Source organism: Pseudidiomarina halophila (assembly GCF_003987215.1).
In the GTDB taxonomy this organism is placed as follows: domain Bacteria; phylum Pseudomonadota; class Gammaproteobacteria; order Enterobacterales; family Alteromonadaceae; genus Pseudidiomarina; species Pseudidiomarina halophila.
On the sequence record NZ_PIPW01000001.1, the window covers coordinates 115,343 to 173,013 of the forward strand.

Below are 57,671 nucleotides of genomic sequence, written 5' to 3' on the forward strand. Positions count from 1 at the left end.
TTTGTACCTTTGTTAATGTTGCCAGGAACTGATCAGGTCGTTGGTTTAAGCGATAGTATGTCGGACACTCGTGCGTTAAGTGTGTTGGATCTCAGTACGAAAAAAGAAACGGTTCTGGCAGAACATCCGGACACCGATTTAATGCCAATTATGAGTGTTAAAAATGGTCGTGCGAATGAAGTCATAGGTGCGGCTTTTGAGCATCAGGGTATTGATACCTTCTTCTTTAGCGATGTGGAAGATAAGGATTATTCGAACCTGGTGCAGAGCTTAACCGCCACTTTCCCTGGCAAGTCGGTGTCGATTAATTCGTCGACTCGCGATAATCGTATTCTTACTGTGCGCGTGGCATCGGTGAATGCACCGACCAAGTTTTATATGTTTAATCGTGACAAAGGAAATTTAACGCCTATTGCGGCGGCGAAACCCTGGTTGGAAGATCTCGAAATTCCGGAAACCAAGACCATTGTTTATAAAAGCCGCGACGGTCTGGATATATACGCCTTACTGACCTTGCCAAAAGGTGGTGACATTTCTGAGCTGCCGTTGATTCTGTTACCTCACGGCGGGCCGCATGGTATTCGTGACACGATGACACGGATGGACACAGACGCCAAAGTTTTTGCGGAACACGGTTATGCAGTATTGCAGCCAAACTTCCGTGGGTCTGGTGGTTATGGTCGGGAGTTCTTAGAGCTTGGTCATAAAAACTGGGGCACTACCATGATTAACGACATGACCGATGGCGTGCAGCACCTTATTAAAGAAGGCATTGCTGACGAGGAACGTGTCTGCGTGTATGGCGCATCTTACGGTGGTTATGCTGCAGTACAGAGCGGTATACGTGAGCCTGATCTTTATCAATGCATTGTCGGTTTCGTCGGCGTTTACGACTTGAACCTGATGTACGAACAGGGCGATATTCAGGAAGCGCGTGCTGGTCGCAACTACCTTGACCAGGTCCTGCCTTCTGTCGAAGAAGAGCGTGAAGCGCAGTCTCCTGTATATAACGTTGATAAACTTAAAGCGCCTGTATTTATCATTCAGGGTGGTGCGGATGTCCGTGTTCCCGAAGCACATGCCTTTGCGTTACGTGATGCTCTGAAAGAACGCAATCATCCATACGAGTGGATGTACAAAGAAGCGGAAGGGCATGGTTTTTACAAGCCGGAAAATAACGTGGAGCGGTGGCAAAAAATGCTCGCGTTCTTCAATAAGTATATCGGCGAGTAAGTGTTGCTTTATCTCGTAGAAAACACCGCTTCGGCGGTGTTTTTTTATGTCATTCGACCAATGTCGTATTTCTCCTTTGGCGCAGGCCGACTAGATTGCTAGGTGAACTAAGTAAAATAACAACAGAACAACCTGGAGGGCGTTATGGCTTTTAAAAGCGAAGAACTCGCTAAAGCCTACTGGCGTGAGAATATTGGACTGGTACTTAAGCTGTTAGCGGTCTGGTTTATCGTGTCGTTTGGTTTTGGAATTATTCTGGTGGACTGGCTGAACCAGATCACCTTTTTTGGCTTTAAGCTGGGCTTCTGGTTCGCTCAGCAGGGGTCAATTATCACTTTCGTCATTTTGATTTTTATTTATATCAAACGAATGGCGGCGCTCGATAACAAATACGAAGTTCACGAAGACTAAAGGGGCCGGAACATGGATATTCAAACGCTTACGTTTATTATCGTCGGCCTCACCTTCGCACTTTATATCGCAATTGCGATTTGGTCGCGGGCCGGCTCGACGAACGATTTTTATGTTGCCAGTGGTGGCGTCCACCCAGTAATGAACGGGATGGCCACTGCGGCAGACTGGATGTCAGCAGCATCCTTTATCTCAATGGCCGGTATTATCGCTTTCGCGGGTTACGACGGAAGTGTGTACCTGATGGGGTGGACCGGCGGTTACGTGTTGCTGGCACTTTGTCTGGCACCTTACCTGCGTAAGTTCGGCAAGTTTACTGTGCCGGATTTCATTGGTGATCGTTACTACTCGCAAACCGCGCGTACTATTGCTGTGATTTGCGCAATTTTGATCAGCTTTACCTACATTGCTGGTCAGATGCGCGGTGTCGGCGTGGTGTTTTCGCGCTTCTTAGAGGTGGAAATTGCAACGGGTGTCTTCATCGGTGCCGTAATTGTATTTTTCTACACTGTGCTCGGTGGCATGAAAGGCATCACCTACACTCAGGTCGCGCAATATTGTGTACTGGCCTTTGCTTACCTGGTACCGGCAATTTTTATTTCGATTTACATGACCGGTCATGTGCTGCCACAAACCGGCTTCGGTGCGACTATTGCTGAAGGCGTTGCTGGTGAGGGCAAATACTTGTTGGAACGTCTCGATGGCTTATCTCAGGAGTTAGGCCTTGCCGCTTATACCTCCGGGGTAAAATCGAAGATTGACGTATTTGCAATTACCGCAGCATTAATGGTGGGTACCGCAGGCTTACCGCACGTTATTGTGCGCTTCTTTACCGTACCAAAAGTCCGCGATGCGCGCCGTTCAGCAGGTTGGGCGCTGGTCTTTATTTCAGTTGTTTACCTGACTGCGCCATCCATTGCTGCGTTCTCGAAAGTGAACCTGATCAATACCGTCAACGGGCCTGATTTAACAGGTGTTGAGTATGAGCAAGCGCCTTCCTGGATCAAGAACTGGGAACAAACCGGTTTGATCTCGTGGGAAGACAAGAACGACGACGGTAAGATGTTCTACTCAGGTGATGAGCGCAACGAAATGACCGTTGACCGCGACATTATGGTATTGGCTAACCCTGAAATCGCTGATTTGCCGGCATGGGTCGTCGCCCTGGTTGCGGCTGGTGGTGTAGCTGCTGCGTTATCAACCTCAGCAGGTCTGCTGCTGGTCATTTCAACCTCGGTGTCGCATGACTTGTTGAAACGTACTCTGGCACCGAACATCACTGACCGGCAAGAGCTGATGTGGGCGCGTATTGCGGCTGCTCTGGCGATTGCCTTGTCGACCTGGTTCGGTATTAATCCGCCCGGCTTCGTGGCGCAGGTGGTGGCCTTTGCCTTCGGCTTAGCCGCGGCAAGCTTCTTCCCTGCAATTATTCTGGGTATCTTCTACAAGCGTATGAATAGCACGGGTGCTATTGCTGGTATGGTGGTTGGTGTTCTCTTTACCTTGGCGTATATCATTTACTTCAAGTTCGTGAACCCGGCAGCAAATAATGCAGATAACTGGTTATTTGGTATTTCACCGGAAGGTATAGGTACTTTGGGTATGCTGATTAACTTTGTTGTATCTTATGTGGTACATAAGTTCACCGGCGATGCGCCGCAAGCGACGCAAGACCTGGTTGAGTCCATCCGGTATCCGAAAGGGGCCGGTCACGCGACCAGTCATTAAGCTTACAGCCCGGCTCCGGCCGGGCTTTTTCGTTTAACTTCAAAAACGTTATTGGAAAATTAACTTCAAAACCGTTATTGGTTATTAGATATTAGTCAGTGAGTGGCGCCAATAACTAATAACTAATATCTAATAACGCCGTGGGGTTTTAATCATGCAGCCGGATTTTGCTGAATTGAATCGTTTTTTACTCGACTGCCCGCCATTTGATCAGCTTGCGGCTGAACAAAGGCAGTGGATAGCCGGGCAAATAAAAGCCGCTTACGTCAACGAGCACAATGTGGAAGAGTTTTTTCGGAGCTATAGCCCGGCATTGTACATTGTGCGTTCAGGCGGTTTTGATTTGCTTGCGCCGGATGGTCATCTGATTGAACGCCTTGAGTCGCATGATCTGTTTGGCTTCCCCTCATTACTCAGTGGGCGCGAAGTAGTGAACCAGCTTGAAGTGGTTGAAGACGGCATTATCTTCATTGTCTCTGCCGCCGACTTTGACCGGCTGCGGCAGAACTCACGCGCCTTCGAACTTTACTTTATTCGCGCACACGAACGACGTCTATTAACCGAAACCAGTTTCAGTCAGCCCCCGCGCACCTCCGCAACTTATCCAGAAGGGGCAGCCCCTGCTTATCCACAGGGGGCTGCCCCTGCTGGATATGTGGATGCGTTGCAGCGGCCGGTGGGTGAGGTGGTGCAGCGCGAAGCGGTGTGTCTGACCAGTACGGCGACGATTCAGGAGGCGGCGCAGGCGATGCGCAAGGAGAAAGTTTCCTCGATTATGGTGGTTGATGACGGCCGGCTGGTTGGCATTCTGACCGACCGCGATTTACGCAATCGTGTGGTGGCACAGGGGTTGAGTTATGACATTCATATCAATGCGGTGATGACGCAGGCGCCCGCAACCATCGGAATGACGCAGACGCTACTCGACGCGCTGGCGTTAATGACGCAGGAAAACATTCACCACATTCCGGTGGTCGACGAAGATGGCAAGCCCATAGGTATGTTGACCAATACGGATTTAATGCGGCAGCAGAAAAGTGAACCGGTGATGCTGATCAGCGCACTGAATAAAGTGCAGGACCGCGACGCCTTAATCGCAGAGGCGGCCCATATTCCGGACTACATGCACAGCTTTGCTGCGCGGGTGAATGATGCGGCGGCCGTGGGACGTTTGTTGGCGAGTCTTACCGACACCATGACGCGTAAGCTTATTGATTTTTATGAGCAGGAGCACGGTGTTGCGCCCGCTGCATACGTGTGGCTGGCGTTTGGTTCGCAAGGACGAGAGGACCAGACGCTCAGTTCTGATCAGGATAATGGTCTGCTGTTAGCCAATGACCTCAACGAAAAGCAGTTAGACTGGTTCGCCGGGCTCGGTGAATTTGTCTGTCAGGGCCTGGCCGATTGTGGTGTGCCTAAGTGTCCGGGCGATATTATGGCTTCTAATCCGGACTGCCGCCGCACCCGCGCTGGCTGGCTGGAGCGTTTTGAAAGCTGGACCCGAAGTCCGACACCAAAAGCGCTGATGTATTGCCAGATCTTTTTCGACAGCCGCAATGTGCGCGGCAATAAGCGCCTTTATCAAGCTTATCGGGAAGATGTCGCGAAGTTGGGCCGCTCAGAGTTTTTCCTCGGCAATCTGGCGCGATTGCAGAGCAGGGTGCAGGTGCCCTTAGGTTTGTTTAACCGGTTTCGCGGTACCGAGTCAGGCAAGGACAGTGACTGGGTCGATATTAAGCGTTTTGGCATTGCGCTTATCAACGACATTGTGCGCCTGTACAGTTTACATGAAGGTCTAACCGAGCCGCGTACGCTTATCCGGCTGCAATTGCTTGAGTCGTCAAAACTGTTAAATCGCAAAGACAATCAGGCACTCGCGGAAGCCTGGCAGTTTATGACGCAACTGCGTTTACAACACCAGCTGGCGGTATGGGGCACCGACCAACCAAAAAATGCGCTCGACCCCGATGAGTTGAGCACCCTGACGCGGCGTCAGCTTAAGTCCGCGTTCCGAATTGTGAAAGAGAGCCAGCAAGGGGTCGGCCTCAAGTTTGGCCGGATTGGTTAAGCCAAATGAGCGCCTTTATCGACCGCTGGAAAACAGCATTGCAGCATTACTGGCAGCGCCGTCGCAGTTTACAAAAGGCCTGGCGGCAGCACCGCTATATTGCGCTTGATCTGGAGACCAGTGGACTTGACCCTAGATCAGATCAAATCCTCGCCATGGGCTGGGTGGTCATTGAACCGCCGATTATCGATTATCAGCAGGCGCATTACTTTGTCACTCAGGCGCAGCCTGATTTAAAGCAGTCGCCTGTGGTTCATGGTTTGGTGCAACGTGATTTCGTTGATGCCACGCCACCGGAACAGGCATTAGAACGGCTGGCAACAATGTTAGAGGGCGCTGTACTGGTATGTCATCATGTGCAGTTTGACTGGAAGTTTTTGCAGCAGCTGGCGAAGCAGCATCAGATCAAACTCCAGCCGCTGGCGAAATTCGATACGCTAACGTATGAAGCAGCGCGCTTGCGTCAGCAGCAGCATCATATTGCCCGTGGCAGTTTAACTCTGGCGGCCTGTCGCGAGCGCTTCGGCTTGCCGAACTATGAGGCCCATCACGCCTACAGTGATGCAGTGGCATGTGGCGAGTTATTTCTGGCGCAGGCGTATCAGTACGCAGGCAGCAGCTCGGCGTCGTTACAGGAATTATTGGCGAAGGCAAAATAAAAAAACTGCTCCCCGCGGAGTCCATAAGATCCCCAACAGAGAGCAGTCAAAACGGAAGGCAGGCTAACTTACAAAGTTATCGTGATCCAGGGAGAAACGAGATAACCAATCTTATAGCCTGTGATAATCCTACTGCTTTTATGCGCTGTGTGACTTCATTTGTGACCAATGGAGCAATGCCAGGCATTAACTTGCCTGCTCTAACCCCAAACTCTGGAACAAGTCGCGCCGATAAGCATTACCGATGCGAATTTCTTGCCCGTTCTTCAATTCGACCAGCGAGTAGCGTCCAAGTTCACTGGAAATTTCATGTAAGTGATCAATATTTACGATGGCTGACCGATGGACCCTTACAAACTGCTCGTCACCGAGTTTTTCCGCGAGTGAAGTCAGGGTCTCGCGATGCAGCACCATGCTGTCTTGCAGATGAATTTCAACATAGTTCGCTGCGCCCTTTATCCAGACGATTTCTTCAATCGCAATAAAACGAATTCGGCCAATAGATCTCACCGGAATGTAGTTGATTGTGCTCGCCATACATCACCTCGTTGTCGTTGTGTTATGTGAGTGGTTGAAACGAAAATGACTATGACAGGCCTAGGCAGAGAAGGGTATTTAAGCTTTCTGAAGACTTCTTAAATTCAGTTAAAAAGCTTTAAAAACAGCGGGATAAAGCTTTATTGACGGCTGAGATCTTTCCCTTTTTCAGAAATACGTTCTATGGTTAATCAACTTACGACCATTTAATTAGGAGATTACTCATGGCGAGCTTTCGCATGCTCAGTGTTGTCCTGCTCGGTTTGAGCTTAAGTTACTCAGCTACGGTGACGGCGCAGACGAGCGAGAATACAGATAAACGCACAGAAGAAACCGCAACCCGTACGCTGAATAATGGCAATCTGGTACTGGAAAATATTCCTCCAATTCCTGCGCGTATTGGCGAGCAACTGAACCGCTACCAGAATATTCGTTCCGCAGCCTTTCGGAGTTTTAGCGCCGATGGTGACGCTATTTATATCAGCACCCGGTTTGGCGATGTCGCGCAAATCCACAAAGTGAGCGAAGCAGGGGGTTATCGGCAGCAATTAACCTTTTTTGATGAGCCTGTTGGCGGTATAGCGCGTCAACCACACAGCAATACCATGATTTTTACTATGGACGCCGGTGGCAATGAATTTAGTCAGCTATTTAAGTTAGATCCAGCTAGCGGTGATTACCACATGTTAAGTGACGGTGAATCACGCAATGGCGCTGTGGTGTGGAGTCACGATGGCAGCAAGTTTGCCTATCAGAGTACGCGGCGTGATGGTCGCTCGAACGATATCTGGGTGATGGATCCTGACCGTCCGGATGAGGCAGAGCTGGTGGTGGCCGCGCCTGACGGCAGCTGGTGGGGCCCGGTTGACTGGAATCACGATAGCAGTAAGTTGCTGGTGGTGCAGTACGTGAGTATTACCGATGTGCGCATTCATGAACTCGATGTGCAGGAAGGCGAGCTGCGATTAGTTGAAGGTGGTGAGCTTGGCACTAATGCGAATTATCCACTGGCTTACCGTAAGGATGGCGAAGGTTTTTTCTTTACCACTGATCAATTTTCCGACTTTACGCAACTAGCATTCCGTAACACTACCACGGGCGAAGTGGAGGTGATTACCAAAGACATTGCATGGAATGTCGATAACTTTGCTCTTAGTGATGATGGTCGTCAGGCTGCTTTTACCATTAATGAAGAGGGCATGAGCCAGCTTTACCGTCTGGATCCTGAGAGCTTTGCCATGCAGCGGGTGAGCGGCATACCCGTAGGCGTGGTGGGTGGGCTGACCTTTAGTCCTGATGGCACGCGTCTGGCACTGAGTATTAACACGCCGAAATCACCAACAGATGTGTATGTACTCGACAGCGATGATCAGTTGGCTCGTTGGACCTTCAGTGAGGTTGGCGGTTTGAACACGGAGAACTTTGTTGAACCGGAGCTGGTTAAATTTGAGAGCTTTGACGGGCTGACGGTGCCTGCCTTTGTGTACAAACCGCAGCAGGATGGACCGCATCCGGTCATCATCTCCATCCATGGTGGCCCGGAATCACAATACCGGCCTTATTTCAGTAGCACCATTCAAATGTGGGTGCAGCAACTTGGCGCGGCAGTGATTGCACCCAATGTGCGCGGCTCGGCTGGCTACGGCAGTGAGTACGTCAGTCTCGATAACGCCTTTAACCGCGAAGATTCGGTGAAGGACATCGGCGCCTTGCTTGACTGGATCGATTCTCAGCCCGAACTTGATGCAAGCAGGGTGGCAGTCATAGGTGGCAGCTACGGTGGCTATATGGTGCTTGCCAGCGCGGTACATTACAGTGATCGGTTGCAGGCTGCGGTGGATATCGTCGGTATTTCTAACTTTGTGACCTTTTTGACCAATACTGAGGACTACCGGCGGGATCTGCGCCGTGCCGAGTATGGTGACGAACGCGATCCGAAAATGCGCGCACATCTTGAAGCTATCAGTCCAAGTAATCAGGTCGAAAAAATAGCGGTACCCATGTTTGTGGTGCAAGGCGAAAACGATCCGCGGGTTCCGGTGACGGAGGCTGAGCAGATTGTCGAGGCACTACGAGCGAACAATAAGACCGTGTGGTACATGAATGCATTAAATGAAGGACACGGTTATCGGAAAAAAGAGAACCGTGACATATATGAACAGGCGACGGTGCTGTTTTTCGAGAACTATTTGTTACCTGAGGACTAGCCGCGTAAAACCGACAATGACAAGAAAGCCCCACCTTTGCCAGTGGGGCTTTTTTATTAATGCTGAAGCGTTAGAACCTGTATTCGAAACCGGCAAAGAAATAACGACCTAAGGCATCATAGAATGATGGGAAGGTGTTACCGTTATCGCCCAATTGGTTCGGAACAAGAGGAGCATCATTGTCGAGCAGGTTATTTACCCCGACATTGATCTGACCGCCAGCGAGTACACTGAACTGCGCGGTGAGGTCGACATAGTTCTCAGCACCAAGGTCAAAGTCGCTGCTGATATGATCAACGCCACCTAAATAACGCCAGTTCATCGAGAGCGTCATATCCCACGGCGTGACCCAGGTCGAACGCAGGTTATGCTGCCACTCAGGGTTCGGACTACCACAACTACCGCCCCAGATGCCTGCACATTCGATCAGGTCGCTGCCCGGCTGTGGCAACTCATCGAAGTTCATAAAGTAAGTGCCAACCAGGTTGAACTTCAGGCGGCCCATATCATTTAAGCGCACAATGTAGTTCGAGTTAATGTCGACACCCGTGCGACGCAGATAGCCGATGTTGACGTTGGTGGCGGTGATATAGCCTTCAGCACCCTGCCAGATAGAGCCGTTGTCGTTACGGTTAATGAGGTCACAGTAGGTCGCATCGCCCGTTGCCAGACATTGATCCAGCGAGAAGATGGGATCCACAATACCTACTGCATTTTCAACATCGATATCAAAGTAATCAACAGAGATATCAAAGTCGTTGTCCAGGTGTGGACGCCAGACAAAACCGATCGCTTTGGTTTCAGAGGTTTCGGCATCCAGATTAGGGTTGCCGCCTTGCATGTAGTTGTATTGACCAGCCGGATTATCAAAGATCGAACCGTATTGCTCAGCGGTTACGCCGGTGTTTGCACAGGCTTCAAAACTCGCAGTTGGGTTGCTACCTGCGCATGGATCTTCGGCCATATCGAACAAGTTCAGGCCCTGCGGCTGGAACAGTTCACGAATGTTGGCATGACGGACCGCGCTTTGGAAGCTGGTACGCAGCTTAAAGGTGTCGGTCACATCCCAACCCAGAGCTACTTTATATGTATCGGTATCGATGCCCGTTGAGTAGTCGGAATAACGGTAACCGAGATCAAGTATCATGGTGTCAGCAAAGCTGGCATCAGTCACCAGTGGGATTTGAATTTCGGTGTAGATTTCATCCACGCTCAAATCGCCGTTGACCGGCACTGAAGGTCCGCCCTGTCCCGCGCCGTCACCACTTTGGAATGCTGAGTCCGGCTCATAGCGCAGTGCTTCACTGCGATGGGTATAACCAAACAAGACCGACGGCCCCATATACGCCCATGGTGACTTGATGTCGCTCATGCTGAGATCACCCACGGTGTAGGCATTAAACTCACGGAGCTGGGTTTCACCTTTGGCGTATAGCGGCAGCGTCAGATACGCGAGTTGCTCGTCGTTGATGCCGTTAGGCTGGAACACGTTCCAGGGCACACAGCTTGGATCCAGACCTTCAAGTGCGGAACGACAGACTGCCTCACCAGTTTCTGGATCCGCAACAATATCTAACGCCCGTTTGATGGCGGTGTTGCTCAAATCGTTTTGATAAACTTCGCTGTAAGCTACGTCACCGGCATTGAAGGATACATCGTACGTCCAGTCGCGGCTGATCTCACCGCGCACCCCGGCAACCAGCCGATGGGAAATATGCTGCAAGTCGGCATAACGAGGACCGCCTTCGACATTGCGCTTGGCAAAGGTGGCTGAGAAGCTGTCATCAGCGCCATAACCACGATCGGCACACATGGTCTGGTACTGGTCTTCGGACAACAGCGGGTTGCTACAATTGAAATTCACGTCAAGGAAGAAGGAACCGGACTGGGCAATTTGCGCCAGACTATGATCTTTCATGTAACCCACTTCAGCGAAGAACTCAGCATGTTCGTTCACGTAGTACTTAGCGAAGCCGCCGAGGGTGGTACGGGTATCCGGGCGTTGGAAGTAGTTTAATGGCGCATAGTTGTAGACGCGGCCATCGTAATTGATGAACTCGGCACCATCATGAACCCAGGCATTATTGCCCGCCAGCCAGAGGCCGTCAGGAATCGTGGCTGAGCCAGAGCAACGCCAATTGTCTGGTGAACCGGCTAAAGCACATGCACTGTTCTCGCGGTTGTCCTGGGTAATACCCTGGATATCGCGGTAGGTTGCATAAATGGTTACGTTACCGTTGCCGTCGGCTGAGTTCGCACCCATGATCAACGAGTAGTCGTTCATGTGGCCGTCAGTGACGTTACTATCGGGTAATGGGAAGCCAGAGTTTTTATTCGCTTGCGCAGCTGCACTGTTATTATTGTTGTTATGCTGATAGAAGCTGTTTTGATAGCCGAACTTAACCCCCTCGAATTCATCGTCCATGATGAAATTGACGACGCCAGCGACCGCATCGGAACCATAGGTCGCCGAGGCACCACCGGTCAGCAGTTCGACGTTTTTGATCAGTGCTGCCGGAATCTGGTTTAAATCTGCAGCAATCCCGGATTGAGCTGGCGAACCCATGACCATACGACGGCCGTTGATCAACGCTAAGGTGCGGTAAGAGCCCAAACCACGTAACGAGACGGTGGCGGTGCCAGTGGCACCGTTGGTATCGGTGGATGCCTGGCCTGGAAAAACCTGCGGCAAGTCATTTACCAAGTCTTCGGTGCGTACGGCACCGGAAAACTCGAATTCTTCTGCGGTAACTTGTGAGACTGGACTGGAGCTGACTACGTTAGTTGACTGTGGGATCCGTGAACCGGTGACCTGAATACGTTCCTGTGCTTGTTCAACTTGCTCGTCGCTGGCACTTTCCTGCGCGCTCGCGATGGTTGGCGTTGCTGCCAGCACAGCGACGGTTAGTGCCGCCTGCACGGAACGTGCAACAAAAGATTTTTGCATCATGATGATACTCCCTAGAGATGGATTGTTGTTTTACTTTGTTGTGCCAAAGCACGCGGCAAGCTAGCGAGTCAGGCTGGGGATGCGGTAGAAAAGGTACTAATCAGGAGTAAGGTGTGAAGAAAACTGCAAATGTAGGGAAAACTTAAGTTAAAGGTTAATCTGAATAAATTCACCGGATTGACTGAAATTCGTCCACTTTAGATGCTTGCTCTATTATGAGTTTTTGATTAGTATCAAGAGGACTTATTCGTGATTGGGCGCGAAATCCATGCCCTTTAACGACTTAAGTACTTGCCAGATGGGCTTTTCTCAGCCGATTTGGTTTGTTTGAAAATCACTAATCCTAAGTGATCCAGGGAGAAGATAATGTATAAGAATAGCAAAATGGCTAAGTCTATCCGCTTAGCGTTAATGTTCGGTGGCGCTTCTCTTGCCATGTCAGGAACTGCAGCAGCTCAAGCGCAGGCTGACGAAGAGCAAGCAGAAGAAGCTCAAGAGCGAATCACGGTAACGGGTTCGCGTATCAAACGTACTGACTATGAATCATCAAGCCCAGTACAAATCACTTCATCAGAAGAAATTAAAGCTTCTGGTTTTACCCGTATTGAAGATTTGATGAACAGCCTGCCTCAGGTAGAAGCTGCGCAAACTTCATTCATCGCTAACGGCGCATCTGGTGTTGCTACCCTTGACCTTCGTGGTATCGGTGTGAACCGTACGTTGGTACTGATGAACGGTCGTCGTCTACAGCCAGGTGGTGTTTATTCACAAGCGCCTGACGTTAACCAAATCCCAGCGGCTTTGGTTGAGCGTGTAGAAGTTCTGACAGGTGGTGGTTCTGCAACTTACGGTGCCGATGCGGTAGCCGGTGTTGTTAACTTCGTGATGAAAGATGACTTTGAAGGCGTTGAAATCAACGTTGGCGCTTCAGGTTATCAGCACAATAACAACAACGAATACATCCAGGGTTTGATGGATCAGCGTAACTTTGATTACCCGAACGGTGGTTCTGGTATCGAAGGTAAAAGTTATAACATCGACCTGACCATGGGTGGCACCTTCGCTGGCGGTAAAGGTCACGCGACTGCATACGCTACTTGGCGTCAAATCAACGAAATGCGTCAGGAAACACGTGATTACTCATCATGTGCTCTGAACTCAGCTGGTACGGCTTGTGGTGGTTCTTCTACTGCACCATTGCCAAATACCTTCTTTGCGCCAATCGTAAATGGCGAGTATGACCTTGACCAGGAAGTCTGGTGGTCATTGAACCAAGACGGTAGCTTCTCTCCATATGACGGCAGCAACGTTTATAACTACGCGCCAGTCAACCACTTCATGCGTCCTGACACCCGTTACACTATGGGTGCGTTCGTAAACTACGAAGTGAGCGACGTTTTCCGTCCGTACATGGAAATCAGCTACATGCATGACCGTACTGCAGCGCAAATCGCTGAATCTGGTACGTTCTACGCATTCCAGGCTCGTTTAGACGTGGATAGCCCGTTGTTCAGCGACGCGCAGCGTCAACAGTTCTACGATCAATTCGGTCCAGACGTTGAGCAAGTCGGTGCCTACATCGGTAAGCGTAACGTTGAAGGTGGTCCACGGATGAACAACCTGGAGCACAGCGCGTACCGTATCGTAGCTGGTTCTGAAGGTTACCTGAGTGCAAACTGGTCATATGACTTGTCATTCCAGTACGGCTCAACTTCTTCAAGCACTGCGTACGTCAATGACTTCTACATTCCTTATGTAGGTCAGGCGTTGGGTGCTGAAGGTTATGATTCGTGTGGCGAAGGTTGTACTCCATACCAGGTCTTTACTCCAGGTGGCGTAACAGGTGAAGCTGCTGACCAACTCGGTGGTGTTGCTATCATGACCGGCGTAACTTCACAGCGTATCGTGAACGGTTACCTGACCGGTGAATTGGACGCAACATTCCCGACTTCAGATCTTCCAACTGCTGCAGTAATTGGTTTTGAGTCGCGTGAAATCGACTTCGAACGTATTGCTGACACCATCTATCAGGAAGGTGCGTTGGCTGGTCAAGGTGGTCCTACTAACAGCTTAGCTGGTGGTTATACCGTTAAAGAAATCTTCAGTGAGTTAAGTGTTCCACTTGCTGAAGGCCGTCCAGGTATTGAGAGCATGACGTTAGACTTAGGTCTGCGTTTCTCTGACTACAGCACGTCTGGTAAAGAAACGACTTATAAAGTTGCATTGGATTACAACATCACTTCAGATTGGAAACTTCGTGCAAGCTATAACCGCGCGGTACGTGCTCCAAACGTTGCTGAATTGTTCTCTGCAACTTCAGTTGGTCTATGGCAAGGTACTGACCCATGTGCCGGTGCAAACCCTGAGTACACGCAGGCACAGTGTGCGAACACTGGCGTGAGCGCGTCTCAATACGGTAACGTTGATGCAAACCCTGCATCTCAGTACAACGGCTTGTTCGGCGGTAACGTCAACCTCGACCCGGAAGTTGCTGATACCTACACCGTTGGTATCGTTGCTAACCCAACTGATAACCTGAACTTCACCCTTGACTACTGGGCGATCGATATCGCTGACGTTATCGGTACTGTTGGTGCACAAAACACGCTTGATCAGTGTGCTTTAACTGGTCAGGCTCAGTACTGTGACAACGTTGTTCGCGCGCCTTCAGGCAGCTTGTGGCGTGGTAGCAATGGCTACGTTATTGCAACTAACGTAAACGTTGGTGAAGAAACGTACCGTGGTGTTGACTTGAACGCTAACTACATCATGGAAGACGTGATGGGCGGTACAGTTACAGCACGTATGAACGGTTCATACTACCTTGAAAAATATGCTGATAGCACCGGCCAGGATTGTGCTGGTTTAGTTAACTCAGTATGTTTCCCGCAGCCAGACTGGCGTCACTCGTTAACAGTGACCTACTCGTCTGATTCGTTCTGGACTGCTCAGGCGAAATGGCGTTACTTCGGTGAAGTTGGCTATGACGAAGATGTCGACCAACTGTTGATCGCTGATGGCGGTATCAAAGCGCAAAGCTACCTTGATATCGTAACCACGTTCGATCTGAACGAAAACACGTCATTGTTATTCGGTGTGAACAACATCCTTGACAAAGAGCCACCATTGGTTGGCGGTGCAATCGCAACTAACGCAAACACAATTGCTGGTTTCTACGACACATTGGGTCGTTACATCCACGCAAACGTGACTTTCCGCTTCTAATAGCGAGTAAATTAGCGTTAAATAAAACGGCGACATTTTTGTCGCCGTTTTTATTTGTCAGTCCGAAAAAATGACACCTGTCAGTTATAGGAAAAGTAAGTATGAAAGAGCAGTCAGAAGTTCCTTCGGTTCAGCAACTCGGCCAGTACATTAATGCGCTGCTAAAAGGCGGCCAACAGCAAGCCGCACGCGACTATATTGATCAACAAGTAGAGCTTGCTCCGGAGTCGGCAGCAATTGTTCACTTAGCGGCTCAGGTTCATCATCAGACCGGCGAACTGCGTAGCTCGTTGGCGCATCTTAATAAAGCGATTGAGTTAGTGCCCAATCAGGCAGCGTTCTATATCGACCGATTGCATTTACTCAATCGTTTGCGTGAGCGAAAAGAGCTCGCCAAAGCGTTAGAAAAGGCGCAAAAAATAGCGCCAGAGAATAAAGGTTACCAACAGCAGTTGGCGCGTTTTTACACCCAGCTGGATCGACCTGAGCAGGCGTTAAAGTTACTTGCGCCGTTGCGCGAGGCGCACGGAGATGATCCGGTATTAGCCTTCGATGAAGCGTTAAATCAGTGGTTTTGTAATAAGCCTAAAGCTGCTGAGAAGACCTTAATGCCGGTTTGCGAACATGAAAAAGCGCCCAGCATGGCATTTTATGTGCGGGCGTTATTGCGCAAGCAAACCAAAGCAAAAAACCATGTAACCGAACTTGCTGAGCGAGCTCGCGCCGATCAGGTTGCAGATACGCCATTGTGGTTCGCGCTGGGCAAAGAATACGATGATTTAAACGAGCACGAGCAGGCATTTGACGCGGTAACCAAGGGCAATTCTCTACAAAAAAAGATTACGCCTTATAATGAAGAGGCGGAGCTGCAGGCACTTAAACAAATGGTTGAGGTAGCGCAGCAGTGGAAAACCTCGGGACGCGCAACGACCAAGGCTGCGGTTACGCCGATTTTTATCGTCAGTATGCCCGGCAGTGGCGCAACTTTAGTTGAGCGGTACCTGCATGCACATCCAGAGGTGAAATCTGCTGGTGAGTTCCCGGATTTTCCGCAGCTGCTTGGCGACGCGATCAGTACCTATTTGAACGAACACCCGGACGCCTCGCGCGCGCAAGCTATCACTAAACTCAACTACAGTGAACTGGGTAAAGCCTATTTGCGCCGTCTCAAGGAAGTCGCTGATGGCCACAGTTATGTGGTAGACAAACTGCCGTTTAACTTTTTGTACTGTGGGATGCTAAAAAAAGCACTGCCGAACGCCAGGATTATTCATGTGCAACGCGATGCGCTGGATACCTGCTGGTCGATATACCGTACCTTGTTCGCTGATCGCTACGCCTTTGCCTACGAGCAAAGCGAATTAGGACATTATTACGCTCACTATCAGGCAGTTATGCAAGCCTGGCAACAGACGCTAGGCGACGAGTTACTGACGGTCTCTTATGAAGCCATGATAAAAGACAACGACGCGACGCAGCAGGCTGTGCTGGAATTTTGTGGCTTGCAGGCAGCAGCGGAACAAGCGGACTTCGTAAAACAGGTGCCAACTGCGACCACAGCGCGTGGCGAGCCTTTGATTACGCGTTTGTATCGTCAGGGAATCGGCCACAGCAAACCGTACCAGCAGCAGCTGCAGGCGCTTGAGCAAGCCCTGACGGAAAAGGTATAAGTGCTTTGGCAACGCCAGAATCGCAACAAATAGAGGCAGGTTATCAGCGCCTTGTTGCAGCACCAGAACAACTGAACCTGCTCGATCAGGTTGCGGCGCTGGCGCTGCAAGCCGGCGCTACTCAGCGTGCAGCCGATATCTACCTTGAGTTTATTGGTCACCACTCTCAACACGCCGGTGCGCAGTTTAACTGTGGCTATTATTGCCGTGCCGCGGGCTATTATCAGCAGGCCATCGAGCATTATCAGCAGGCATTAGCGCTGGGTATCAGTCAGCCTGAAGAGGTGCACACCAATATTGGCGTGATCTATAACGAAGGCCTATTACAAAATGATGCGGCGATAGCAGCGTTCACCGCGGCGCTTAAGGTAAAGCCCGGCTATGTTCCAGCGCTTTATAATCTGGCGAATTGTTATGAACAGAACGGTGATAAAGTCGCCGCTGCACGGTATTTCACCGAAGTGATTAAACAGGCTCCTGACTTTGCTATGGCTTATGTGCGACTCGCTGACGTGCACCGCGCAGAAGCCGCAGATGACCCTCTGATTGTAAAGCTGAAGCAATTGGTCGAAGAACCGCGATTGCCCCTTACGCAGCGTATCGATGCCGCTTATGCCTTAGGTAAGTTGTTCAACGACTGCCAGGCTTATGCCGAGGCCTGGCAGTTTTATCAGCAAGCGAATGAGTGGAATGCCACCACCATGCCGGCGTGGGACGCGGACAAACAACGTGCGTTGCTTAACACTTTGCGCGCAGAATTTAGTGCGCCTTTCGCAGTTTCTAAAGCTGCTGCCGATGCTGTTGCGGAGGGCTGTGAGAGCATGAGGCCGGTCTTTGTCTGTGGCATGTTCCGTTCCGGCTCGACGCTGGTGGAGCAAATGCTCGGCGCCCATACGGAAATTGTTTCGGGCGGTGAGTTGGAGTTTTTCCCGCGATTATGGCGCAGGATCGAAACACAGGGGCTGTCTGGATTTTTGCAACAGCAGAGTAATGCAGAGCTGGCTCAACTTGGTTCTGACTATTTAAACTTTGTGCGTGAGCGACTTGGCGAAGTAAGTTATTTTACCGATAAGCGGCCTGATACGATCTGGTTGCTGGGTCTCATCAAGCAGGTGTTGCCGCAAGCGAAGTTTATCGTCACCCGACGCCAGCCACTGGATAATGCCCTCTCGGTCTACTTTACCCGACTTGGCCCCGCTATGTCCTATGCCAACCGCTTCGAAGATATTCTGGCGTTCATGGAAATGGAGCGTGAGCTGCTTGCCCACTGGCAAACTGTGTTCGGCGATCACTTACAGGTGGTTGATTACGATGATCTGGTGGTGGACCCCGAGCGCGAGCTTGGCGCAGTATTACGTGGACTTGGTTTGGACTGGCAGGAGCAGTGTCTGGATTTCCACCAACGTGCTAACAGTGTCCGTACCGCCAGCGTATGGCAGGTGCGTCAGCCGCTTTATCAAAGCTCGTCGGGGCGCTGGCGCAATTATCAGGCTTTTCTGCCGAAATAGGTCTTTACCAGGCAGGCGAAATATCGCACGGCGCTGTCATGCGCACTCCGTCGCCATGGAACGGGACTGTACCGTGAAAGAAGTAGCTGGGGAAGAATACACAGTAGCCTACCTGCGGACAGACCGCGTATTCCTGTGCTTCGATACCCGGTAATGGTAGTCCGGAGTTACCAAACTTGATCCAACCCGCACGCTGGGGATCATCAGCTTGCACCTGTGGCGGCAGTTGAATGTAGGTACAACAGGAAATCCAGCCTTCCGGATGCACATGATTGGAGTGAAAGCCGTTTTCGCTAAGACGCACTGACCAGGCACCGGTAAAGCGCGTGCCGTGGCTTTTGCGCTGTAAAAACGGATGTCTGGCATCGTCGGGCAGGGTGGCGACGTATTTTGCCGCAGCGGCTTCGAGCATGGCTCTGAATTCACCAATGATCGGCGCCTGTTGAGCAAACAAATTACCGACGGTTTGAGTACCGTTGCGAACACTTTGATCCAGCGGTTGTTGTTTGGTTTTGTGCAAGCCTTGCAAGGTCTGCCCTAACTCCGCCATAAAGGTGTCGCGATCGGCGTAGCCTTCCGGCGGTTCCAACGCAATAATTTTGACGAAATCCTGATAGTTGTTGAGTTTTTCCGCTTCAGCATCACCGAGTGCGTGCAAACACAATGCTTTATATGCCAGCATCTCCTGACTGCGCGGATGAAATTTTTCGACCGCCTGGAACTGCGGTAACGCTTTAGCAAAGTCGCCCTGACGCATTAACGAGGTAGCGTAATCAATACGATGCCTCAATACGTCCGGCTGTGCCTCAACCGCCTGCTGATAGGCCTGCAAGGCTTCAGTATAGCGTTCTAAGCGTGACAAGGCTGATCCTTGTAAATGAGAAAACTCTGCAGCGTCCGGGAATTTCTCCAGTGCCTGGCTGCAGGTTCGCAGACAATCTTCTGCGCGATTCGCCATAAGCAAATGTGCACATTTGCTGTAATGCAGTGCGCGGGAATCAGGTACACGAGCCAGGGCGTCATCAAGTGATAGCAAAAACTTAGCTTGCGGCCCATGCTCCCAATACAATTTATTAAGAGCGATATGCGCATCGATGTACTCGGGCAATTGGGTGACCAGATTTTGCAGCAGCCGTTCGGTTTCGTCGTGCTTTTCGAGATCGTAGTAGACGCAGGCCAGTAAGTAATCAATGAGTGGCGATGGCTGTGCCAGGTTTTGTCTTGCCGTGAGTAAGGCTTTTAAGGCTTGTTCCAGACGTCCCATGCTGCGGTAAAGTTTGCCCAGCAAAAAGTACGGCTCTGGTTGCTGAGATTGTTGGCCGAGCAGCAGTTGGCAATGTTTTTGCGCCAACTCAAATTGGCCGTTATCAATATACAGGCCAATCAGTGTTTTACGTGAGGCGTGATGCTGTGGCTGGTATTTTAGCGCGCTGTTCAGGTGGCTTGCGGCCGCTTTAGCCTGGCCTTGTTGCTGCAGGCTTAAACCCATGAGATGCAAAACATCTGCATGTTTGGCGTTATAACGCAGAAGTTTTCTACAGTGGTGCTCCGCTGCGCTAAACTGCGCCGCCTGGAACGCCTGAACTGCTTGCTGAAACAGCTGTTGCAAATCACTCATAGACTACATCGTTTAATTGTTATGCAGTTTTTTTAACAGAGTGTTTGAAACTTAGCAAGTTTTGGTAATGGCGTCTCCGGCAGGAGTCGAACCTGCGACCTGCCCCTTAGGAGGGGGCTGCTCTATCCAGCTGAGCTACGGAGACGTTGTTGGAAGACATAAAAAAACCGGCAGCGGGGCCGGTTTTTTTATAAAAGGATGTCAGACCCCAAAAGGAATCTTACAGCGCGTTGATTTTCGCGCTTAAGCGGCTCTTGTGACGAGCTGCTTTATTCTTGCCGATAAGGCCTTTAGTTGCGTAGCGGTCAAGAATCGGTTGAAGGCCAGTAAATGCCTGCTGGGCAGCCGCTTTATCGCCTGCTTCAATCGCAGTAATTACTTTTTTCAACTGGGTACGCATCATTGAGCGACGGCTCGCGTTATGGCGACGGTTCTTTTCCGCTTGTACCGCACGCTTTTTAGCAGACTTAATGTTAGCCAAGGTGAACTCCTAAAATTCGTTATCTGTGTGCATTGGTTTAATAGGGCGGGGAATATGCCTGTTTTTGGAATGAAAGTCAAGAGTGAAAAGCGTTATTCGTTATTCGTACGCTTCGCTGTTCGTACGCTATGCTGTTCGATTAAACATCAAACCCATGGATGGTGGAACATGACCAGAAAACTGTTAGTTAAAGAGGTGAGTGTTGAGTTGTGTTGTGAAATTTATCAGCTAACTCATTCATTTCCGGCCCATGAAAAATTTGGCCTGGCAGGTCAAATGCAAAGGAGCGCGGTCAGTGTACCTAGTAATATTGCCGAGGGTTCTCAACGTGGTTCGCGTAAGGACTTCTTGAGATTCTTATATATTGCCCGGGGGTCACTTGCTGAACTTGAGACACAATTGCAAATCGCTTACCGACTTGGCTATATTCGGGCGTACGAAAATCATTTATTATCACGAACATATCAACTGTTAAATGCGCTTATTGCAGCAATAAAGCAACGAGCAGCGTAGCGTACGAACAGCGAAGCGTACGAATAACGAAGAACGGGGTTTCCTTGTCTAAATCTTTAACTAAATCAGGGATTATCGTTAGCGCTATGACGTTTATCTCGCGCGTCATGGGCTTGGTGCGTGATGTAGTGATCGCTAACCTGATGGGGGCGGGAGCTGCGGCTGATGTGTTCTTTTTCGCCAACAAAATTCCGAATTTTCTGCGTCGCTTGTTCGCTGAAGGGGCGTTTGCGCAGGCGTTTGTGCCGGTGCTTACTGAGTACCGACGGGGCAAGGATATTGATGAGCAACGCCTTTTAATTGCCCGGGTTTCAGGCACTTTGGGTACTCTGGTAACCATTGTCACGCTGGTGGGTGTGGTTGGATCGCCGATTATTGCGGCATTATTTGGTACTGGTTGGTTTCTTGATTGGTACCATGGTGGGCCGCAAGGCCATAAGTTTGTACTTGCGTCCGATTTGTTGCGGATTACCTTCCCGTATTTGTGGTTCATTACCTTTACGGCGCTGGCTGGCGCGATTTTAAATACTCTCGGCAAATTTGCGGTGGCGGCGTTTACGCCGGTGTTCCTGAATATCGCTATTATTGTCTTTGCGCTGTGGCTGGGTCCGCAGATGGAAAATCCTGAGTTCGCATTGGCCTGGGGTGTTTTCGTTGGTGGCGCGGTACAGTTTTTGTTTCAAATTCCTTTTTTAAAACGCGCGGGGCTGTTGGTTCGGCCGCGCTGGGGGTGGGGCGATCCGGGCGTCACTAAGATTCGGAAACTGATGATTCCGGCGATGTTTGGCGTATCGGTGAGCCAGATTAATTTGCTGTTCGATACGTTGATCGCGTCGTTTCTGATGAGTGGTTCCATTAGCTGGCTCTATTACTCCGACCGTTTGCTGGAATTTCCGCTGGGGTTATTTGGTATTGCGATTGCGACGGTGATTTTGCCAGCGCTAAGTTCCCGCCACGTGGATAAATCGTCAGAAGAATTCAGTCGCACGCTGGATTGGGGGATCCGTACCGTGGTGGTGTTGGGGCTGCCAGCTATGGCGGGTCTGATTATGCTGGCTGAGCCGATGTTGATGGTGCTGTTTATGCGTGGCGAGTTCACCCCTGAAGATGCACGGCTGGCGTCTTACAGTTTGTTTGCTTATGGGTCGGGCTTATTGAGCTTTATGCTGGTAAAAGTTCTGGCAACCGGATTTTACTCGCGCCAGGACACCAGACGGCCGGTCAAGTACGGCATTATTGCCATGGTTACCAATATGGTATTCAACGTAATCTTTGCCATTCCCTTTGGTTATGTAGGACTGGCCATCGCCACTTCGCTGTCAGCTTTTGTTAATGCTGGTCTGCTGGGCTACAACCTATGGCGCGATGGGGTACTTAAGCGCTACCCGGGAACCTTAACCTATTTTGCAAAAGTTACCCTGGCGGTGGTCGCGATGATCGCCTTGCTGCTGTACTTTACTCCTGCCCGCGACTGGTGGCTGGCTGCTGAACTTACTGCCCGGATCTGGAAATTAACGCAATTAATCGGCGCGGCGGCGGCTCTTTATTTAGTCAGCCTGCTGGTTTTGCGGGTGAAGCTGCGCTAACACAAAGCAGGATCCTGGTGTTCGACGTCTTGATCTTGTTTTAATGCATCCTTAGTGTCTGGTTACCACTTGCTGAGCCTGCTATAATCGCGGCTTTCTTGTACAAATTCGGTCACAGATACCGGCACAATCCTCGAGAGCTATGCAATTAATTCGTGGAATCCATAATATTGCCCGCGAGCAACGCGGCTGCGTCCTCACCATCGGTAACTTCGACGGTGTGCATTTAGGTCATCAGGCGGTGCTTGCGCAAGTTAAATCTCAGGCGTTGGCACGGGGTGTATCAGCTGCGGTGATGACGTTTGAGCCGCAACCGCAGGAGCTGTTCCAGCCGGAGCAAGCGCCGGCGCGGCTGACGAACTTCCGTGAAAAGCATCTGGCGTTGCGGGATCAGGAACTGGATCAACATATCGTCATCGAGTTTAACCGGAAATTTGCGAGCTTACCGGCACGTGAATTTATTGAGCGTGTACTGGTCGAACAGCTGGGCGTCAAATTCCTGGTAGTAGGCGATGATTTTCGCTTTGGCCGCGGCCGGGAAGGTGATTTTACGCTGTTACAAAAAGCGGGCGCAGAACTTGGTTTTGAGGTGGTCGATACCCACAGTTACCGGCAACAGCAACGCCGGGTCAGTAGTACCGCAATTCGGCAGGCGCTCAGTAAGGGTGATTTTGCTGATGCTGCGGCCATGCTGGGGCGGCCCTATGCGTTTCAGGGACGCGTGGTCCACGGTGAAAAAAAAGGCCGCACGATTGGCTTCCCGACAGCGAATATCAAGCTCAAACGATTGCATTCTCCATTACGGGGAGTTTTTGCCGTGCAGGTTGCAACTAAGGATGGCGCAGAGTACCCCGGAGTTGCTAATATTGGTCGCAGACCGACGCTAAATGGCGAACAGGTGCAACTTGAGGTGCATGTGTTCGATTTCGCCGGCGATTTGTATGGTCAACAGTTAAAAGTGACGCCGACGCGGTTTATTCGCGCAGAGCAGAAATTCAGCGATTTTGCCGCTTTAAAAGCGCAAATCGCCCAGGACGCCGAAAACGCCAGGTAAAATCCAGAGCGTTACTAGATATCAGATATTAGTTATTGGTTGCGCTCTCATCTAATAACTAATATCTGATAACTAATAACGCCTTTGATCTCAGATACAATAGGAATCGACAACAATGACCGACTACAAACACACGCTGAATTTACCGGAAACCGAGTTTCCGATGCGTGGTAATCTCGCGCAACGCGAGCCGCAAATGTTGCAACAGTGGTATGCCGACGATCTGTACGGCAAAATTCGAATTGCTAAAGCGGGTCAGCCGGTCTTTATTTTGCATGACGGCCCTCCGTATGCGAACGGTCAGATTCACATTGGCCACGCGGTCAATAAAATCCTTAAAGACGTTATCGTTAAAGCCAAAACCCTAAGTGGTTTTGATGCTCCCTATGTGCCTGGTTGGGACTGTCATGGTCTGCCAATTGAGCTGCAGGTTGAGAAAAAACACGGTAAACCCGGTAAGAAGTTGTCGATTGCCGAATTCCGTGAAAAGTGCCGCAGCTATGCGATGGGACAGGTTGAACAACAACGCGAAGATTTCAAACGTCTGGGTGTGTTTGGTGACTGGGATAACCCCTATTTAACCATGAATCCTAAGCAGGAAGCCGACAGCATTCGTGCGTTAGGTAAGATCATCGCTAATGGTCACATGCAGCAAGGCTTCAAGCCGGTGCACTGGTGTACCGATTGTGGTTCTGCTTTGGCCGAAGCTGAAGTTGAATATCAGGACAAGCACTCGCCGGCGATCGATGTGAGTTTTGCTGCGGTGGATCAGGCACAACTGGTTGAGGCATTTAATCATCCGCCGGAGCACGCCGGGGAAGGTGAAGTGAGTGTAGTGATCTGGACTACCACGCCCTGGACCATTCCGGCGAACCGCGCGATTTCACTGCATCCGTCGCTGAATTATGCGTTGGTGCAGGTCGAAGCATCTGACGAGCGACCGGCGCAACGTTTTGTGTTAGCCGACGATCTGGTTACTTCTGCGATGGAACGCTGGGGCATTGATGACTACCATAAACTGGGTTTTGCCAAAGGTGAAACTCTGGAAAATATGAAGGTGAAGCACCCGCTCTATAGTGACATTGAGGTGCCGCTGATCCTGGGTGAACACGTGACCACAGAGTCGGGCACCGGCTGTGTGCATACCGCGCCTGGCCATGGTGTGGACGACTTTCTGGTCGGTCAGCGTTACGGCATCGAAGTGTATAACCCGGTAGCGGATAACGGTGTCTATAAAGACGATACTCCGTTGTTTGCCGGACAGCACGTGATGAAAGCTAATCCCAATATTGTTGATGCGTTGCAGGACGCTGGTCGTTTAGTACACCATGAAGCGTACAACCACTCGTATCCGCATTGCTGGCGCCATAAAACGCCGATCATCTTCCGTGCCACGCCACAATGGTTTATCAGCATGGATAAGCAAGGTTTGCGCGCCAAGGCGCTGGAGCAGATAAAACTGGTGCGTTGGGTGCCTGAATGGGGTCAGAGCCGTATCGAAAGTATGGTTAATGGCCGTCCTGACTGGTGTATTTCGCGGCAGCGCACCTGGGGTAACCCAATTGCCGTATTTGTCCGTCGTGACAACGATGAATTGCATCCACGCACATTAGAATTATTGGAAGAAGTCGCCAAACGTGTCGAAAAAGACGGTGTCCAGGCGTGGTTTGATTTAGAACCGGAAGAATTGCTCGGTGATGAAGCTAAAGATTATCGCAAAGTTACCGATACCCTTGACGTTTGGTTTGATTCAGGTGTCACGCACGAAGCGGTGTTAAACAAAACCCAGGGGTTGCAGTGGCCGGCGGATTTGTATCTGGAAGGCTCGGATCAACACCGGGGCTGGTTCCAGTCTTCGCTGTTGACTGGCGTGGCGATGTACAAAGAAGCTCCGTATAAGCAAGTACTTACCCACGGTTTTACCGTGGATGGGCAGGGTCGAAAAATGTCGAAATCAATCGGCAACGTAGTGGCACCGCAAGAAGTCATGAATAAGCTCGGTGGCGATATTTTACGTCTGTGGGTCGCAGCAACGGATTATTCCGGTGAGATGACCGTGTCCGATGAGATCCTTAAGCGCTCAGCGGACAGCTACCGGCGTATCCGTAACACCGCACGCTTTTTGTTGTCGAATATTAATGCGTTTGACCCAACCCAACATGCGGTTCCGGTGGACCAGATGGTCGAAATGGACCGTTGGATTGTAGCCCGTGCGGTCGCCTTACAAGAGGAGCTGTTGCAGTCTTATGACGATTACCAGTTCCATGTGGTGGTGCAAAAGTTAATGCACTTCTGCTCAATTGAGCTGGGTAGCTTCTATTTAGATGTGATTAAAGACCGTCAATATACAGCTAAACGGGATAGCGTTGCACAACGTTCATGCCAGACTGCGCTGTATCATATTTCGGAGTTACTGGTTCGTTGGTTAGCACCGATTTGTAGCTTTACTGCGCAGGAAATCTGGACTGCACTACCAGCGCACAACAGCGCAGGTGAGCAACGTAGCGACTATGTATTTACCGAGGCGTGGTACCGTGATGCAGCAGAGATTACCGTAAGTGAAGCGGATAACGCCTTCTGGCAACAGCTGCTGGAAGTTCGTGATGCAGTAAACCGGGCACTGGAACAGGCCCGTCGTGACGATGTTATTGGTGGTTCATTGCAGGCTGAAGTCACGTTATACGCAAAACCTGATTTAGTAGCGCAGTTAAACCGTTTGGGTGAAGAGCTGCGATTTGTACTGCTGACTTCCGCGGTGTCAGTGGCGAACGCTGACTCGGCGCCAGATGAAGCAACTAAAACTGATGTTGCCGGGCTCTTGGTAAAAGTAGCGAAAACCAGCTATGAAAAGTGTGAGCGTTGCTGGCATCATCGCCCGGAAGTAGGCACCATTGCTGAGCATCCGGGGCTGTGTCAGCGCTGTGTAACCAATGTTGACGGAGCTGGTGAGGAGCGTCATTTTGCCTAAGCAAAAATCCGATATAAAGAAACGCTTTAGCGGGCTGCAGTTTCTGTGGCTCTCGCTGGCGCTGATTATTATTGATCAGGTGACCAAGCAGTGGGTGATCCGCGTGTTTGATTTGTACGAAAGTATCGAAATCATGCCGTACCTGAACTTCACTTACGTACAAAATTTTGGCGCAGCCTTTAGTTTCCTGAGTGATCAGGGGGGCTGGCAACGTTGGCTATTTACCTTACTGGCCATCGCAGTCAGTGCCATCTTACTGATTTGGTTACGCCGTAACCCGGTTAACATGTGGCGCCAGAACTTAGCCTTTGCACTGATACTGGCGGGAGCTGTGGGTAACGTTATTGACCGTTTGGTTTACGGCTATGTGATCGATTTCATTGATGTCTACATTGATAACTGGCATTGGCCGGCGTTCAATGTCGCCGACATGGCGATTACCATCGGCGCGGTGTTAATGCTATTGGAAGCCTTTTTTGAACAACGCCAGGAGCAGCAAGCATGATCAGTCGTCTCCCTATTGAACATGGCAGGGAAGTGGTTTTGCATTTTACTATCAAGCTTACCGACGACTCGGTTGCTGATAGCACCAAAATGTCGGGTAAGCCTGCAAAATTTCGCGTTGGTGATGGCTCGCTAACGGAAAACTTTGAAGCCTGCCTGGTGGGTTTGAAAGCGGGTGACGATCGTGAGTTCGAACTGGCGCCGGAAGATGCTTTTGGCATGCCGAACAAAGACAACTATTATCAGGTAGAGACGCAAAAGTTTGCCGAGCGTCCTGAGGAAGGTCAGATTTTCACCTTTCCCCAGCCGGGCGGGACCGAGTTACCGGGCATCGTACGTGCCATTAATGAGCAGTTTGTGACGATAGATTTTAATCATCCACTGGCTGGTCAGCGGGTACGTTTCGCAGTAGAGATTATTGAGGTAAACCCTTAAAAAACAAAAGCGTTAAGGGATATCAGCTATTGGTTATTGGCTACTGAATTAGCACTCAACTAATAACTGATATCTAATATCGAGTAGCGCTTTCGAGGTTGTTATATGCAGATTTTGCTAGCTAATCCGCGTGGTTTTTGTGCTGGAGTAGACCGTGCTATCACTATTGTTGAGCGCGCGCTGGAAATTTTTGAGCCACCGATTTACGTGCGCCATGAAGTGGTCCACAACAAATATGTGGTCGATTCACTGCGTGATGCCGGCGCCGTATTTGTCGACGAACTGGAAGAAGTTCCGGACGACAGTATCGTAATTTTCTCTGCTCACGGAGTATCTCAAGCGGTACGCCTGGAAGCGAAGAACCGTGGTTTGCGGGTGTTTGATGCTACTTGTCCGCTGGTGACGAAAGTTCATATGGAAGTGACCCGCGCAAGTCGCAAGGGCCATGAGTGTGTATTAATTGGCCATGCGGGACATCCCGAGGTTGAAGGCACTATGGGCCAGTACTCAAACACTGAGGGTGGAATTTATCTGGTTGAGTCCGTGGCTGATGTCGCTAAGCTCGAAGTAAAGAATCCGGCGCAACTGCACTATATGAGCCAAACGACTTTGTCGGTTGATGATACTGCTGATGTGATTGATGCCCTGCGTGAGAAATTTCCCGAGGTTCAGGGGCCACGTAAGGATGATATTTGCTACGCAACGCAAAATCGTCAGGACGCGGTGCGGGAATTAGCTGCTGAAGTTGATTTACTGCTGGTAGTGGGCGCTCGTAACAGCTCGAATTCGAATCGTTTACGTGAGTTATCAGAGAAAATGGGTACCCGCGCATTTCTTATTGATGATGCCAGTTGCATTGATCAGGAATGGTTAGCTGGTGTTGAGCGAGTCGGTGTAACTGCAGGTGCCTCAGCTCCAGAGGTATTGGTACAGAATGTCATTAAGCGCTTGCAGGAGTGGGGCGGTAAAACTGTAAACGAGCGTAGTGGTCGCGAAGAGAATATTACCTTTTCTATTCCCCCCGAACTAAGAGTTGTAGAACTTTAACCTGTTTGCCTGCCCATTTTCGTGGTTAGGGAGCGCTACTTAGCGCTCCCAGCATTCCGCCGGTGTTTTCTGGTCGTTTTGATTAATGGAAATCGTTGTGCAACCAGCGTCATTCTCTTGACTACCTTTGGCCGTCGCTGTCAGTGTATAAGTTTCAGCAGTCGGATTAGTGACTGAGAAATTATAGTAATCGCTGGTTAAGGTAATACCCAATGTGGCGATATCTGCATAGGCCGGATTCTTCAATCGATGTTCTTCTTGCGCCATTTGCAGTGTCAGTAACTGACCCATAGCATCAGCACGACGTGCTTCCCGCACATAGTCAACAAAGTTCGGGTAGGAGACAGCAGCGATGATGCCAATGATCGCGACAACCACCATCAGCTCTATCAGAGTTACACCGGACTGTTTTAATTTCGCTTGCATTTATTGCCCTTGTCGTCAATGATGAATTTTTACACTACACTGTAATAATTACTCTAACACTATTAAATACGCTAATCTTGGCGATAACGCAATGCGCTCATCAATTATACGACATGTGAAAAATTTCGCGGGTTTTACTCTTCTGGAACTCTTAATCACTTTGGTGATTCTGTCTATAGTGCTGGGAGGGGGAGTTCCTATGCTTATCGACCTGGTTAAATCGTCCCGTTTGAAAGGTTCGGTTAATGATACCTATGCGCTTCTGCAATATGCCCGCTCAGATGCATTACGCAAAGGCGAAGATCGTTACGTGGTGTGGGATCAAAATGGTGATAAGTGGTGTGCTGCAGTAGCAATAAATGCAGATTGCAATTGTCTGTCGGAAGACTGCAGCATTGATGGCGTATTACGGCAAATAAATAGCGACGATTATTCCGGTGTCACTCTCGTGGCTTCGGGTATGGGATCGACCCGATTTGACGGATTACGAGGACTGGCTGGAGGCGGTAACGGTACGGTGCGTTACCAGCTTCTCGATGGCGGTACAACCGAAGCTGAAGTGCGCGTTGTTGTAAGTGTGTTAGGACGCGTACATTATTGTAAAGAAACAGGCAGTGTTGGTGATTATCCGGAGTGTGAATAATGAATAAACAATATGGGCTATCGCTCGTTGAGTTGATGATCACTATCACGTTGGGTCTTTTGCTGATGGCGGCTTTAACAGCGGTATTTTCGAATACGCTAGGGGTAAATTCGCGCAGCCTGAAGTTAAGTCAACTAAATGAAGAAGCGACAGTCGTGATGGATCTTATGGTCGGTGATCTTCGTCGCGCAGGATACCGCGCTGATGCTGCTGAGCTTATCTATGATCCGGCAAATGCCAGCACAGCATTTAATGATACTGTGAAGGTTTTTAGCAATCCAGATGGGCTAGCAAATAGTTGTATCGTCTTTAGCTATGATGAAAACAGTGATGGGGAGTACCAGTCTGCGAACGAAGATTTTGGCTATAGATTATTCGGGGGGGGGGTCTTGCAACGGCGCAGGGCTAGTAATTCCTGCGATGCAGGTGGTTGGGAGGGGTTAACTAAACTTGATTTATTACAAGTCACTGAACTGGAATTTATTTTAACTGAACAAATGATTAACTTGGTGAATGAACAACGTGTCACTATCACCATGACTGTTGCCCTTCCGAGTGATCCTGAGATTACACGAACTATGGTGTCTGAGGTGGTAATTCGAAATGCGTTCTAACCTGACGAATTTGCGTAATATGCGTAATAAAGGCTTTGTAACAGTAACACTAACAGTGTTGCTGCTGGCAATTATTATCTTAGTGACGCTTTACACAGCAAAATTCAAAGCGCAAGAGCAACGCATTATGCGCAATCACATGGCGCTGATGGAAGCTCGTATGGTTGGCGATGCCGCCTTGGAGCAGGTAATCCAGGAAATTGATAAAGATCGCACGAACCTTGACCGCACCTTTTCCGGCGAAATCGGTGGCGCTCCCTATCAGGCGACAATTGCCAGTGTAAATTACCCGACGACGTCGCGAGGTAAGGTGAATGTTGTCGAAGTTGAGATCGTTGCAAACTCCGCAGACGGAAGCGCCACTAAGCGAGTATTTCAGGACCTTGTGGTCATGTCATTGGTACGAAGTGAGCCTACGGTGCCTCTTGCCATTCGTGGAGCGAGCACGGCGTCGGGCAGTTTCGAGGTGGTTGCAAATCCTAATGGCGGCGGTGACGGTGTGCCCTTATCAATCTGGTCAGGTGAAGATATAGATGGCAGCGGTTCATTCAGTACGTGTAATCAGCAGGAATACGAGTTCGGGGTTTGTGGAACTGATACCTTGAGTGAAAATGGTGATTTTGACATTGATATTTTTGATGAGGATCCTAACTTCCCGGATGACTTGCTCGATTTCTTATTTGGCATCCCGGAAAGCCAGTGGGAAACACTTCGTAATAGTGCCGAACAACAACTTACCAGTTGCGCCGGGCTCGACCAAAATACGACAGGTTTTATCTGGGTTACCGGAGCCTGCTCTATTGGTGCCAATACAACTATCGGTTCTCCGGATGCTCCTGTGATTCTGATTGTTCACAACGGCGACCTCACCATGGGTGGTGGTGCTGAGGTGAATGGAATGGTTTTTCAGTTTTCACCAACTGATGATCCAACGCACGGCACCTATGACATCAAACTTAACGGTACCGTAGTAGTGCATGGCGCTTTGGTTATGAATCAAGCGGTAGAGTTGTCAAACGGTAATTTTACCATTCATTATGACGGTAACCTTTTATCGCAAATGACAACAGAAAGTGAATTCCTTAGGGTTTACCGAGTAGGAGGTAGTTGGCATGACTTCATGTAAACGGCTACACAGAGGCTTTACCTTTATTGAGGTATTGGTTGCGTTGGTAATTATAGCGATTGGTGTCGCGGGGCTGGTTAGTCTTCAGCGGATGTTTATCCAGTCGTCGGAGCGGGCATCATCACGAACAGCTGCAATGGAAGTTGCGCAAAGGAAAATCGCGCAATTAAGATTCCAGGAGTTCGCCGATTTAGCGGCGGGATCAGAAACCGTAAGTCTAAGTGGAGAACAGTTTAGTTCAAGCTGGTCGGTAACCAGCCAATACTTCGTTGCCGGAACCTGGGTGACGGCAAGCAGCCCAAGTGCACCAACGCCGCTTCCGGCTGAACCAGATGCAAAAGCGGTTCTGGTATCAGTAGGTTGGACTGAGCGTGGCGGCGCGAGTGAGAATCTGGAAGTTGAGAGCTGGTTTACTTCTGTTCAGGCGCGTGATGGCGGGCTCGCTGTCACTCAGCCGGGAGCCAGAGAGCAGCCACAAGTCACCTATAATCCTGGTGCGGCGCCTGAGGTTATCGCCGTGCGTCTCACCGATGACGGTACCGCTGATACCTATCAGGTGAAAGAGACCACAAAACCAACCCCTCAAGTACAAAGACAAGGTGATCGACTACAGGTATCCTTCAACACGGTCACATACAATCAGGCAACCCAAACGCAACGAATTGAAGACTTTGCGACAGTAAATTGTGCCTGCCAATTTGATGGACAAGTCGACGGTATTGGTAAAGCTCCGGCTCGATTGACATTAATCGATGGTGTTTTGATGCTCGATCCTGAAGGTGGTCGCGTGGTGAATAACAAAGTGACTGGGATACCTGAGCCCAAAGTATCCCAGTCACCTTTATGTTCTATTTGTTGTCGTGATCATCATGACAATACAGAGCTTGTTAACGAGGGCGTGGTTTATCGAAATGATTCATTGAGGACTCAGAGCGGTAATCACCGGCACTTTAAGAATGTTGGCGGGTTAGCAGTTGCAGGACAAGGTGAAACCTATGAGGAATCATGCCGTTTACGCCGGGTAAACGGGTTATTTGAAGTTTACCCGGACTGGCAACTGGAAGCAGTTTCCGTGATGAGTTCAGAGTTTCTGGTCTCTTCGGCATCGAATTTAAATTACTCTGATTATGTACGCAGCGTTGTTAAAGCATTGGTTCTGGGTCAACAACTTCCAGCTGAACCAAGCGGACGAGGTTTAAATGTAGTTCCCGGGAGATATCAATTGATTGGCCGAGCGATTTACTTGGATGACATGAGTAATTCACATTTGACTGCGGTGCGAGCTGCAATCGCGGCGAACGAATCTGACTGGATAGAAAAAGTTCCATTTTATGAAGTAAACCTAACACTTCTGGGTGAATGGGCATCTACTAACTCTGCGGTTGCAGAGGTTTCAAACGAAGCGATCCAGACAATTGTCAATCCTGATCAGGATTATTATGGCACCTATAGTCGTGGACGAGTACAAGCATTGGATGATGGCACCGCAACAATTCGTATGCAGTCTCAATCGGGGAATGCGAGTATTTTGGCTAACCAAGCGATTCACCCGGACGACACTGGATCAAGTAAAACCAGTAGTTTAAATGTTTCGGTCACCTCACAAGTTGATGAAGAAACGGAGCTCTTCAGTGTAACCGGTGATTTGCGATGTATTACACGTGATAACAAAGGAAATGAGGTTGCCTGCAAATCGAGCGACCTTAATAATCTATCAATTTCTGTATCGAATTTGAATATTTCCTGTGAGCTTAAGAAAGGAACCGGTAACAGTACGTCCAGTTTTTCATGCGATGGTGTTCCAAGCGGTTCAACGTTTAGTATTAGCTTCAGTTTGTCAGGTGCAAGCGCATCTATAACACCAAGCACAGTGATAGTTGAGAACTTGTCGCACAACGAAGTCCACAACATTCTGATTGAAATTTTCTGATTATTGAGCCTATTTCAATTAAGGAATGTGCTACTATCGGGGCACTTAAAACGTTGCCCCGGTAGTCGTGCTTATTCATCATGTCGACCCTTTTAACAGTTAAACAGCTAGTCTCACAGCGTGCCGGACGCACACTGTTTGCTGACCTTTCGTTCACCTTGCAACATGGCGACGTATTGCATATTGAAGGTGTGAACGGTGCGGGGAAGTCGACGTTGCTGCGTGCGCTGGTAGGCCTGGTGCAGCTGCAAGGCGGTACCGTTGAGTATCACCACGATGACTGGCGGACGCAGCTGGTGTTCATGGGCCACAAGGCTGGCATTAAAGCCGAGCTTACCGCGCTTGAAAATGTAACCCTGCAAGCCCGGTTAGACGGGTACGCTGACGTTGACCCATGGCAGCTGCTTGCCACTGTCGGACTGTTAGGCCTTGAAGATTTGCCCGCGGGGCAGCTATCCGCCGGGCAACAGCGCCGTATAGCCTTGACCCGTTTGTGGTACAGCGCTGCACCGCTATGGGTGTTAGACGAACCTTTCACTGCGCTTGATAGCGATGGAATAGCACTGTTGCAGCAGCGTTTTGCCGAGCATACTGCAGCAGGCGGCGCGATCATCATGACCTCACACCAATCCCTCACCTGGCAACCTGACCAGCTGCAGCGACTCCGTATTAGCGGGGACGACGAATGACACAAGCCTCGAGTTGGACAGCTTTCAGCACAGTGATGCGGCGCGATCTGATGGTGGTCATGCGGCGGCGCAGTGACGTTCTGAACCCACTGTTGTTTATCCTGATGGTAGTGAGCTTATTTCCCTTAGCGGTTGGCCCGGGTCCGGATATTCTCGGGCGAATTGCCACTGGAGTGATTTGGGTGGCTGCGCTATTGTCAGCTTTGCTCGGCTCTGAGCGCTTATTCCGCGATGATTTTCTGGATGGCACCCTTGAGCAGTTAACCTTGTCACCGCACCCGTTGTCCTTACTTGCGGCAGCGAAAATTGTGGTGCACTGGCTCTTGAGTGGCTTGCCGTTAGTGATCCTCGCACCGATCTGTGCGTTATTACTTAAGCTACCCAGCGAGGCATGGCTAACACTGCTGGCGACGCTGGTAGCAGGTACTCCGATTTTAAGTGCGATAACAGCGATAGGCGCGGCATTAACTGTCAGCCTCGGTCGCGGTGGTGCGCTGTTAAGTTTGTTGCTATTGCCGCTATTTATCCCGCTGCTGATTTTTGCGAGTGGAGCCGTGGAAGCGGCGTTAGTGGGTACAGCTGCGTGGCCGCAAGTGTTACTATTAACGGGCCTAAGTCTATTAACCTTGCTGTTGGCACCTTTTGCGGTTGCGGCGGCGATACGAGTGAGTGTGAATTAGCATGTGGCGTTGGTTACATCCTTACGCAAAACCTGAAGTTGTTTACCGTCTGCTTGGTCGTTGGTTGCCGTGGGTCGCAGCTGCCGCCGCGCTAACGCTGGGCGCCGGCCTGGTTTGGGGACTGGTGTTCGCACCTGCGGATTATCAGCAAGGCGATAGCTACCGCATTATTTTTGTGCATGTACCCACAGCAATGTTGTCGATGAGTCTGTATGTCGCGCTGGCTATATCAGCCCTGGTGGGCCGTGTCTGGCAGTTGAAGATGGCCGATTGGGCACTCGCTGCGATTGCGCCTGTCGGGGCCACTCTTACCTTTATATCGCTGGCAACCGGCGCAATTTGGGGTAAACCGATGTGGGGCACCTGGTGGGAATGGGATGCGCGGCTGACGTCGCAGCTGATTTTACTGTTTCTCTACATTGGCGTGCTGGCGCTTTACCATGCCTTTAGTGACAACCGTAACGGTGCCAAAGCGGCGGGTATTCTCGCTATGGTCGGCGTCATTAACATCCCCATCATCCGCTATTCAGTGGAGTGGTGGAACACTTTGCACCAGGGCGCCACATTGACCGTATTTGAACGACCGCCAATGGCCAACAGTATGTTGTTTCCGTTGTTAATTTCGATTCTGGGATTTGGCCTGTTGGCCGCAGCGCTTATTTTTCATCGTATGCGTAATGAGATTTTACGTCAGGAATTGCGCCGGCCATGGGTAAAAAATGAATTTGGCAAGGAACTCAATGAGGCGGAGCGGACCTAATGGCATTCGATAGTTGGCAAGCATTTATTGAAATGGGCGGCTATGGCTTTTATGTCTGGTTGGCATTTGGTATTAGTTTTTTTGCTATCGCTGTACTTGTAATTAACGGGTTGCGGGCACGTACGAAGCTGCAGCGCGAGTTTGATAAAGAGCAACGGCGACAACAGCGCCTGGCACAACGGAAGAAAGAGGTATCCTAGTGGCTATGAATCCCCGAAGAAAAAGACGATTGCTGTGGGCACTTGGCTTAATTGCCGGGGTCGCGGTAGCCTTTAGTATTATTTTGTATGCGCTGTCACAAAATATTGATCTGTTCTACACCCCGACTGAAGTGGTTGAAGGTAAGGGCAAAGATGCAGTGAAGCCAGCCGTTGGGCAACGCTTGCGTATTGGTGGCATGGTTGTGGAAGATTCGGTGAAACGTAATCAGGAGACCCTCGAGGTTGAGTTCCTGGTCACTGATATTGGACCTGAAGTGAAGATTTTGTACACCGGCATACTGCCGGATTTATTCCGTGAAGGACAGGGTATCGTTGCGCAGGGAGTGATGATTGAACCTACCGTTATGAAAGCCACGGAAGTTTTGGCCAAACATGACGAAGAATACATGCCGCCCGAGCTTGCTGAGCAAATGAAGGGCATCAAACACGTCAACCCGAACCAACCTGATGCGTTCGAAGGAAATCAATGATGATTGCTGAAGTCGGACAGTTTGCGTTAGCACTGGCCCTGGCCTTTTCAATTGTTCTGGCGGTGTATCCGTTATGGGGAGCGTACAAAGGTCATAGTGGCGCTATGCTACTGGCCCGGCCGTTGGCTTACGGACAATTTCTATTTACCGCGATTGCCTATGCTGCGTTGACCTGGGCCTTTGTGGTCAATGACTTTAGTGTCGCGTATGTGGCTGCAAACTCGAATACCCAGTTGCCGCTCGCTTACCGTATTACTGCGGTCTGGGGCTCGCATGAAGGTTCTTTCCTGCTGTGGATGCTGATGCAAGCTGGCTGGATTGCGGCGGTAGCGATGTTCTCGCGGCGGATGCCGGTGACCATGATGGCGCGGGTACTGGCGATACTCGGACTGATCAGTGTCGGTTTCTACCTGTTTATGATGAGCGTGTCGAATCCGTTCGACCGCACCTTGCCGTGGATACCCGTTGACGGGCGTGACTTGAATCCGCTGTTGCAAGATCCCGGCATGATCATTCATCCACCGATGCTCTATATGGGTTATGTAGGTTTCTCGGTAACTTTTGCCTTTGCCATCGCAGCATTGTTGACCGGCAAACTCGACGCTGCCTGGGCTCGCTGGTCGCGCCCCTGGGCGACGGCCGCATGGGCGTTTCTGACGCTCGGCATTGCGTTAGGCAGCTGGTGGGCCTATTACGAACTTGGCTGGGGCGGCTGGTGGTTCTGGGATCCTGTTGAGAATGCCAGTTTCATGCCCTGGTTGGTGGGCACAGCATTAATTCATTCGTTAGCGGTAACGGAGAAGCGTGGTGCGTTCAAGTCATGGACGGTTCTGCTGGCGATTTCGACCTTTAGTTTAAGCCTGTTGGGCACCTTTCTGGTACGTTCCGGTGTCATTGTGTCGGTGCATGCCTTTGCCACAGATCCCGCGCGGGGACTCTTTATCCTCGGCCTGCTCGGTGTGGTGATCGGTGGCTCTTTGTTGTTATTTGCGCTCCGTGGCGGTGTGGTTAATAGCCATACCAAATACGAAGCTGTGTCGCGCGAAGTCATGCTGCTGGGCAATAACATTTTGTTGATGGCAGCGACTCTGGTGGTGCTGTTGGGGACCTTATTGCCGCTGGTGCATAAAGAACTGGGACTGGGCTCAATTTCGATTGGTGTGCCGTTCTTCAATCAAATGTTTACCTGGCTCATTGTGCCTTTCGTTGCGTTAATGGGCTTAGGACCGCTGTTTCGTTGGCGGCGACAAGAGTTAAAACCGCTGCGCAATAGCTTGGCGCTGGCGCTGGTACTTGCGATTGCACTGGGTTACTGGTTGCCGGCAATCATGGCCGAACAGATACATGCGATGGCGGTATTGGCTCTGGTTATGGCGCTGTGGATCACCTTAACCTTGGTTACCGAACTACGGTTGCGGGTGCAGCAGCGCAAACAAGGCTTAGCAGGGCTGGCAAAGCTTGGACGGAGTCACTGGGGGATGGTGCTAGGTCATCTTGGTTTTGCCATTACTCTGATTGGTATTGGCGCGGTTTCGCAATATGAAGTTGAGCGGGATATTCGCCTGGCACCGGGTGAAAGCGTAGAGGTTCAGGGCTATCGTTTCCAGTTTGATGAGCTTAGCCAACGCCGCGGCCCCAACTACATTACGGATCATGCTGAGTTTACAGTGTATTCAGGTGACACGAAGATTAGTGAATTGGTGTCCGAAAAACGCTTTTATACTGTGCAACGCATGAGTATGACAGAGGTCGGACTCGATGCCGGATTTACCCGTGACCTGTATGTTGCTCTGGGCGAGCCGCTCGATGATAGCGACGCCTGGGCGATTCGTATTTACATTAAACCTTTCATTCGTTGGATATGGCTGGGCGCGCTGCTGATGGCGCTTGGTGGTCTGCTGGCGATGACCGATAAGCGTTACCGTGCCTTTAGAAAGGCTGGAGGTGAGCGATGAGTAATCAGTGGCGTTGGGCGGTTTTGCTACTGCCATTACTGGCGTTTTTGCTGCTGGTCGTTTTTTTGCTGCGCGGACTATTTTCGGATCCGACAGAGTTAAGTTCAGCTTTAGTCGGCAAACCGGTTCCGCAATTTAGTGTACCTGATCTGTATGATCCGAGTCAGACCTACACCCAGGATGTACTGCGCGGTGAACCTCTGTTGCTGAACGTCTGGGCGACCTGGTGTCCGACCTGCCGGGCCGAACACGAATATTTAAATCAGTTGGCCGCACAGGGCGTACCTATTGTCGGTTTAAATTATAAGGATGACTCGCGCGACAAAGCCGTGAGCTGGTTGAATACGTTGGGTGACCCTTATCGCCTGAACTTGTTTGATGCCGATGGTGCAGTCGCGCTGGAGCTCGGCGTTTATGGTGCGCCAGAGACGTTTCTTATCGACGCCGACGGGCTTATCCGCTATCGCCATGTGGGCGATGTCAATGAACGCGTATGGCAGGGTGAATTAGGTCAACGCTACCGTGCCTTGCTGACTCCGGGAGAAGGCTGATGGGTGGATTTCGTACAACGTTGTTTGTTGCGCTAACCCTGGTTATGACTTTAACCCTGGCGGGGCAACCTGCTCATGCTCAGGATCTTGAGGTCTATACTTTCGATGAACCTGCAAAAGAAGCTGTTTTCCAGGAGCTCATCGATGAGTTGCGTTGCCCGAAGTGCCAAAATCAGAGCATTGCCGATTCTGACGCCGCGCTCGCCCGGGATTTACGTGATCGAACTTATCTGATGGTCAAAAGTGGCGCGTCGAAACAGGAAGTCATCGACTTCATGGTTGCCCGCTACGGCGATTTTGTTCACTACCAACCACCCATGACGGTGGCGACCAGTATCTTGTGGTGGGGACCGATTGCGGTGCTTGTGATTGGCGGGTTGGTCGTGTTAGTTCGCGTACGATCGCAACGTAGCTCTGAAGTTGAACTTAGTCCGGAAGATCGCCTGCGACTGGCAGAGTTGCGCGAAGCACAAAAAAAGGATGATGACTCATGAGCTGGATGATAGTGACCAGCATGGTAGTGCTGGCGTTGCTGGCACTGGTGTTGATCGTGGTATTTGGCGTACGCCAACAAGCACAACGGCATACACGGCTGGACGTCAATCGTGAGCTTTATGAGCAGCGTCGGCAAGAGCTTACCCAGGAACATGCTGACGGTTTATTAACAGACAAAGCATTAGCCGCTGCAGAACAAGAATTGGATAAGCGCTTCATCAGTGAAAACACCGAACTGGAGCAACTGCAGGAACGGGCCATTGGCCGCGGCATTTGGCTGCCAGCGATCATCATCGTGGTGCTGGCAATTATCGGTTACTTGCTGTTTGGTAGTTGGCAGCAGCAACAGTTTGCCGACCGGGCGCGCCAGGCGTTGCCTTCGCTGGCGGAGAAAGTGATTACTAACCAACAGGCGACGCCATCGGAAGAAGAGCTGCGGTTGTTTGCGCTTGGGTTGCGTCAGCGATTGCAGGAAGATGGTGGTGATGCTTTGGCCTGGATGCTCTATGCGCGCGCTGCGGCCGCGCTACAGCAGTATGAAGCTGCACTTGCCGCCTATGAGCGCGCCTACCAAATGGATAATAACCGCGAGGGGGTGTTGCTGGGCTATGCGCAGTTGCTGATTAACCTTGGTAGTGCCGAACAGCTGCAGCAGGCGGCAGAGTTATTAGTGGAACTGTTGCAGGTGCAACCGCAGAATCCTGATGCGCTGTCATTAACCGGCGCGGTAGCCTATCAGCTCGGCGACTGGGCGCAGGCGGTGCAGGCCTGGCGTTTACTATTGCGGGTGATGCCCAAGGATGATCCACGTTACGCGGCGGTCCAGAATGCTTTGGCTGATGCCGAACAACGTTTGGCCGGAACTCAGCGTGAACTGCGGGTGACCGTTGATCTGGACCCCAGGTTGCGTTCACAGCTACCCGCGCAAGCGACATTATTTGTATTTGTTAAAGCGCCGTCCGGAGCACCTATGCCTGCAGCTGTGGTGCGCCAACCGGTAACCGAGTTCCCGGTGCAGGTGACATTGTCAGACGCCGACGCGATGTTAACGGACTATAAACTGAGTCAGTTGAACCAATGGCAGGTTGAGGCGCGTATCTCCACTGATGACCGTATTGAAATTAGTCGCGGCGATTTGGGCGCAACTGCGAAAACAGTCGATGCAGATGCGCAAGTTGATGTGACGCTTACCATTGATGAAATTCTTGAGCCGGCGTCCAGCCAGAATTAGAAGGAGCGATTTTTGAAAGCCTATTTGCTACCAGCAGTTATACTTGTATTGGGTTTGGGGGGCTGCGCGACGGCGCCTGATGATTCTTACGCTGACCCGCGTGACCCCTTTGAAGAGGTCAACCGTGATGTCTGGGATTTTAATGAAAGCCTTGATGATTACGTGCTTTGGCCGGTTGCCCGTACTTACGGCAAAATTCCACAACCCATGCGTACCGGTTTACTAAATGCCGCAGAGAATCTGGGAGAACCGTCACACCTGGTCAACAACACCTTGCAAGGCAAGTTTAAAGATGCAGGCGTATCATTTTGGCGCTTCCTGATTAACAGTACGGTAGGTGTGTTGGGGGTGTTCGATGTGGCGACCCCTATGGGGCTCACCGCGCGTGAGGAAGGCTTTGGTGAAACCCTGGCGACCTGGGGTGTCGGTAACGGGCCCTATCTGATGCTGCCGGCTTTAGGGCCGACGGTTCCAGTGGACCGTGGCGGAGATGTGGTTGATGGTCTTTACTTTCCACTTGACGACCTGAATACACCACTAAGCATTGCTCGCGTCACGATCAAGGCGTTAGAGATGCGTTTGCGCCTGCAGGAGCAGGAAGCCTTGATGGAGAACTCACTTGATCCGTACAGCTTTGTGCGGGAAGCGTATTTCCAGAACTGGCGTGACAAGGTCTATGACGGCAATCCGCCGGATGATATTAATGAGAATGATGGTCTGGAAGATCTTGGTGAAGATTTTTATGACCAGTTTGATGACTAAATTCCTGTTTTGATGAGTAACTTTAAACGAACAACAAGGACCCGATGACATGGTAAAAAAAGTAGTCATCCCCGTTGCCGGATTAGGTACACGGATGTTACCCGCGACCAAGGCAATTCCAAAAGAGATGTTGCCTTTGGTCGACCGCCCGCTGATCCAGTTTATCGTGGAGGAGTGCGCTGCGGCTGGCCTGACCGATATTATTCTGGTCACCCATTCGAGTAAAAACTCGATCGAGAACCATTTTGATACCAGTTTTGAGCTGGAAACCACATTAGAAACGCGCGTGAAGCGCCAGTTACTTGCCGAAGTGCAGGCGATAACCCCACCTGGGGTGACGATTATGCATGTACGCCAGGGGGTGGCCAAAGGTCTTGGCCATGCAGTGTTGTGCGCCCGGCCGCTGATCGATGATCAGCCGTTTGCGGTGGTGTTACCGGATGTATTGGTGGATGCTTCGGCCTGTGATTTGAAAAAAGATAATTTGAGTGAAATGATTCGCAACTTTAACGCGAGCGGTGCAGCACAGGTGATGGTTGAGAAAGTGCCGCGCGATAAAGTAAACCAGTACGGTATTGCCGATATTTCCGGCGCCGAACTCGAACCGGGCGAGCAGGCACCCATTAAGCAACTGGTAGAAAAGCCTCCGGTTGACAAAGCTCCGTCGGATTTGGCGGTGGTTGGACGTTATGTCTTCCCATCAGCGTTGTGGGAGCTGCTCGAACGCACTCCGGTTGGCGCTGGTAACGAAGTTCAGCTAACTGACGCAATGGATATGTTGCTGTCACAGCAACCGGTAAACGCCTACTACATGAAAGGTCGAAGCAACGACTGTGGCAACAAGTTAGGCTACGCCCAGGCGTTCGTCGAACATGCACTACGCCACCCCGAACTCGGCGACGCCATGCGCAGCTGGCTCAAAACCCAACTCTAATTAAAAAAATCCCAGCAGGGGCAGCCCTTACATTGTAAAGAAATAGAAGGGGCAGCCCTTACAATGTAAGGGCTGCCCCTGCTGTTATTTCCACAATTGAGTGTTTTCTATTTCCTTTTGCGGGCGAAATCGGTAGGGTAATACGGTTTTGAAACGCTTATAACAACAACAGTGAAGGCAAATAGGTATGGAACCTAAGAATATACAACAACAAGACAACGGTTTTTTCGGTCAACCGGCCGGTCTGCAAACCTTGTTCTTTACCGAAATGTGGGAACGCATGAGCTATTACGGCATGCGCGCGCTATTGGTACTTTTCATGACCGCGGCAATTCAGGAAGGCGGTCTTGGTATGACGGTTGCCGTCGCCACCGCCATCTACGGCTTATATACTGGTGCGGTTTACTTTATGGGCCTGCCAGGCGGTTGGATTGCTGATCGGTTGATCGGTGGTCAACGTGCAACCTGGTACGGCGGTATTGTGATTATGTGTGGTCACATCGTCCTGGCCATTCCTTCTGACACTTCATTTTTTCTCGGTCTGATTTTAGTTGTTCTTGGTACTGGTATGTTGAAACCAAACATCAGTGCCTTGGTGGGGCAGCTATATGACGAAGGCGATGATCGCCGTGATGCCGGTTATACCTTGTACTACATGGGTATTAACATAGGTTCACTGATCGGTTATCTGGTGACTGGCTATCTGATGACCAATGTTGGCTGGCACTGGGCCTTTGGCGCAGCGGCAGTGGGTATGTTCTTCGGTCTGGTGCAATACCGCGCAACCTTACCTAAATTAGGTACCGTTGGTGTTGAGGCTCCTAAGCCTTTATCTCCACAAGGAAAGCGCATCAGCTGGTCGATTATCGTATTGTTCCTGCTAGGACTGGGCGCTGTATTTGTCGGTACCACGACGGGCGCTATGACAATTAATCCAGTTGCTATCGCACAGTACGTTGCGCTTGCGGCAACCATCGTCTTCTTTGTCTATTACCTGAGTATCTTTATCTTCGGTAAACTGACCAAAAATGAAGCCAAGCGATTGGGCGCACTGTTTCTGGTCTGTATTGCGTCCATCTGTTTCTGGGCGGGTTTTGAACAGGCCGGTTCATCGCTGAACCTGTTTGCCCGTGATCTCACTGACCGTATGATTGGCTCCTTTGAGATCCCGACGCCATGGTTCCAGATGTTGAACTCAGGCTTTCTGATTGTTCTATCGCCGTTCTTTGCCGCGTTATGGGTGAATTTAACCAAACGGATGATTAACCCTTCGTACGGTTTTAAAAGCGCACTTGGTCTGGTTATTATGGCCAGCGGCTTTATCCTGATGTTCTTTGCTTCACAAGCGGCCGCTTCGGGCATGAAAGTATCGCCGAACTGGTTGGTAGCGGTTTACTTCCTGCATACGGTTGGTGAGCTCTGCTTGAGCCCGGTAGCGCTGAGTGCGGTAAGTAAGCTGGCACCGCGCCGGATGGCTGGACAAATGATGGGTATTTTCGTATTGACCTATTCTATCGGCAGTCTGTTGGCAGGTCTGATTGCAGGTAACCTGGATCCGGAAAATACCTCAACCATGCCTGACATGTATATGCAGATCACACTGTTTGGTATTGGTGTTGGTGTCGTGGTGTTCCTGGTATCGCTGAAAACGCGTAAATGGGAAGAACTTGCGGGGCAACCTGATCCTGAGCACGTGGCGATCAATGCCAACGAGCCTATCAATAAACCTAAGTTCTAATTGATGAAGCTGACATGTTGGTGAGTTCGCTCACCAACATATCGTAAAGTAACCGGGCACAAGGCCCGGTTTTTTCGTCTTTAGGCAGCACCAGATACATTCCGCCTTCGCGTCTCGAACTGCCGGCGAGCGTTAACTCGACAAGCTCATCCGCAGTCGAGGTGACAAAGGGCGGTAACCAGCAAAAACCAATTCCTGCTTCAACCAGATGCAGCGCTTCGGTGAAGTTATTCACCGTCCAGCGTTGTTCTGCTTTCAACCAACCCTCGGCTTCTACCGGTTTGCGGGCGGTATCGCGAATTACGATCTGGAGGTACTGGCTGAGTTGGTCAGGGCTTACCGGTTGAGGCAGTTGTGCCAGCGGGTGACTTGCCGCGACCACCAAATGCATTTGGTAGTTGGATAAAGGTTCACCGACGATTCCCCGAGGCAATTGATGGGTAATAACGATGTCAGCTGTTTGTTCAACGATAGCTTCTACTGAACCTGTGAGCACTGTGTCTTCGATAATAAGCCGGCTACCCCGGCTGTGTAACTGGAACTCGCGCAAGACCGGCAGTAACTGTTTACGGTCAAACGCCATTTCCACTGCCAGCTTAATTTCCGGTTCCCAGCCTTGCTTAAGGTTTAGTGCCAATTGTTCGAGTTCGGTGACCAGCACCGTCAATTGCCGGGACCGCCGCAGCATCACTTCGCCGGTGGCGGTTAGTTCTGCCTTACGGCCGACCACCTTAAGCAACTTTACCCCCAGACTTTGTTGCAGCTTGGCCACTGCATGGTTCATTGAACTTTGACTTTTATTCAAAGCTTCTGCCGCACGTGCGTAGCCGCCGTAATCAACGACAGCTTGCAGAATGCGCCATTGTTCCAATGTGGTCTTGGGGCGAAAGTTTGGTGTTGCCATTGGGATTATCCTCAGGCTTCGGCAATGATGACCGCACGACGCGGCGCCGGGTAGCCTTCAATCGTTTTACTGGAATCATCAGGGTCGAGAAAATCCGCCAATGACTGTCCACTCATCCATTCCGTAGCGCGTTGTTCAGCGACGTCAGTGATCGATTCATCTACCACCCGGGCATTGCGAAAACCACAACGCTCCAGCCAATGCAGTAAGGCAAGAGAGCTGGGAATAAACCAGACATTACGCATCTTGGCGTAGGTTTGGCCGGGCACCAGGACGGTAGAGGCGTCGCCTTCAACCACCAGTGTTTCCAGTACCAACTGCCCCTTGCTGCGTAGTTGTGCTTTTAATTGGCCAAGAAAGTCGATTGGCGAGCGACGATGGTAGAGCACACCCATGCTAAACACCGTGTCAAAGGATCGCAGCTCAGGCAAGTCCTCTACGCCAAGGGGGAACCAATGCGCGCGGGCCTGCAGTTCGGCTGGCATAAAATGGCGTATCGCCAGAAACTGCGCGAGAAATAACTGGCCGGGGTCGACGCCCCAGACCTGCTCCGCGCCGCTTTCGAGCATGCGCCATAAGTGGTATCCGCTGCCGCAGCCAACGTCCAGCACTTGTTGTCCGCTAAGGTCACCAATATGGGGGGCCACGCGTTGCCATTTGTAATCTGAGCGCCATTCGGTATCGATGTGCACACCGTGCAAGTTGAACGGCCCTTTACGCCACGGTGTCAGTTGTTGCAACAAACCGCGGATGCGATTTTGTTCGCCCTCAGTAACGCCAGCGCTCTGCACCGTCACAGTGTCAGCAAGACTGACCTGTTCAGCAACAAGCTCTGGCAGTTGCTCAACAGCCTTCAGCCACTTGCGTAAGTCGCCGTGTTGTTGGGCTTGTTGCCAATGTTCAAGTTGCGCCGGCAAATGGGTCAGCCAGTGGCTTAGTGGCGATTGCGCCACTGCTATTAAGTCATCTTTGAATAAAATCATAAAATACCGTTGCTCGTTATTCGTGCGCTTCGCTGTTCGTTATTCGTTATTCGAGAAGAGAGCGCAGCGAACGTACGAACAGCGAAGCGTACGAAACACGAATAACGTTTTTTCATTTCACAGCGAGTATGGCGGCGAAGTTGTAACACTGAAACCATACCTGCACCGCCGCGAATCCGACATCATGCAACCGCTGCTGATGCGTTGCCAGTGAATCCACGCGCATCACATTTTCGATAGCAGCGCGCTTTTGGCTGATTTCCAGCTCACTGTAGCCGTTTGCGCGTTTAAATTCATGGTGTAAATCCACCAGCACCTGATTCATTTCAGTGCTTTCACTTTTAAATTTTTCCGAGAGTAGCAGTACACCACCAGGTTTTAATCCTGCATAGATACGTTGCAACAGATTCTGACGCTCGTCCTGCGGGATAAATTGCATGGTGAAGTTCATGGTCACCACTGAAGCATTAGCGATCGGCAACTCGCGGATGTCGACACAGATGACTTCGGCGGGGATGTCACTGCGATAACCTTCCAGATGCATACGGCAACGTTCTACCATCGCTGTGGAGTTATCGGCAGCGATGATCTGCACATCCGGCACCTGGGTAAGATTCTGGCGCATTGCTAGTGTTGCAGCGCCAAGCGAGCATCCAAGGTCGTACACCTTGCTATTGGGCTGCGCGAAACGCCGGGTGAGCTGGCCAATGCCATGCAAGATACTCTGGTAACCGGGCACCGAGCGATTGATCATGTCGGGGAAAACTTCGACCACCTTCTGGTCAAAAACAAAATCACTCACCTGGGTAAGTGGTTCGGCAAAAATTGCATCTTTTTTGCTGTCGTGCACGGCCAGTCCTTAGTTAAACCATAACTCAATCTCGTGTGCACAGTTTAGCGCAAGGTGCAGCAAAACTTCATTTTTTCTTTGCCCGATTTTCCCTCTGCGCTACTGACAATCGCTGCCAGTCCGTTATAATGTCACGCTTTGTAAATTTTAATTTGTGGTAGGGACAAACCCATGCGTAGCCATTATTGTGGACAGCTTGAAAAAAGTTTGGTCGATCAACAGGTAACTCTGTGTGGTTGGGTCAATAAACGTCGCGATCTCGGCGGTCTGATTTTTATCGATATGCGAGACCGCAGTGGTTTGGTGCAAGTGGTTTTCGATCCCGATCATGCTGCCTTGTTTGAAACTGCGAATAAGCTGCGGCAGGAATTCTGCATTCGGCTGACAGGTAAAGTCCGTGCACGGCCAGACAGCCAGGTGAATGCCACTATGGCGACCGGCGCGGTGGAAGTGATGGCCAGCGACCTGGAGATTCTAAGTCGGTCTGAGCCACTACCGATCGACTTCAATCAGCATGTGAGTGAAGAAGCGCGCCTGCGTTTTCGCTACCTCGACTTACGTCGTCCGAACATGAACCACAACCTGCAGTTTCGCGCCCGTGTGACCAGTGCCGTGCGCCGTTTTATGGACGCTGCCGGGTTCCTCGATATCGAAACCCCGATGCTGACCCGTGCCACCCCTGAAGGTGCGCGTGATTACCTGGTGCCAAGTCGCACCCACAAGGGCAAGTTTTTTGCCCTGCCACAGTCGCCGCAATTGTTTAAACAGTTGCTGATGATGTCGGGCTTTGATCGTTACTACCAAATTGTGAAGTGCTTCCGCGATGAAGACTTACGCGCCGATCGCCAGCCGGAATTTACCCAAATCGATATCGAAACCTCGTTCATGACTGCTGAGCAGGTGATGGACGTCACTGAGCAAATGGTGCGTAAGCTGTTTAGCGAACTACTTGAAATCGAGCTTGGGAAGTTCCCACAAATGAGTTGGCACGAGGCTATGCAACGCTTTGGCAGCGATAAACCGGACTTGCGTAACCCACTGGAGCTGGTGGATGTCGCCGACTTACTGAAAGACGTTGAGTTTAAAGTTTTCTCTGGTCCGGCAAATGATCCTAAGGGTCGTGTGGCTGCGCTAAAAGTTCCAGGCAAAGCGGCGGATATATCGCGTAAAAACATTGACGAATACACCAATTTCGTCGGCATTTATGGTGCTAAAGGCCTGGCCTGGATGAAGGTCAATGACCTTAGCGCCGGCCGTGATGGCGTACAGTCGCCGGTACTGAAGTTTATTCCTGATGATGCCCTGCAAGGTATTCTCGAGCGTACCGCTGCGGCTGATGGCGATATTATTTTCTTTGGTGCGGATAACGCGACTGTTGTCGCCGAAGCTATCGGCGCGCTGCGTTTGAAAGTGGGTGAAGACCACGGCTTTGTCAGCGATGAATGGTGCCCATTGTGGGTTGTCGATTTTCCTATGTTCGAAGAGCATAACGGCGAATTGCATGCCATTCATCACCCGTTTACTGCGCCGGTTGGCGTAACTCCTGAAGAGCTAAAAGCGAATCCTGCCACTACGTTGTCGAATGCGTACGATATGGTTCTCAATGGCGTCGAAGTTGGCGGTGGTTCGGTACGTATCCATGATAATGCGATGCAGCAAGCGGTATTCGAAATTCTGGGTATCGGGAAAGAAGAAGCGCAAGAGAAGTTCGGCTTCCTGCTCGAGGCATTGAAATACGGTACCCCGCCTCACGCAGGCCTGGCCTTTGGCCTGGATCGGCTGGTGATGTTGATGGTGGGCGCAAGTTCAATTCGTGAAGTCATTGCTTTCCCGAAAACCACGACTGCAGCTTGTGTACTTACTGACGCGCCAGGATTGGCCAACCCCGGCGCCTTGCAGGAGCTCGGTGTAGCCGTTAGGGTAACAGAGGAAACCAACGACTAGAGGGATGCACGATGGCAGGTCATTCGAAATGGGCCAACATTAAACATCGCAAAGCCGCGCAAGATGCTAAGCGCGGCAAAATTTTTACCCGTCTTATTCGTGAAATTGTGGTCGCCGCCCGGGAAGGTGGGGGCGACCCTGATACCAACCCACGCTTACGTGCAGCGATTGATAAAGCACTCGCCAATAACATGAAGAAAGACACCGTCGATACTGCGATCAAGCGGGGCAGCGGCGATCTTGAAGGTGATAACCTCGACGAACTTACCTATGAAGGCTATGGTCCGGGGGGCGTCGCCATCCTGCTGGAAACTATGACCGATAATCGTAACCGCACGGTGTCAGAAGTGCGTTATGCGTTTAGCAAACATGGTGGTAATTTAGGTACCGATGGGTCGGTCGCTTATCTGTTTAATAAACGTGGTGTGCTAAGCTTCCCGGCGGAAACCGATGAAGATGAATTAATGGCGGCCGCGCTTGAGGCGGGTGCCGAAGATTTTGTCACCAACGACGATGGTAGCTTTGACGTGTTTACCACCCCGGAAACCTTTGGTGCAGTAAAAGATGGCTTAGCTGCGCGAGGATTTGAAGCTGTGCACGCTGAGGTTGGCTTAATGCCAGAAACACGGTCGCTACTAGCAGAAGAAGCGGACGCCGAAAAGTTTCTGAAACTTATCGACGCACTTGAGGAGCTGGATGACGTGCAAGAGGTCTACCATAACGCCGATATCGCCGATGATATTTTGGAGCGCATCAGTTAATGGCCATTATTCTGGGTATTGACCCAGGTTCACGGTTAACCGGATATGGCATTATTCGCCAACAAGGCAACCAATTAACCTATGTCGCCAGTGGCTGTATTAACGCCACGGGCACTGCGCGCAATCCTTATACTCTTGCCGAGAAGCTCAAGGTCATTCATGATGGTGTGAGTGAGCTTATTGCCCAGTTTCAGCCAGATGAGTTTGCCATCGAACAGGTGTTTATGGCGCGTAATCCTGATTCAGCACTGAAGCTGGGGCAGGCACGCGGTGCCGCAATCGTAGCGGCAGCACAGGCGCAGCTTCCGGTGGCAGAATATGCGGCGCGATTAATTAAACAAGCTGTGGTCGGCACCGGAGCTGCAGATAAAGCTCAGGTGCAGCACATGGTGATAGCGATGCTAAAACTTAGTCACCGTCCGCAGGCAGATGCTGCCGACGCATTAGCAGTCGCCTTATGTCATGCTCACAGCCGCAATTATGCGGCGAGTCTGGCAAGCAGCAAGGGCACCAACAAAACAACAAGGAGAGGGCGTTGATCGGACGACTCACAGGCCTGCTGATTAGCAAACAGCCGCCGGAAATTCTAATTGATGTGCAAGGTGTCGGCTACGAAGTTCAGATGCCCATGACCTGCCTGTATGAGTTACCAGACATCGGTGAGCCGGTGACGGTGATCACGCATTTTGTGGTACGTGAAGACGCACAATTGCTGTATGGTTTTAATACCTTTGCCGAGCGTGGACTTTTTCGCCAGCTCATTAAAGCACAAGGTGTGGGGCCGAAGTTGGCACTCACCATAATGTCGGGGATGACCGCTCAACAGTTTGTGAATGCGGTGAGTCACGATGATGTGTCGAGCCTGATTAAATTACCGGGGGTGGGGCGTAAAACCGCTGAACGTCTGGTGGTGGAGATGCGTGACCGCTTGCAGAACTGGACCAGTGCGACGCCCGCGACGGATGCAGCACCTGTTGATTTCGGTGATTTGCAGCCGACAGTGGTGGCCAGTTCGCCGCGTGATGATGCCACTGGCGCATTAATGGCGTTGGGCTATAAACCGGCACAAGCGGAGAAAGCCGTTGCGACGGCAATGAAGGCCAACAGCGACGCCTCGAGTGAAGAGCTCATCCGCGCCGCATTAAAGACTATGTAAACCCAAGAGCGTTATTGGTTATTAGATAGTAGTTAGTGGTTTACCTACTAGCAGTGAATAACCAATACCAATAACCAATATCTGATAGCTAATAGCGAAGTTGCTCTTAAAATGATTGAACCGGACCGTATTAACCAACCGCAGCCACAAGCCGATGACGAAGTTATCGACCGTGCTATCCGGCCGAAGAAACTCGCCGACTATACCGGGCAAAAGCATGTGGTCGAGCAGATGGAGATTTTTATTCAGGCCGCGCGCCAGCGGGAAGAGGCGCTCGATCATTTATTAATTTTCGGTCCGCCGGGACTTGGTAAAACTACTTTAGCCAATATTGTTGCCAACGAACTTAACGTCAATATTCGGCAAACCTCGGGGCCAGTGCTGGAGAAAGCTGGTGATCTGGCCGCGTTGTTAACCAATCTCGAAGCTCACGACGTACTTTTTATTGATGAGATTCACCGTTTAAGCCCGGTCGTCGAGGAGATCCTTTATCCGGCGATGGAGGATTATCAACTGGATATCATGATCGGCGAGGGGCCAGCAGCACGCTCAATTAAGTTGGACTTACCACCGTTCACCTTGATCGGCGCCACTACTCGTGCCGGCGCTCTGACGTCGCCGTTGCGCGATCGTTTTGGCATCGTACAGCGGCTTGAGTTTTATGATGTAAATGAGCTCACCATCATCATCCGGCGCTCGGCAAATTATTTAAACCTTGACCTGGACGATGCTGGAGCGCGCGAAATTGCGCGACGTTCCCGCGGTACGCCGCGGATTGCGAATCGTCTGTTGCGGCGCGTGCGCGACTTTGCAGAAGTACGGAACGACGGTAAAATCGACCTGCCGATCGCGTCTGCTGCGTTAAAGATGGTGGACGTTGACGAAGCCGGATTTGATTACATGGATCGTAAGTTACTGTTGGCGATTATTGAAAAATTCCTGGGTGGTCCCGTTGGGCTGGATAATCTGGCGGCGGCAATCGGCGAAGAGAAAGATACCATTGAGGATGTATTGGAGCCTTATCTGATTCAGCAAGGCTTTTTGCAGCGCACACCACGTGGCCGTATCGCAACGCCACACGCCTACGCCCACTTCGGTCTGGCAAAAGACAGTACCTGAAACGCAAAAGCGTTGTAGGCTATCAGATAATAGTTATCGGAGAAAAACAGAACCAATAACCAATAACCAATAACGGTTTCGTTTTTTATAGCCAATAACGATTTTGTAGTCAGGCAAAAAAAAAGCCCGCGGGGAAGCGGGCTAAAAACTACAGAACAACAAGGAAGTTAAATCCAGGGAACACTAACAGGAACAAGTGACAACCGGTCTCTTGGTTACTGATATGCTGCGTATTATACGGGGGGCGAACCTCCGTTCAACCGAGAAAAATTGTTCTTCGCATTAGTAAAACTAATATCGATGTGTAACCAGTGAATAAAAAATAATCGCATAAAAATTGGTAAGACCAAAAATATCTATATATAACAACAGCTAGTCTAATATTGGTCAAATTCTTAGTATAAAAAAAAGTCTGGCTAGTTTTTATTCATGCAAATTATTTACATAAATTTTTAGTGCCCTGATATTGCATGAGGGCCAGAAACGCGAAAAAGTAGGGTTAATGAACAAGATGACTGAATTTTCCTGGCCCATCCGCGTCTATTATGAAGACACAGATGCAGGCGGTATCGTATATTATGCGAATTATCTCAAATTCCTTGAGCGAGCCCGTACAGAATGGTTACGCTCTCTCGGGATTGAGCAAAATGTTTGGCTCGAACATCGTATTGGCTTTGTTGTCCGGCAGGTACAAATGGATATGTTACGTCCGGCAAAATTTAATGATGAACTGCGCGTAACAGTTGTGGTCGAACGTTTGCGACGCGCATCAGTAGAATTTTCACAGCAAGTGCTGGATCAGAACGGCACAATTTTATGTCAAGCCCAGATACGAGCGGCTTGTGTTCACTTAGGGGAAGAGGGCAGTGCGGTTCGTGCAGTGCCCATGCCAACAGAAATTATAGAGGTACTAAAGCGTGCAAGCTGATATGTCAATTACTGCGTTAATTCTGGAAGCTAGTTTTGTTGTGCAGTTGGTGATGTTATTGCTGCTTGCGTTTTCAGTCGCTGGCTGGATGATGATTTTTCAGCGTCGCAAAATTATTCAGGATGCAAATCAGCAGGCAACAGCGTTTGAAGACCGCTTCTGGTCCGGTGTTGATCTTGCCCGCTTGTATCAGGAAATTGGCACCCGCGCGCAAAACGCCAATGGCATGGAAAAGCTTTTCTATGCTGGCTTCAAAGAATTCGCCAGGCTTCGCAGTAATACTGCGTTAAGTCAGCAGCAGGTACTGGAAGCTTCATATCGTGCGATGCGGGTGGTCCATTCGCGGGAAGTAGATCGATTGGAAAGTAATTTAAGCCTGCTTGCTACTATTGGCTCAATTAGTCCCTATATCGGTTTGTTTGGTACCGTGTGGGGCATCATGAATGCCTTTATCGGCCTGGGCTCGGTGCAACAAGCAACGCTGGCGATGGTTGCTCCGGGGATTGCGGAAGCCTTGATTGCGACGGCAATGGGCCTGTTTGCCGCGATTCCTGCAGTTATAGCCTACAACCGTTTTGCTCACCGCGTGGAAAAGGTCGACAACCAGTACCTGAACTTTATGGATGAGTTATTAGCTATTTTGCAACGTCAGGGTAGTGCAGCACCCAAAGCGGCAGGTAACGCGTCATGATGATGATGACGGCGAATCGCAAACGGCGTAAACCCGTTTCCGAAATCAACGTGGTGCCCTATATTGATGTCATGTTGGTATTGCTGATCATCTTCATGGTGACCGCACCCTTGATCACGCAAGGGGTCAAGGTTGATTTGCCAAACGCCAATGCCGAGCCGTTGGCTGCAGACAGTAAGCCGCCAATTATTGTCTCGGTGGATCGTGACGGTCAGTACTATGTCAGTTCACTCGCTGATTACAACGATCCGAACGACCCGTTAGATATAGAAACTTTAGCCGCGCGGGTGCAGGCACAACTGCAGCTTGATCCTGAAACCCGGATCATGGTGAATGGTGATGGCGGCGTTTCTTATAACCAAGTGGTGCGACTCATGGTACTGTTGCAGCAACTGGGTGTCGATTCGGTCGGCTTGATGACCGAAGATACGGATAATTAGAGAGGCACATGTGAAGATTGGTAAGTTTACATGGCCAAGTGAATTAACAATACCGCTGCTGCTTTCGGTAGCCTTGCACTTAGGTATTGTTATTGTGCTGTTTGCCGGCTTTAAGTGGTCGCCAAGCATTCCGGAGTCCATGAACGTGCAGCTTAACGCGCCATTGCAGGATGAAGCTGTACCGGAAGAGGAAATTGTCAACGCAGCGACGGTTGACGAAGCCAAAGTGCAGGAACAAATTGAAGCGATTCAGGCGCAAGAGCGGGCCCGACAAGAAGAAATTGCCGAGCTCGAGCGTCGTGCGCAAGCTGCCAAAAAGCAGCGTGAAGCGGAACAACAACGCCAGCGTGAACTCGAAGCACAGCAACGTGCTGAGCGGGAACGCTTAGCACGGGAACAGCAGGAAGCTGAGAAGAAACGGCAAGAAGCGGAAAAAGCTGCGGAAGCTGCGGCGGAACGCCGCAAGCGCGAAGAGGAAGCGGCACGTAAAGCTGAAGCAGAACGGAAAAAACGCGAAGAAGAAGCGCGACGTTTAGAAGAAGAGCGTAAGCGCAAGGAAGAAGAGGCGCGCCAACGTGCTGAGCGCGAGCGACAATTGCAGGAGCAGCTGGCGGAAGAGCGCAAAGCCCGCGCTGCTGCAAGATCACGGCAAATTCAAAGTGAAGTCGGCAAATATACAGCGTTGATTAGAAGCACAATTCAGCGGAATCTGATCACTGACCCGTCGATGCGTGGTAAAGAGTGCAAAGTTCGTATTCGCGTCGCTTCCAGCGGTTTTGTTATTTCCGTCAATACGATTAGTGGTGACACTGCTGTATGTCAGGCAACGCAGAATGCGGTATTTAAAGCAGGGACATTGCCGGTGTCGAGTGATCCGGAAATTTTCAAGGAAATGGAAACCATTGATTTAACCGTGCAACCAGAATTCAATTAACCTATGAAGTAATTGTGATAACACTATGATGAAGAAACTATTATTACTACTTATTACCGCAGCGGCGTTAATGACCCTGCTGCAACGGCCGGCAAATGCGTCGTTAGAGATCGTTATCACTGATGGTGTCAACAGCGCCCGGCCGATCGCCGTGGTGCCATTCCGTTGGTTAGGCGAAGGACCGGCGCCGCAAGGCTTAACTGAAGTGATTGCCGCCGACTTGATGCGCAGTGGTAAATTTAATCCTATTCCGCAAAACGCGATGCCGCAAATGCCAAGCTCTGAGAACGAAATTGATTACCCAAGCTGGGCGAGCCTTGGCGTAGAGGCAGTGCTGGTCGGTACCATTGAACCTTATGCAGTAGATCGTTACACGGTCTCGTTTCAAATCGTGGATATACTGCGGGGGCAAATCACCAGTGGCACGCGCATGCTACGCAACGGCGAACTGGTGACGGCTCAGGATCATATTCTCGATGCACGCCGCAGCGTGATTAATGGTGATCAGTTCCGGCAGTACGCGCACCGCATTTCAGATGTATTTTACGAAACGATGACCGGTGAGCGCGGCGCATTCATGACCCGTATTGCTTATGTCACAGTGAATCATAACGATGACAAGCCCTACCAGTTGGTCGTTGCTGATTACGATGGCTATGATGAGAAAGTGTTGTTGCGCAGTCCTGAACCCTTAATGTCGCCGTCCTGGTCGCCGGATGGCAATAAATTGGCGTACGTAAGCTTTGAGAACAAGCGGCCAGAAATTTTCATTCAGGACATTTACACTACGCGCCGTGAAAAAATGACCAATTTCCCGGGCATTAACAGTAGCCCGGTGTGGTCACCTAATGGTGAGCGGCTGGCGATGGTATTGTCAAAAGACGGTAATCCTGAAGTTTATGTCATGGACATCAACAGCAAGGAGTTACAACGCGTCACCCGGCATCATGCTATCGATACCGAACCAAGTTGGGCACCGGACGGGAAATCGCTGCTTTTCACGTCAGAAAGGGGTGGCAGACCACAGATATATAGCGTAAATTTAGATTCAGGTCAGGTACGCCGGTTAACCTTCGAGGGTGAGCAAAACCTCGGTGGGACCTGGACGCCTAATGGCCAGCAAGTGGTCATGGTAAATCGTACGCAAGGCAACTATCATATTGCTAAACAAGATTATCCGAATGGCGCGATGCAAGTGCTTACCCAGACATCTTTGGATGAGTCACCGAGTCTCGCACCAAATGGCAGTATGGTGATTTACAGCACGACACATAACAACCAACAAGTATTAGCGTTGGTATCGGTAGATGGTCGTTTTAAAGCGCGACTACCGGCACGGGAAGGTGAGGTTAAGTCACCAGCCTGGTCGCCGTTTTTACGCTAGTGCATTAGTATTACTCTAAACATTTGAATTAATAAACATTAGAACTAAGGATCGCGGACATGAACGCAAATCAGTTACTTAAAAGCCTTCTTATCGCTGTACCTATGCTGACGTTGGCAGCATGTAGCTCGAGTCAGGGCGCAGACGATGCGGCAAATCAGCAAACCAATCAGCAACAACAGCAAGGCCGGGATAGTGGTTCTGGTGTTGAGCTTGACGCTGCGGAACGTACTAAAACTCCAGAAGAAATTCGTGCCGAGAAAATGGAAACCTTACAGCGCGAAAATATCATTTACTTCGCATTTGATGACTCACGCGTAAGCTCTGAGTATGGCGAGTTGTTAGCTGACCATGCTGAATTCTTAGTTCAGAATCCTAACGTAGATGTCACTATCGAAGGTCATGCGGATGAGCGTGGAACACCTGAGTACAACATTGCTTTGGGTGAGCGTCGTGCAAAAGCTGTTGCGCAGTACTTACAAAATCTAGGTGTAAGCTCTAGTCAGATCGAAACTGTGTCTTATGGCGAAGAGAAGCCGTTAGTGAATGCGTCTACGCAAGCAGCGTACGCTAAAAACCGTCGCGCTGTACTAGTTTACTAAGGTTAAGCGAATGCAAAAACTAATTCTGGTAGTGGCCTTACTGATTCCCGGAGTCGTGTTCGCACAGGCTCCGGTGTCGAAGTTAGGCAGTGGCAGTGTCGAAGAGCGTCTTGAGCAGCTCGAGCGAGTTATGGATGCTCGTAACGCTGCGCAAATGGCGCTACTTGACCAAATGTCGACATTACAAGATGAAGTCGCAGAGCTGCGGGGCAGAACAGAAGAGCATGCCCATCAACTTGAGCAAATTTTGCAGCGTCAGCGTGAAATTTACCAGGAGATCGATCGTCGGCTAACGGCGACACCGGCACCATCTAATGCAGTCGATACGCGCTCCGCGCCAACCAACGAAGCGCAAATGAATTCGTCTTATTCGAGCGATTTGGGTGAGAATGATGCGTACGACAAAGCAATACGGTTGGTGATGGAAGATCGTCGTTACGATGCAGCGATCCCTGAATTCCGCAGTTTCATTGAGCAGTTCCCGGATTCGAGCTATGTGCCAAATGCGCATTACTGGTTGGGACAGTTGCTGTACGCTGAAGGTGATTTCAGTGCAGCGAAACAGGAATTCAGTACCGTTGTCGATCGCTATCCTGATAGTAATAAGCGCGCTGACAGTTTATTGAAGCTGGGCATTGTTGCACAGCAACAAGGCGAAAAAGAGTTGGCTCGTAGTTACTTTGATAAGGTTATTGCGGATTATCCTGACAGCACACCTGCTGATTTAGCAGCCAAGCGCCTGGATAATTTGTAACATCCTTGTAAGTAATAACGGTAAATGTTCGCAAATTGAGCAAACGCACCGTATATCTGCAATTTGCAGTTGCAACGAGCGGCATTTTAAGTAAACTATGCCGCCGTTGCCGCTGATAAGTAGCAGCGGATGAGATTGGGTCGTTAGCTCAGTTGGTAGAGCAGTTGACTTTTAATCAATTGGTCGCAGGTTCGAATCCTGCACGACCCACCAATCTCTCTCATCAGTTTACAATTCAATCGTTGGGTCGTTAGCTCAGTTGGTAGAGCAGTTGACTTTTAATCAATTGGTCGCAGGTTCGAATCCTGCACGACCCACCACGATTTTTTACCCGCACGTTATTTTCCTTTATACTATGCAAACGTTTCCCATGTAGTGAAGTAGTAGCATGAGTATCACTGAAGAAATCCAGACACGCGTTATCGATCAACTTGATTATGCCTTTCCGGCAAAACCTAAACCGCTTAATGCCAGCGAGAAAGCTGAGTATGTTGCGCGTATTAAACAGTTGCTGAAAGATAAAAACGCAGTGCTGGTAGCCCATTATTATACCGATCCGGAAATTCAGGCCTTAGCTGAAGAAACGGGCGGTTG

The 57,671-nt window shown here is 50.5% G+C and carries 53 protein-coding genes, 3 tRNA genes and 1 pseudogene (2 of these 57 running past the window's edge); 48 read left to right on the forward strand and 9 right to left on the reverse strand.

The features are described 5' to 3' along the window. The 5 genes from CWI69_RS00465 to CWI69_RS00485 form a co-directional block, all read left to right on the forward strand. A protein-coding gene (locus tag CWI69_RS00465) for a S9 family peptidase (RefSeq protein WP_126760925.1) crosses the window boundary here: on the forward strand, positions 1–1,233 show its 3' portion. Its footprint begins 732 nt before the window's first position; 1,233 of the gene's 1,965 nt are visible here — the last part of the coding sequence; the start codon falls outside the window, past its left edge; it ends in the stop codon at positions 1,231–1,233. Between the two features lie 144 nt (positions 1,234–1,377). Further along, entirely contained in the window at positions 1,378–1,644 is a 267-nt protein-coding gene (locus CWI69_RS00470; RefSeq protein WP_126760926.1) for a DUF4212 domain-containing protein, read from the forward strand. A gap of 12 nt (positions 1,645–1,656) precedes the next feature. Next, entirely contained in the window at positions 1,657–3,372 is a 1,716-nt protein-coding gene (locus CWI69_RS00475; RefSeq protein WP_126760928.1) for a sodium:solute symporter family protein, read from the forward strand. A gap of 154 nt (positions 3,373–3,526) precedes the next feature. Continuing rightward, complete coding sequence (locus CWI69_RS00480) at positions 3,527–5,440, forward strand: DUF294 nucleotidyltransferase-like domain-containing protein (RefSeq protein WP_126760929.1); 1,914 nt, start codon at positions 3,527–3,529, stop codon at positions 5,438–5,440. A gap of 5 nt (positions 5,441–5,445) precedes the next feature. Beyond that, complete coding sequence (locus tag CWI69_RS00485; protein WP_126760931.1) at positions 5,446–6,099, forward strand: 3'-5' exonuclease; 654 nt, start codon at positions 5,446–5,448, stop codon at positions 6,097–6,099. A gap of 186 nt (positions 6,100–6,285) precedes the next feature. Here the strand turns inward: CWI69_RS00485 and CWI69_RS00490 are convergent, their stop codons facing one another. Beyond that, positions 6,286–6,636, reverse strand: coding sequence for a LytR/AlgR family response regulator transcription factor (locus tag CWI69_RS00490; protein WP_126760933.1), 351 nt, complete (start codon positions 6,634–6,636; stop codon positions 6,286–6,288). 224 nt (positions 6,637–6,860) lie between these two features. Here CWI69_RS00490 and CWI69_RS00495 point away from each other — a divergent pair, with 224 nt between their 5' ends. After that, on the forward strand, positions 6,861–8,843 hold the full coding sequence (locus CWI69_RS00495; RefSeq protein WP_126760935.1) for a S9 family peptidase: 1,983 nt from the start codon (positions 6,861–6,863) through the stop codon (positions 8,841–8,843). A 70-nt stretch (positions 8,844–8,913) separates the two neighbouring features. On the opposite strand, the gene CWI69_RS00500 is transcribed toward CWI69_RS00495, so the two are convergent. Continuing rightward, positions 8,914–11,793 carry a TonB-dependent receptor domain-containing protein gene (locus CWI69_RS00500; RefSeq protein WP_198678860.1) on the reverse strand — a complete coding sequence of 960 codons (2,880 nt, stop codon included), beginning with the start codon at positions 11,791–11,793 and terminating at the stop codon, positions 8,914–8,916. Positions 11,794–12,159: 366 nt separating this feature from the next. Here CWI69_RS00500 and CWI69_RS00505 point away from each other — a divergent pair, with 366 nt between their 5' ends. From CWI69_RS00505 to CWI69_RS00515, 3 genes are all read left to right on the forward strand, one after another. Next, positions 12,160–15,018, forward strand: a complete 2,859-nt coding sequence (locus CWI69_RS00505) for a TonB-dependent receptor domain-containing protein (protein ID WP_126760937.1) — start codon at positions 12,160–12,162, stop codon at positions 15,016–15,018. Positions 15,019–15,119: 101 nt separating this feature from the next. Further along, positions 15,120–16,688 (forward strand): tetratricopeptide repeat-containing sulfotransferase family protein, encoded by a 1,569-nt coding sequence (locus tag CWI69_RS00510; RefSeq protein ID WP_126760939.1) that lies wholly within the window; start codon positions 15,120–15,122, stop codon positions 16,686–16,688. 5 nt (positions 16,689–16,693) lie between these two features. Next, complete coding sequence (locus tag CWI69_RS00515) at positions 16,694–18,196, forward strand: tetratricopeptide repeat-containing sulfotransferase family protein (protein ID WP_126760941.1); 1,503 nt, start codon at positions 16,694–16,696, stop codon at positions 18,194–18,196. Between the two features lie 4 nt (positions 18,197–18,200). On the opposite strand, the gene CWI69_RS00520 is transcribed toward CWI69_RS00515, so the two are convergent. The 3 genes from CWI69_RS00520 to rpsT all read right to left on the reverse strand — a co-directional run bounded on the left by CWI69_RS00520 (position 18,201) and on the right by rpsT (position 20,295). Further along, entirely contained in the window at positions 18,201–19,814 is a 1,614-nt protein-coding gene (locus tag CWI69_RS00520; protein WP_126760943.1) for a 2OG-Fe(II) oxygenase family protein, read from the reverse strand. Between the two features lie 68 nt (positions 19,815–19,882). Further along, positions 19,883–19,959: transfer RNA gene (locus CWI69_RS00525), tRNA-Arg, on the reverse strand. Positions 19,960–20,034: 75 nt separating this feature from the next. Beyond that, positions 20,035–20,295 carry a 30S ribosomal protein S20 gene (gene rpsT / locus CWI69_RS00530; protein ID WP_055438433.1) on the reverse strand — a complete coding sequence of 87 codons (261 nt, stop codon included), beginning with the start codon at positions 20,293–20,295 and terminating at the stop codon, positions 20,035–20,037. A gap of 168 nt (positions 20,296–20,463) precedes the next feature. Here rpsT and CWI69_RS00535 point away from each other — a divergent pair, with 168 nt between their 5' ends. The 7 genes from CWI69_RS00535 to ispH all read left to right on the forward strand — a co-directional run bounded on the left by CWI69_RS00535 (position 20,464) and on the right by ispH (position 28,402). Next, positions 20,464–20,808, forward strand: a complete 345-nt coding sequence (locus CWI69_RS00535) for a four helix bundle protein (protein ID WP_126760945.1) — start codon at positions 20,464–20,466, stop codon at positions 20,806–20,808. Between the two features lie 44 nt (positions 20,809–20,852). Further along, entirely contained in the window at positions 20,853–22,394 is a 1,542-nt protein-coding gene (gene murJ / locus CWI69_RS00540; RefSeq protein ID WP_126760946.1) for a murein biosynthesis integral membrane protein MurJ, read from the forward strand. Between the two features lie 142 nt (positions 22,395–22,536). Further along, positions 22,537–23,448: a bifunctional riboflavin kinase/FAD synthetase gene (ribF, locus tag CWI69_RS00545; RefSeq protein ID WP_126760947.1), complete on the forward strand. Its 912-nt coding sequence runs from the start codon at positions 22,537–22,539 to the stop codon at positions 23,446–23,448. A gap of 115 nt (positions 23,449–23,563) precedes the next feature. Continuing rightward, on the forward strand, positions 23,564–26,416 hold the full coding sequence (gene ileS / locus CWI69_RS00550; RefSeq protein WP_126760948.1) for an isoleucine--tRNA ligase: 2,853 nt from the start codon (positions 23,564–23,566) through the stop codon (positions 26,414–26,416). Next, on the forward strand, positions 26,409–26,921 hold the full coding sequence (gene lspA / locus CWI69_RS00555) for a signal peptidase II (protein WP_241971005.1): 513 nt from the start codon (positions 26,409–26,411) through the stop codon (positions 26,919–26,921). The genes ileS and lspA overlap by 8 nt, the downstream gene beginning before the upstream one ends. After that, positions 26,921–27,355 carry an FKBP-type peptidyl-prolyl cis-trans isomerase gene (gene fkpB, locus CWI69_RS00560; protein WP_126762760.1) on the forward strand — a complete coding sequence of 145 codons (435 nt, stop codon included), beginning with the start codon at positions 26,921–26,923 and terminating at the stop codon, positions 27,353–27,355. Before lspA ends, fkpB begins: the two co-directional genes overlap by 1 nt. 105 nt (positions 27,356–27,460) lie before the next feature. Continuing rightward, positions 27,461–28,402 (forward strand): 4-hydroxy-3-methylbut-2-enyl diphosphate reductase, encoded by a 942-nt coding sequence (ispH, locus tag CWI69_RS00565; protein WP_126760950.1) that lies wholly within the window; start codon positions 27,461–27,463, stop codon positions 28,400–28,402. Between the two features lie 39 nt (positions 28,403–28,441). Here ispH and CWI69_RS00570 read toward each other — a convergent pair whose 3' ends face one another. Continuing rightward, positions 28,442–28,828: a type IV pilin protein gene (locus CWI69_RS00570; protein WP_126760951.1), complete on the reverse strand. Its 387-nt coding sequence runs from the start codon at positions 28,826–28,828 to the stop codon at positions 28,442–28,444. Positions 28,829–28,919: 91 nt separating this feature from the next. On the opposite strand from CWI69_RS00570, the pseudogene CWI69_RS12375 reads away from it, so the two are divergent. From CWI69_RS12375 to CWI69_RS00650, 17 genes and pseudogenes are all read left to right on the forward strand, one after another. Then, positions 28,920–29,015, forward strand: a pseudogene (locus CWI69_RS12375) (prepilin-type N-terminal cleavage/methylation domain-containing protein); the annotation flags it as partial. Positions 29,016–29,027: 12 nt separating this feature from the next. Further along, positions 29,028–29,471: a GspH/FimT family protein gene (locus CWI69_RS00575; RefSeq protein ID WP_241971006.1), complete on the forward strand. Its 444-nt coding sequence runs from the start codon at positions 29,028–29,030 to the stop codon at positions 29,469–29,471. After that, positions 29,471–30,085 (forward strand): PilW family protein, encoded by a 615-nt coding sequence (locus CWI69_RS00580; RefSeq protein ID WP_126760952.1) that lies wholly within the window; start codon positions 29,471–29,473, stop codon positions 30,083–30,085. The genes CWI69_RS00575 and CWI69_RS00580 overlap by 1 nt, the downstream gene beginning before the upstream one ends. Further along, on the forward strand, positions 30,075–31,211 hold the full coding sequence (locus CWI69_RS00585; protein WP_126760953.1) for a hypothetical protein: 1,137 nt from the start codon (positions 30,075–30,077) through the stop codon (positions 31,209–31,211). The genes CWI69_RS00580 and CWI69_RS00585 overlap by 11 nt, the downstream gene beginning before the upstream one ends. Continuing rightward, positions 31,198–33,141: a prepilin-type N-terminal cleavage/methylation domain-containing protein gene (locus CWI69_RS00590; RefSeq protein ID WP_126760955.1), complete on the forward strand. Its 1,944-nt coding sequence runs from the start codon at positions 31,198–31,200 to the stop codon at positions 33,139–33,141. Before CWI69_RS00585 ends, CWI69_RS00590 begins: the two co-directional genes overlap by 14 nt. Before the next feature lie 80 nt (positions 33,142–33,221). Then, the gene (gene ccmA, locus CWI69_RS00595) at positions 33,222–33,830 is read left to right on the forward strand and encodes a cytochrome c biogenesis heme-transporting ATPase CcmA (RefSeq protein WP_126760957.1); all 609 of its coding nucleotides are present in this window, start codon (positions 33,222–33,224) and stop codon (positions 33,828–33,830) included. After that, positions 33,827–34,510 (forward strand): heme exporter protein CcmB, encoded by a 684-nt coding sequence (gene ccmB, locus CWI69_RS00600; protein WP_126760959.1) that lies wholly within the window; start codon positions 33,827–33,829, stop codon positions 34,508–34,510. The genes ccmA and ccmB overlap by 4 nt, the downstream gene beginning before the upstream one ends. Position 34,511: 1 nt before the next feature. Continuing rightward, positions 34,512–35,270, forward strand: a complete 759-nt coding sequence (locus CWI69_RS00605) for a heme ABC transporter permease (protein WP_126760960.1) — start codon at positions 34,512–34,514, stop codon at positions 35,268–35,270. Then, positions 35,270–35,470 (forward strand): heme exporter protein CcmD, encoded by a 201-nt coding sequence (gene ccmD / locus CWI69_RS00610; RefSeq protein ID WP_126760962.1) that lies wholly within the window; start codon positions 35,270–35,272, stop codon positions 35,468–35,470. Before CWI69_RS00605 ends, ccmD begins: the two co-directional genes overlap by 1 nt. A gap of 5 nt (positions 35,471–35,475) precedes the next feature. After that, the gene (gene ccmE / locus CWI69_RS00615) at positions 35,476–35,961 is read left to right on the forward strand and encodes a cytochrome c maturation protein CcmE (RefSeq protein ID WP_126760964.1); all 486 of its coding nucleotides are present in this window, start codon (positions 35,476–35,478) and stop codon (positions 35,959–35,961) included. Beyond that, on the forward strand, positions 35,961–37,916 hold the full coding sequence (locus CWI69_RS00620; protein WP_126762764.1) for a heme lyase CcmF/NrfE family subunit: 1,956 nt from the start codon (positions 35,961–35,963) through the stop codon (positions 37,914–37,916). Before ccmE ends, CWI69_RS00620 begins: the two co-directional genes overlap by 1 nt. Then, complete coding sequence (locus CWI69_RS00625; protein WP_126760966.1) at positions 37,913–38,467, forward strand: DsbE family thiol:disulfide interchange protein; 555 nt, start codon at positions 37,913–37,915, stop codon at positions 38,465–38,467. The genes CWI69_RS00620 and CWI69_RS00625 overlap by 4 nt, the downstream gene beginning before the upstream one ends. Then, positions 38,467–38,961 carry a cytochrome c-type biogenesis protein gene (locus CWI69_RS00630; protein WP_126760968.1) on the forward strand — a complete coding sequence of 165 codons (495 nt, stop codon included), beginning with the start codon at positions 38,467–38,469 and terminating at the stop codon, positions 38,959–38,961. Before CWI69_RS00625 ends, CWI69_RS00630 begins: the two co-directional genes overlap by 1 nt. Further along, on the forward strand, positions 38,958–40,193 hold the full coding sequence (gene ccmI / locus CWI69_RS00635; protein WP_126760970.1) for a c-type cytochrome biogenesis protein CcmI: 1,236 nt from the start codon (positions 38,958–38,960) through the stop codon (positions 40,191–40,193). Before CWI69_RS00630 ends, ccmI begins: the two co-directional genes overlap by 4 nt. 12 nt (positions 40,194–40,205) lie before the next feature. Next, positions 40,206–40,955, forward strand: coding sequence for an MlaA family lipoprotein (locus CWI69_RS00640; RefSeq protein ID WP_126760972.1), 750 nt, complete (start codon positions 40,206–40,208; stop codon positions 40,953–40,955). A gap of 49 nt (positions 40,956–41,004) precedes the next feature. Beyond that, entirely contained in the window at positions 41,005–41,889 is an 885-nt protein-coding gene (gene galU / locus CWI69_RS00645; protein ID WP_126760973.1) for a UTP--glucose-1-phosphate uridylyltransferase GalU, read from the forward strand. Between the two features lie 187 nt (positions 41,890–42,076). Then, entirely contained in the window at positions 42,077–43,627 is a 1,551-nt protein-coding gene (locus tag CWI69_RS00650) for a peptide MFS transporter (RefSeq protein WP_126760975.1), read from the forward strand. Here CWI69_RS00650 and CWI69_RS00655 read toward each other — a convergent pair. The 3 genes from CWI69_RS00655 to cmoA form a co-directional block, all read right to left on the reverse strand. Further along, positions 43,617–44,531 carry a LysR family transcriptional regulator gene (locus tag CWI69_RS00655; protein WP_126760977.1) on the reverse strand — a complete coding sequence of 305 codons (915 nt, stop codon included), beginning with the start codon at positions 44,529–44,531 and terminating at the stop codon, positions 43,617–43,619. The genes CWI69_RS00650 and CWI69_RS00655 overlap by 11 nt on opposite strands. An 11-nt stretch (positions 44,532–44,542) precedes the next feature. Then, positions 44,543–45,514, reverse strand: coding sequence for a tRNA 5-methoxyuridine(34)/uridine 5-oxyacetic acid(34) synthase CmoB (gene cmoB / locus CWI69_RS00660; RefSeq protein WP_126760979.1), 972 nt, complete (start codon positions 45,512–45,514; stop codon positions 44,543–44,545). A 112-nt stretch (positions 45,515–45,626) separates the two neighbouring features. Then, the gene (gene cmoA / locus CWI69_RS00665; RefSeq protein ID WP_126760981.1) at positions 45,627–46,364 is read right to left on the reverse strand and encodes a carboxy-S-adenosyl-L-methionine synthase CmoA; all 738 of its coding nucleotides are present in this window, start codon (positions 46,362–46,364) and stop codon (positions 45,627–45,629) included. A gap of 171 nt (positions 46,365–46,535) precedes the next feature. On the opposite strand from cmoA, the gene aspS reads away from it, so the two are divergent. The 15 genes from aspS to nadA form a co-directional block, all read left to right on the forward strand. Then, positions 46,536–48,308 (forward strand): aspartate--tRNA ligase, encoded by a 1,773-nt coding sequence (gene aspS / locus CWI69_RS00670; RefSeq protein WP_126760982.1) that lies wholly within the window; start codon positions 46,536–46,538, stop codon positions 48,306–48,308. A gap of 11 nt (positions 48,309–48,319) precedes the next feature. Beyond that, a complete protein-coding gene (locus CWI69_RS00675) occupies positions 48,320–49,069 on the forward strand; it encodes a YebC/PmpR family DNA-binding transcriptional regulator (RefSeq protein WP_126760984.1) in 750 nt (249 codons plus the stop codon). Then, positions 49,069–49,608, forward strand: a complete 540-nt coding sequence (gene ruvC, locus CWI69_RS00680) for a crossover junction endodeoxyribonuclease RuvC (RefSeq protein ID WP_126760986.1) — start codon at positions 49,069–49,071, stop codon at positions 49,606–49,608. Before CWI69_RS00675 ends, ruvC begins: the two co-directional genes overlap by 1 nt. Continuing rightward, complete coding sequence (gene ruvA / locus CWI69_RS00685) at positions 49,605–50,225, forward strand: Holliday junction branch migration protein RuvA (RefSeq protein WP_126760988.1); 621 nt, start codon at positions 49,605–49,607, stop codon at positions 50,223–50,225. Before ruvC ends, ruvA begins: the two co-directional genes overlap by 4 nt. 111 nt (positions 50,226–50,336) lie before the next feature. Beyond that, the gene (ruvB, locus tag CWI69_RS00690; RefSeq protein ID WP_126760990.1) at positions 50,337–51,344 is read left to right on the forward strand and encodes a Holliday junction branch migration DNA helicase RuvB; all 1,008 of its coding nucleotides are present in this window, start codon (positions 50,337–50,339) and stop codon (positions 51,342–51,344) included. 502 nt (positions 51,345–51,846) lie between these two features. Further along, positions 51,847–52,272, forward strand: coding sequence for a tol-pal system-associated acyl-CoA thioesterase (gene ybgC, locus CWI69_RS00695; RefSeq protein ID WP_126760992.1), 426 nt, complete (start codon positions 51,847–51,849; stop codon positions 52,270–52,272). Continuing rightward, positions 52,262–52,963, forward strand: a complete 702-nt coding sequence (tolQ, locus tag CWI69_RS00700; protein WP_377094241.1) for a protein TolQ — start codon at positions 52,262–52,264, stop codon at positions 52,961–52,963. The genes ybgC and tolQ overlap by 11 nt, the downstream gene beginning before the upstream one ends. Positions 52,964–52,965: 2 nt before the next feature. Beyond that, positions 52,966–53,403: a protein TolR gene (gene tolR / locus CWI69_RS00705; RefSeq protein ID WP_126762768.1), complete on the forward strand. Its 438-nt coding sequence runs from the start codon at positions 52,966–52,968 to the stop codon at positions 53,401–53,403. Positions 53,404–53,413: 10 nt separating this feature from the next. Then, the gene (gene tolA / locus CWI69_RS00710; RefSeq protein ID WP_241971007.1) at positions 53,414–54,337 is read left to right on the forward strand and encodes a cell envelope integrity protein TolA; all 924 of its coding nucleotides are present in this window, start codon (positions 53,414–53,416) and stop codon (positions 54,335–54,337) included. Between the two features lie 70 nt (positions 54,338–54,407). Beyond that, complete coding sequence (gene tolB / locus CWI69_RS00715) at positions 54,408–55,721, forward strand: Tol-Pal system beta propeller repeat protein TolB (RefSeq protein WP_241971043.1); 1,314 nt, start codon at positions 54,408–54,410, stop codon at positions 55,719–55,721. Between the two features lie 59 nt (positions 55,722–55,780). Continuing rightward, a complete protein-coding gene (gene pal, locus CWI69_RS00720; protein WP_126760996.1) occupies positions 55,781–56,323 on the forward strand; it encodes a peptidoglycan-associated lipoprotein Pal in 543 nt (180 codons plus the stop codon). A 10-nt stretch (positions 56,324–56,333) separates the two neighbouring features. After that, positions 56,334–57,077, forward strand: coding sequence for a tol-pal system protein YbgF (gene ybgF, locus CWI69_RS00725; RefSeq protein ID WP_126760998.1), 744 nt, complete (start codon positions 56,334–56,336; stop codon positions 57,075–57,077). A gap of 137 nt (positions 57,078–57,214) precedes the next feature. Then, a tRNA-Lys gene (locus CWI69_RS00730) sits at positions 57,215–57,290 on the forward strand. A gap of 31 nt (positions 57,291–57,321) precedes the next feature. After that, positions 57,322–57,397 (forward strand) — tRNA-Lys (locus tag CWI69_RS00735). Positions 57,398–57,465: 68 nt separating this feature from the next. After that, positions 57,466–57,671, forward strand: partial view of a quinolinate synthase NadA gene (gene nadA, locus CWI69_RS00740; protein WP_126761000.1) — the 5' portion only. 850 nt of this gene lie beyond the right edge of the window; the window shows 206 of its 1,056 coding nt (coding positions 1–206); its start codon is at positions 57,466–57,468; its stop codon lies beyond the right edge, outside the window.

Excerpts from the sequence above, each read along its gene's own strand:
- CWI69_RS00470 (WP_126760926.1), top strand. The coding sequence starts at position 1,378 with ATGGCTTTTAAAAGCGAAGAACTCGCTAAAGCCTACTGGCGTGAGAAT.
- CWI69_RS00475 (WP_126760928.1), top strand. The coding sequence starts at position 1,657 with ATGGATATTCAAACGCTTACGTTTATTATCGTCGGCCTCACCTTCGCA.
- CWI69_RS00480 (WP_126760929.1), top strand. The coding sequence starts at position 3,527 with ATGCAGCCGGATTTTGCTGAATTGAATCGTTTTTTACTCGACTGCCCG.
- CWI69_RS00485 (WP_126760931.1), top strand. The coding sequence starts at position 5,446 with ATGAGCGCCTTTATCGACCGCTGGAAAACAGCATTGCAGCATTACTGG.
- CWI69_RS00490 (WP_126760933.1), bottom strand. The coding sequence starts at position 6,636 with ATGGCGAGCACAATCAACTACATTCCGGTGAGATCTATTGGCCGAATT.
- CWI69_RS00495 (WP_126760935.1), top strand. The coding sequence starts at position 6,861 with ATGGCGAGCTTTCGCATGCTCAGTGTTGTCCTGCTCGGTTTGAGCTTA.
- CWI69_RS00500 (WP_198678860.1), bottom strand. The coding sequence starts at position 11,793 with ATGATGCAAAAATCTTTTGTTGCACGTTCCGTGCAGGCGGCACTAACC.
- CWI69_RS00505 (WP_126760937.1), top strand. The coding sequence starts at position 12,160 with ATGTATAAGAATAGCAAAATGGCTAAGTCTATCCGCTTAGCGTTAATG.
- CWI69_RS00510 (WP_126760939.1), top strand. The coding sequence starts at position 15,120 with ATGAAAGAGCAGTCAGAAGTTCCTTCGGTTCAGCAACTCGGCCAGTAC.
- CWI69_RS00520 (WP_126760943.1), bottom strand. The coding sequence starts at position 19,814 with ATGAGTGATTTGCAACAGCTGTTTCAGCAAGCAGTTCAGGCGTTCCAG.
- CWI69_RS00535 (WP_126760945.1), top strand. The coding sequence starts at position 20,464 with ATGACCAGAAAACTGTTAGTTAAAGAGGTGAGTGTTGAGTTGTGTTGT.
- ribF (WP_126760947.1), top strand. The coding sequence starts at position 22,537 with ATGCAATTAATTCGTGGAATCCATAATATTGCCCGCGAGCAACGCGGC.
- ileS (WP_126760948.1), top strand. The coding sequence starts at position 23,564 with ATGACCGACTACAAACACACGCTGAATTTACCGGAAACCGAGTTTCCG.
- ispH (WP_126760950.1), top strand. The coding sequence starts at position 27,461 with ATGCAGATTTTGCTAGCTAATCCGCGTGGTTTTTGTGCTGGAGTAGAC.
- CWI69_RS00570 (WP_126760951.1), bottom strand. The coding sequence starts at position 28,828 with ATGCAAGCGAAATTAAAACAGTCCGGTGTAACTCTGATAGAGCTGATG.
- CWI69_RS00575 (WP_241971006.1), top strand. The coding sequence starts at position 29,028 with ATGCTTATCGACCTGGTTAAATCGTCCCGTTTGAAAGGTTCGGTTAAT.
- CWI69_RS00580 (WP_126760952.1), top strand. The coding sequence starts at position 29,471 with ATGAATAAACAATATGGGCTATCGCTCGTTGAGTTGATGATCACTATC.
- CWI69_RS00585 (WP_126760953.1), top strand. The coding sequence starts at position 30,075 with ATGCGTTCTAACCTGACGAATTTGCGTAATATGCGTAATAAAGGCTTT.
- CWI69_RS00590 (WP_126760955.1), top strand. The coding sequence starts at position 31,198 with ATGACTTCATGTAAACGGCTACACAGAGGCTTTACCTTTATTGAGGTA.
- ccmA (WP_126760957.1), top strand. The coding sequence starts at position 33,222 with ATGTCGACCCTTTTAACAGTTAAACAGCTAGTCTCACAGCGTGCCGGA.
- ccmB (WP_126760959.1), top strand. The coding sequence starts at position 33,827 with ATGACACAAGCCTCGAGTTGGACAGCTTTCAGCACAGTGATGCGGCGC.
- CWI69_RS00605 (WP_126760960.1), top strand. The coding sequence starts at position 34,512 with ATGTGGCGTTGGTTACATCCTTACGCAAAACCTGAAGTTGTTTACCGT.
- ccmD (WP_126760962.1), top strand. The coding sequence starts at position 35,270 with ATGGCATTCGATAGTTGGCAAGCATTTATTGAAATGGGCGGCTATGGC.
- ccmE (WP_126760964.1), top strand. The coding sequence starts at position 35,476 with ATGAATCCCCGAAGAAAAAGACGATTGCTGTGGGCACTTGGCTTAATT.
- CWI69_RS00620 (WP_126762764.1), top strand. The coding sequence starts at position 35,961 with ATGATTGCTGAAGTCGGACAGTTTGCGTTAGCACTGGCCCTGGCCTTT.
- CWI69_RS00625 (WP_126760966.1), top strand. The coding sequence starts at position 37,913 with ATGAGTAATCAGTGGCGTTGGGCGGTTTTGCTACTGCCATTACTGGCG.
- CWI69_RS00630 (WP_126760968.1), top strand. The coding sequence starts at position 38,467 with ATGGGTGGATTTCGTACAACGTTGTTTGTTGCGCTAACCCTGGTTATG.
- ccmI (WP_126760970.1), top strand. The coding sequence starts at position 38,958 with ATGAGCTGGATGATAGTGACCAGCATGGTAGTGCTGGCGTTGCTGGCA.
- galU (WP_126760973.1), top strand. The coding sequence starts at position 41,005 with ATGGTAAAAAAAGTAGTCATCCCCGTTGCCGGATTAGGTACACGGATG.
- CWI69_RS00650 (WP_126760975.1), top strand. The coding sequence starts at position 42,077 with ATGGAACCTAAGAATATACAACAACAAGACAACGGTTTTTTCGGTCAA.
- CWI69_RS00655 (WP_126760977.1), bottom strand. The coding sequence starts at position 44,531 with ATGGCAACACCAAACTTTCGCCCCAAGACCACATTGGAACAATGGCGC.
- cmoB (WP_126760979.1), bottom strand. The coding sequence starts at position 45,514 with ATGATTTTATTCAAAGATGACTTAATAGCAGTGGCGCAATCGCCACTA.
- aspS (WP_126760982.1), top strand. The coding sequence starts at position 46,536 with ATGCGTAGCCATTATTGTGGACAGCTTGAAAAAAGTTTGGTCGATCAA.
- CWI69_RS00675 (WP_126760984.1), top strand. The coding sequence starts at position 48,320 with ATGGCAGGTCATTCGAAATGGGCCAACATTAAACATCGCAAAGCCGCG.
- ruvC (WP_126760986.1), top strand. The coding sequence starts at position 49,069 with ATGGCCATTATTCTGGGTATTGACCCAGGTTCACGGTTAACCGGATAT.
- ruvB (WP_126760990.1), top strand. The coding sequence starts at position 50,337 with ATGATTGAACCGGACCGTATTAACCAACCGCAGCCACAAGCCGATGAC.
- ybgC (WP_126760992.1), top strand. The coding sequence starts at position 51,847 with ATGAACAAGATGACTGAATTTTCCTGGCCCATCCGCGTCTATTATGAA.
- tolR (WP_126762768.1), top strand. The coding sequence starts at position 52,966 with ATGATGACGGCGAATCGCAAACGGCGTAAACCCGTTTCCGAAATCAAC.
- tolB (WP_241971043.1), top strand. The coding sequence starts at position 54,408 with ATGACCCTGCTGCAACGGCCGGCAAATGCGTCGTTAGAGATCGTTATC.
- pal (WP_126760996.1), top strand. The coding sequence starts at position 55,781 with ATGAACGCAAATCAGTTACTTAAAAGCCTTCTTATCGCTGTACCTATG.
- ybgF (WP_126760998.1), top strand. The coding sequence starts at position 56,334 with ATGCAAAAACTAATTCTGGTAGTGGCCTTACTGATTCCCGGAGTCGTG.